Genomic DNA, 57,671 nt, shown 5'->3' with positions numbered 1-57,671 from the left:
AGACAGTTACATCAAACTTGATACATAAAGCGTGATCCACATTGATGTGAAAGGAGACGAGTATTGGATAAGGCACCAGCGCACATTTCGTGGAGAATCTGACAGTAAATTCGAACCATAAGGTGGTGTGGGTATTTGAGCAGTGCTAGACTTACGCACAAAATTGAGCGACACAACTGACGAAACTGTCAACATTCGTCGCAATCACCAAATAGAATGAGAGCAGTATGAAGCATACAGTTGAAGTCATGATCTCTGAGCAAGAAGTTCAGGATCGAGTGAACGAACTAGGCAAACAGATCACGGAACACTACAACGGTAGTGAAGATCTAGTTTTAGTTGGCTTATTGCGTGGATCTTTTGTCTTTATGGCAGATCTTGCTCGTGCTATCGATTTAACTCACCAAGTTGATTTCATGACCGCGTCTAGCTACGGCAACGGCATGGAAAGCTCACGTGATGTTCGTATTTTGAAAGATCTTGATGATGATATCCAAGGTAAAGACGTTCTACTTGTAGAGGATATTATCGATACAGGTAACACGCTGACTAAAGTAAAAGAGATTCTGAGCCTACGTGGTCCTAAGTCTATCGAAATTTGTACGCTATTAGACAAGCCTTCTCGCCGTGAAGTGACTGTCGATACAAAATGGATTGGTTTTGAGATCCCAGACGAGTTTGTTGTTGGTGTTGGTATCGACTACGCACAAAAATATCGTCACCTACCGTACATCGGTAAGGTAGTACCTCAAGAGTAATCATTACGCTTGTGGTTTAGAAGTCATTAAAAAGCCCGCTTGATGCGGGCTTTTTGTATATATGACGGAATGGGTTAGCTTTGTTGACTAAGAAGAGGCGTCGTTAAGATCTTGTTTAATGCATCTAAGTGACTGTTCTCTAAAGTATCGTTACTTGAGCAACGTACGCCAAGGTCCTGTAGCTTGCCATCGCCAATACCATAAACCACACCATGGATTTCAACGTCTTGGCCACGCTCCCACGCATTTTGCATAATGGTTGAGTTACCTAGGTTATAAACCTGTTCTGCGACGTTAATTTCGCATAACTTGTCACCCCATTGCTCACGAGGAAGCCCCTCGATTTGCTTGCGGTATTTTAGGTAATTGTCACGGATGTGCAGTAACCAGTTGTTGATAAGACCAAGTTTAGGGTTATCAATCGCCGCGTTAACACCGCCACAACCGTAGTGACCACAGACAATAATGTGTTTCACTTTAAGCACATCTACTGCGTACTGAACAACAGATAGACAGTTTAGGTCTGTATGAACCACTTGGTTGGCCACGTTTCGGTGAACAAACAGTTCTCCAGAATATAAGCCAGTCAGGCGCTCGGCTGGAACTCGGCTATCTGAACAACCTATCCATAGAAAACCAGGGCTTTGACCCTCTTCAAGCGTTGTAAAATACTCAGGTCTTTCAGAGCGAATTTCTTCAGACCATTTGGAATTGTTCTCAAAAAGCTGTTTTATTTCTGGCATCTTGCTTCTTACATCCCTCAATTAAGATGCTTAACTATACACAATGTTACAAATTCAATCTCGTAAAAACTGCGTCAAAATGTACTCATCTGACGTGTTCTAGTACGGAAAATCATAAACTTAGCCCACTATCAATAATCCGGTTATAAGACATGAATAATGTGATTGAATTAACACTTTCTGAACACTTGATACATTTGCTAAAGTGATAAGGTTTGTCATTTCATCATCAGGAAGGTGTGTTTTGTTTGGAAGTCGTTTTACGGATATCAATCTCAAAGGGGATATGTTTGGCGGTGTAACTACAGCCATCATCTCGTTACCTTTAGCATTGGCATTTGGTGTTGCTTCTGGCGCGGGAGCTGAAGCTGGCTTGTGGGGCGCCATTATGGTTGGCCTATTTGCAGCATTGTTTGGCGGTTCGAGTAGTTTGATATCTGAACCTACCGGCCCGATGACGGTGATCATGACTGCCGTAATGACGAGTATGGTTGCTAAATATCCTGAAACGGGTATGGCAATTACCTTTACTGTCGTGATGATGGCCGGTGCATTCCAGATATTACTTGGTACGTTAAAGCTAGGAAAATACGTCACTTTGATGCCATATAGCGTGATCTCCGGATTCATGTCGGGCATTGGCGTTATTCTGATTATCTTGCAGCTGTCTCCATTGTTAGGGCATGCCGCTCCATCCGGTGGTGTAATGGGCACGCTCTCTGCTTTACCTGATACGCTAGCAAACTTAAAAGTGAGTGAGCTATTTCTAGGTGCTCTGACACTCGGTATTCTTTTTGGCTTCCCCGCTAAGTATCGTAAGTATGTGCCTGCTCAACTGGTCGCGTTAGTGGCTGTAACGCTCTTGTCCGTCATTATTTTTGATACCGACTCTATTCGCCGTATTGGTGAAATCCCAGCTGGTTTACCTTCCCTCGTTATCCCTACGATCAGCGCTGAACAGTTTACTACTATGGTTATCGATGCCTTGGTGCTTGGTACATTAGGTTGTATTGATACGCTTTTGACCGCGGTTATCGGAGATTCATTGACTCGTAAAGAGCATGACTCAGACAAAGAGCTTCGTGGCCAAGGCATTGCCAATATGATCTCTGGCCTGTTTGGTGCACTACCTGGCGCGGGTGCCACTATGGGGACTGTAACCAATATTCAGGTGGGAGCGCGTTCTCCGCTTTCAGGTGTTATTCGAGCTTTAGTACTTGCGCTCGTGGTATTGGTTGCAGGTGGTTTAACAGAACCGATTCCTATGGCAGTGCTGGCTGGTATCGCGATGTATGTTGGTTTCAATATCCTAGATTGGAGCTTTATCCAGCGCGCGCACAAGGTTAGCTATGCCGGCATGGGCGTGATGTACGGCGTGATGCTATTGACTGTGTTTGTTGACTTGATTATTGCCGTTGGACTGGGTGTGTTTATCTCGAATATTCTGATTATTGAAAGATTGAGCCGAGAGCAAGCCAGACAAGTTAAGGCGATCAGTGATGGTGATGATGAAGACGATATCCCATTGACTGATAGCGAACGTCAGTTACTCGATAGTGCCAATGGTAAGGTGCTATTCTTCTACCTATCAGGGCCGATGATATTCAGCGTTTCAAAGGCGATTTCACGTCAGCACTCAAGTATCTCTGACTATGAAGCGATGATTCTAGACCTGACAGATGTACCTATGATTGATGTCACTGTTGGCCTAGCGCTAGAGAATGCGATTAAAGATGCATTGGATGCGCAGTGTGAGGTGTATCTGCTGTGTCCTAATGAGAATACTCGTCAACAACTAGAGAAGTTCCACGTGATTGACCTAGTACCTGAATCCAACACTTATCGATTCAGATATGAAGCCCTGACGGCAGCAACAAGCTATGTCGACAGAGATGAGCATCAATTTGAGTCAGTTTAATTTTTCAGTAATAAGCTGATATGAATAAGCCATAGACGCTCACTTCAAGACTGATCATTAATGCCGTTAAGTGAATCACTTAGCGGCATTTTTATATTTATTGAACGTTGATTTAGTCTTCACCTAGCCAAGACGCTTATTTGTTTTCGAAAGAAACTCTCACACGATATTTGTATTAATCGTCAATCAACGATAAACTTGTTTGCAAAATGGCCGAGTTAACAAGTTTGGGTTAGTTTTCTGCTAGCTCGTTTTAAGCATTACTCTCTTCCTCAAGCTCGGTCGTCTACATCTTATCTATAGCAAATGGCAGTCTATCTCTATGTATGCATTAGAAATTGAGCAATTAAGAAAAACTTATGCTGGGGGCTTCGAGGCTCTTAAGGGCGTTAGTTTACAAGTAGAAAAAGGCGACTTTTACGCACTACTTGGTCCCAATGGTGCGGGTAAATCAACCACCATTGGTGTTATCTCTTCACTGGTAAATAAAACGTCAGGCAAGGTTAAAGTGTTCGGCTACGACATTGATACCGATCTGGAATTGGCGAAGCAGAACTTAGGCCTTGTGCCTCAAGAGTTTAACTTTAACCCGTTTGAAACCGTTGAACAGATCGTGCTGCAACAAGCGGGTTATTACGGCGTGCCAAAAGCATTAGCGAAAGAGCGAGCGAAAAAGTACCTATCTCAACTCGATCTGTGGGAAAAGCATGGCGAACGCGCGCGTAACTTGTCTGGTGGTATGAAGCGTCGTTTGATGATCGCGCGTGCATTGATGCATGAACCTCATTTGTTGATCCTTGATGAACCGACAGCAGGCGTTGATATTGAACTACGTCGTTCAATGTGGGAATTCCTAAAAGAGATCAATGAGAAGCAGGGCATTACCATTATCTTGACCACGCACTACCTAGAAGAAGCAGAAATGCTGTGTCGCAACATTGGTATCATCAATCGCGGTGAGCTGATTGAGAACACAACAATGAAAGCGCTGTTGGGCAAATTGAGTGCTGAGACCTTTATTCTGGATCTGGAAGAGGGCACGACTGAACCTAAGCTTGAAGGCGTGAATAGCCAAGTGATGGTCAATGGCTCGCTAGAAATCGAAATCGACAAGAACCTAGGTTTGAATACCATCTTTGCTCAATTGAGCGAGCAACAGGTTAAAGTCCTCTCTATGCGTAACAAAGCAAACCGTCTAGAAGAGCTATTTGTGAGTATCGTCCGTGAGGGGAGTAAATAATATGTACAGCCTATATTGGACCGCTTTCTGCAGTTTGTTGACCAAAGAGATCAATCGCTTTACTCGTATCTGGGTGCAGACTCTGGTGCCGCCAGCGATTACCATGACGCTTTACTTCATCATCTTCGGTAACCTGATTGGTGCGCGTATTGGTGAAATGAACGGCTTTAGCTACATGGAATACATTGTTCCCGGTCTGATCATGATGTCGGTGATCACCAACTCATATTCCAACGTTGCTTCATCGTTCTTTAGTGCCAAGTTCCAGAAGAACATTGAAGAGCTGCTTGTAGCGCCTGTTCCTAACTACGTGATTATCGCCGGCTTCGTAATGGGTGGTGTGGTTCGTGGCTTGTTAGTGGGTACCATAGTAACCTTCGTGTCGTTGTTCTTTGTCGACTTACAAGTTGACCATTGGGGCGTGATCATTGCGACGGTATTTTTAACGTCGGTAGTATTCGCTTTGGGTGGCTTGATTAACGCGGTATTCGCACGCACGTTTGATGATATCTCTATTATCCCAACCTTTATCTTAACGCCGCTGACGTACCTTGGTGGTGTGTTCTACTCGATCAGTCTATTGCCTGAATTCTGGCAAGGTGTATCGAAGTTGAACCCTATCGTGTACATGGTTAACGCGTTCAGATATGGCTTCTTGGGTGTGTCTGATGTGGGGATCGTGACGTCGTTTGGCGTACTAGGTGTGTTTATCGTGCTGTTGTATGGCATTGCACACTACCTAGTGACAAAGGGTATTGGCTTACGTAGCTAACCTTTGGTTCATCTAAGTAACAGGTAAAGAAAAAGGTCGATATAACATCGACCTTTTTTTGTTTTGCGTTAAGAGCAGAAGCCGACTATTCAGTCGTTTCTTCTTTCACTTCTTCTTTGGTTTCCGTTACCAAATCGAGAACTTGGTTATCGATAAGACGCGTCTTACCTAGGAAAGCCGACATTAGAATCACTGCTTGAGTTGATTCTGAAGTGATCGCTTGCAGAGTTTTAGCATCACAAATGAAGATTTCGTCAGGTTGAAGATCTGCAGCGCGTAGCTGGTCAGTAGCATCTTCAATCACTGATGCGTAATCATCGCGACCACCACGAATAGCGCTGCTGATCCAGCGCATAGTACGCGCTAAAACGGGCGCTCGTTGGCGCTCGTCAATCGTTAGGTTGCTATTGCGAGAGCTCATTGCCAAACCATCCATTTCACGAACGGTCGCAACGCCGACAACTTCAATGTCTAATGCTAAATCAGTGGTCATCTGGCGAATAACAGCAAGTTGCTGAAAGTCTTTCTCGCCGAAGCATGCAAAGTCTGGCTGAACGATATTAAACAGTTTAGTGACAATGGTTGATACACCACGGAAGTGACCTGGACGAGAGGCACCTTCAAGCATGTGAGATATGCCAGGGACCTCAACAAACGTCTGCTTGTCTAATCCATCTGGGTACATCACCTCTGGCGTTGGTGTAAATACTAGCTCAACCCCTTCACCTGTTAGTTTGCTTAAATCTGCTTCTAACGTTCGAGGGTAGTTGTTTAGGTCGTCTGCACGGTCAAACTGCATTGGGTTTACAAAGATGCTTACCACAACGATGTCGGCCAGTTCACGAGCTTTCTTTACCAGAGTCAGGTGGCCTTCATGCAGGTTTCCCATTGTCGGTACAAAAGCAACCGTACGTCCATCACGCTTAAACTGTTTAATCTGCTCACGAAGAGCCGCTATTTCAGCAAAAGTTTGCATACTTACTCCTAAGCGATTGTATGAGCTTCATCAGGGAAGCGCGCGCTCTCTACTTCTTCTTTGTATAGAGCTACTGCCTTACGCATATCACCTGTTTCTGCTAGGAAGTTCTTAGAGAACTTCGGCATGTAGTTCGCAGAAATACCGAACATGTCATGCATAACCAAGATCTGACCATCGGTAACATTACCTGCGCCGATACCGATAACCGGTACGTCACAAGCTTCTGTAATTCGTTTTGCCAATGAAGCTGGCACACATTCAAGTAGAACGATTTGAGCGCCTGCGTTTTGCAGTGCTAACGCGTCAGCAACCATTTTGTCGGCTTGCTCGTCGTCACGACCTTGAATCTTGTAACCACCAAAAATGTTCACAGACTGGGGCGTCAAGCCTAAGTGTGCACATACTGGTACTGCACGTTCTGTTAGCATCTTCACAGTATCAACCAACCAGCTTCCGCCTTCGATTTTTACCATGTTCGCACCAGCACGCATCAAAGTCGCTGCGCTCTCACAAGCTTGTTCTGGCGTCGCGTAGCTCATGAAAGGCATGTCAGCCATAAGAAGACAATTTGGGCTACCAGCACGCACTGAGCGAGTATGGTAAGCAATGTCTTCAACGGTTACTGGTAATGTATCGTTATGGCCTTGTAAAACCATACCCAGTGAATCACCGACAAGCAGAACTGGCATTTCTTGGCTTTCGAATAATTGAGCAAAGCTCGCATCATAAGCTGTCGAAGTCGCAAATTTACGGCCTTCACGTTTGCATTTGATCAGGTCGTTAATGGTTACTTTTTTCATTGGTTTTCCTTAATGCGCTTGGCTATTGTTGCCAAACATTGAGCCCGTTCTTATCTACTATTTTCAGTAGTTCTGTCAGCTCAGTCCCATCAGGGAGTTGTAAACTTGGTGCGATTTCAGCAAGCGGGTAGAGTACAAACTCTCGTTCTTTCATTCCATAATGAGGAACGATTAAGCGCTCTGAATCGATCACCTCATTGCCGTATAGCACAATGTCGAGATCCAAGGTTCTTGGTCCCCAACGTTCGTCTTTACGGACGCGCCCTTGCTCTAGTTCGATCTTTTGAGTGCAATCAAGCAGTTCAATTGGCGTTAATTCGGTTTGGATAGCGACTACCGCGTTGATGTAGTCTGGTTGATTTTGCGGTCCCATTGGAGTGCTACTATATAGCTGAGAGGTCGCAATAAACGTTGATCGCGGTAGGCTTTTTAGCGTTTCGATAGCCAAATTTGCTTGGCTAACTGGGTCGGCAAGGTTGCTGCCGACCGCAATGTAAGCAGTTATCATTCTGATTGCTTACTCTTTTTGTTTCGGTAAGTCTTACGGCGACGATGGCCTGACTTTGATGGTGCTGCAACGTCGTTAGCCATTGCTTGACGCATGTTACGACCTGCAGTCTGATAACGCTCCCACCATTTTGCTAACTCTTTGGTTTCGCCACCTTCAATCTCACCACGCATTTCTAGGAAATCGTAGCCTGCACGGAATTTGTTTAATTCCATTAGACGAACAGCGCGTTTACCGTTGCGACGAGGCAGTCGAAGTTGCAGTTGCCAAACTTCGCGAATGGTTGCTGTGTGACGACGAGGAATCGCAATATACTTTACTTGCTGATCTAGAATGATGTTACTCGCTTCCATGATCGCATCGTAGTGTGCCATACCCTGTTCAGCGACAAGTTTGTCTGCCAGCTTGTTCATTGGGTACCAAAGCATCGCTGCGAACATGAATGCTGGGTTTACTCGCTTACCATCTTCGATGCGAAGGTCGGTTGAATCGAGAACCAAATCAAGCATCTGCTCTGTGTGTGAGTCGTAATCTTCGGTGAAGTGCTCCGCTACCGTTGGGAACATCTGTTGGAATAGATTGTACTCGCGCATCAAGTGGTAGGTTTCTAAACCGTGACCTGATTGCAGTAATTTCAGAGACTCTTCGTAAAGGCGCGCTGCTGGGATATCTCTTAGAAGGTGAGCTAACTCTTCAATCGGGTCAGCCGTGTCTTCTTCGATGTCGAAATCCAGTTTAGCGGCGAAGCGCATTGCACGTAGCATACGTACTGGGTCTTCGCGGTAACGCGTTTCTGGATCGCCAATCAGGCGGATCAGTTTATCTTCTAAATCTTCTACACCACCCGCGTAATCGTGGATGCTGTAGTCTGCAATGTTGTAGTACATCGCGTTGATTGTGAAATCACGACGCTCTGCATCTTCATCAACACTGCCGTACACGTTATCGCGAAGTAGCATGCCTTCTTTCGATTGTGCAGAAACGTTCTTCGATGGTTCTTGGTGGTGACCACGGAAAGTTGCCACTTCAATGATGTCGCGACCAAACATGATATGTGCCAAGCGGAAACGGCGACCGATAAGACGACAGTTTCTGAAGAGGTGTTTGATTTGCTCTGGCGTTGCGTTGGTCGCAATATCAAAATCTTTTGGCTGAGAGCCTAATAAGATATCGCGCACACCACCACCGACTAGAAATGCGTCAAAACCCGCACCATTCAGGCGATATAGCACTTTTAGTGCGTTGTCGCTGATCTGCTTGCGTGAAATATTGTGCTCTTGACGAGTATAAATATTCAGAGCTAATTCGTGGAATCCGCGTTGTTCGCTTGGGGTATTGTCGTTTGTATTCATTAGTTTAGAACAAAGTAGGTATCGCCAACTTTGTTTTTCTCTTAGTCCAAAGTGGTAGTGCAGAGTTTAATTGCGGCTAATAATAGCTTAGCGCGAGCCATTTGAGAACATCGTCTGCTTAACCACAGTGGTTGGTTATGGCATTTTTATGTGTCGTTTTTGCTATTTGCCGTGAGTTTCGAGCTAATTACAGTGCTCTTTTTGTAAACTATCAGGTAACTGACTGACGTTCCATTGTTGGCAGCCCCACAATAAAATCTCATCCATTGAAGCCTCACAAAGAGCCGTCGGGATATCAAAACCTAAGAATCGCATCGCGTTGAGTAACGTTGGTTTTGGGTTGTCGAGATCTATCGCGGTGGCATGGTTCTGTTTTGACAGTTTATTCCCCAAGCCATCGGTTGCCAATGGTAAGTGCAAGTAGCTCACTGTTTTTTGCTTGAGCGTCTTATACAAACTGATTTGTCGACCTGTTGGTTCTATCAGGTCTGCGCCTCTTACGACTTCTGTTACTCCTTGGTCGATGTCATCAAGAACAACGGCCAAGTTATAGGCAAACAATCCATCTCTGCGTTTAATAATAAAATCTTCTTCAGCTAGTGCTTTAGGGATTTGAATGGTGCCGTGGCGAACATCATCAAAGGACTCCACTGGAAAGTCCATGCACAAGCGCACCGCCTGTTCACCTGAATCGATTAGGCCTACATCTCGACAGTGACCATTGTAAAAGCCGCCCAAAGCCTTTATCTGCTTGCGGGTGCATTGGCAGTAGTAGGCTTGATTGTCAGCAACCCATTGATCGATTTGAGCTTGATACAAGTCATGACGTTGGCTTTGATAGACGACTTCACCATCCCAAAATAGATGGTAAGCCTCAAGCGTCTTAAGAATGAGGTCTGCAGCGCCGGCCATTTCTCTTGGTGGGTCGAGGTCTTCCATACGAACTAACCATTTTCCTTGGTTAGATTTCGCTTGAAAGTAGCTACCAAGAGCAGCAACAAGTGAGCCAAAATGAAGAGGACCTGACGGTGATGGTGCAAAGCGCCCGATATAATTCATGAGTGAACAACCTAATCTAAATGGTACCGCAGTAGCCGATTCTTAAGACGTTTGACAAGAGCTTTAATGCCTAGAACTAAGGCTTAAAGCTGCTATTTACTATCAAGCGTGTGAAATACTTCGCTTGGATAACAAACAAAAAAGGGAGCCAAGGCTCCCTTTCTTTACATCTGCAAGAATTAACCTTGCATCTGTTTTTCTTTGATCTCTGCAAGTGTTTTACAGTCAATACAAAGATCAGCAGTTGGACGAGCTTCAAGGCGACGAATGCCAATCTCGATACCGCAAGAATCACAGAAGCCGAAATCGTCTTCTTCGATCTTGTCTAATGTCTTCTCAATTTTTTTGATAAGACGACGCTCACGGTCACGGTTACGTAACTCTAAGCTGAATTCTTCTTCTTGAGAAGCACGGTCAACTGGGTCTGGGAAATTCGCTGCTTCGTCCTGCATGTGGTGCACAGTACGATCAACTTCTTCCCTGAGCTGGTTGCGCCAAGCTGCTAAAATTTTTGTAAAATGTTCCGTTTGCTCAGGTGACATGTACTCTTCACCTGGCTTCTCTTGGTACGGTTCAACACCTGCGATGGCTAGGATGCCTAGCGCTTTTTTCTTAGATTCTGGCATACAGCATCTCCTATTTACACCTAGTCAACTGCAAAGCAGCTAATTTTAAGGCGGGTATCTATAGCAGAAAGAACGAATGGTGGCAAATACTCTTATTCAAACTTGCAATCAATGTGATTAGTTCAGCATCTTTGCTTAGCTATTGATAAATTCAATAGCTTGTTTTAGTTGTATTTGAGTACTGCTGAGCTCTGCTTTATAGCAAAGCACTTCAACTCCAGCGTCTTGTGCTTGTTTTAGTAATAACGAATATTTGGCGTCTATATGGTGTGCCGCAGACACTTTTTCAATACCTGAATGTAAAACAGTGAATAAAAGTACGGCTCTATTTCCAGATTCGACCATTTCTGTGAGTTCACGCAGATGTTTTTGGCCTCTGGTTGTGACCGCATCAGGGAAAAAACCTTGCCCTTTAGTTGACGTTTCTTGCTCGTCGAGCAAAGTGACGCTTTTCACTTCGATATAGCAAGGCGGCTTTTCGTTATCTTCAAGCAGAATATCAATGCGACTATTCTCACTGCCATATTTCACTTCGGTTCGTAACGCGTTATAACCTAAGAGTTCAACTATAGTCCCATTTTCAATTGCTTCCACTGCTAGCTGGTTTGCCCGCGCAGTATTTACACAAATACGATGACCTTTGTCTGTTTCTGAGATCTCCCAGCTGTTTGGGTACTTTCTCTTTGCATTATCGGAGGTTGAGTACCACACCGTATTGCCAGGAGTCGCACATCCTGTCATCGCTCCAGTGTTAGCGCAGTGGATAGTGCGCTCGCTACCGTCTGGAAGTTGGATGTCAGTGAGAAAGCGTTTATAGCGTTTAATAAGAGTCGCGGGCTCTAATGGAGGATTGAAGTGCATATTACTTATTTAGACAGGTAGGTTTTTATGTACAATGTTGCCAACATTACACCACAAGGTTCTCCCATTGCCACAACTGCCCATAGAAGCTGTGATGCCAGATCTGCTCGCTGGCGTAGAAACACACACTCAACTTATTCTAAAGGCCGCTCCCGGTGCGGGTAAGTCAACATTCTTCCCTTTACAGTTAGTTAAGACCAACGCCGTTCAAGGCAAAATCATCATGCTTGAACCGAGGCGTTTGGCTGCAAGGAATATTGCTACTTACTTAGCGAGCCAATTGGGAGAAAAGGTGGGAGAGAGCATTGGCTTTAGAGTTCGTGGTGAATCTAAAAGCAGCAGTGCGACTCGCTTAGAGATTGTTACTGAAGGGATCATGACAAGAATGATCCAAACCGACCCTGAATTAACTGGGGTTGATATGGTGATCTTTGATGAATTTCACGAGCGCAGTATTCACGCCGATACCGCATTGGCGTTTAGCTTAGAGATCCAAGAGGCGTTGCGTGACGATCTGAAAGTGGTAGTGATGTCGGCAACTTTAGATCAACAAGCTCTGCAAACTTTGCTGCCGAATGCCAAATACGTTGAATCACAAGGTCGCACCTTTCCGGTCGATTTCAGTTATCAGCCTCTTAACGCAAATGAATGTCTAGCCCCTAAAATGGCTAACGTGATTCGCTCTCTGATGGAGAAAGAGTCAGGCTCACTTCTGGCCTTTTTGCCGGGCGTTTCTGCGATTAAGCAGGTGGAATCTCAACTAGAACAATTCGCCAATGATATCGATGTGTGTCCTCTGTATGGGCAACTCAGCTTTTCTCAACAGCAGAAAGCGATCGCGCCATCAGAGAAAGGGCGTCGAAAGGTGGTGTTAGCGACCAATATTGCTGAGACTTCTTTGACGATTGAAGGTATTCGATTGGTGGTTGATTCTGGGCTTGAACGTGTGGCGAAGTTCGATCTGAAAACCGGTATTACTAAGCTTGAGCAAGTGAAAATCTCGCAATCTTCAGCTGAACAACGAGCGGGCCGTGCGGGACGAATTGAAGAGGGCTTGTGCGTTCGTTTGTACAGCGAAACGCAGCTGATGCAGCAACCAGCTATACCAGAACCTGAAATTCTTCATTCTGATTTGTCTTCGCTGGTGTCTGAATTGACGCAATGGGGCGCTGCGAGTGCTGATGAACTGCAATGGTTAGACGTTCCACCCAAAGCTTCTATCGGGCAAGCCAAGCAACTCTTACAGACTCTTGAATTGTTAGACGATAATGGTCAATTTACGGCATTAGGAAAACAGGTCCAACGTTTAGGTCTAGAGCCTCGTATTGCCAGCATGTTGGTTAAAGCGCAGCAAGGTAGTCCTGCTCTGTTGAATGTCGCGATTGTTGCTGCTGCTTTGCTGGAAGAGCCGGAGCGCAATGTGACGGATATTCAACACTCTTTGCATCGACTTAAGCAAAGAAAACATTCCAAAAATAGCGTTGTGATGCAGCGAGCGAAAAGTCTCGCGAGTAAACTCAATCATCACTTAGATTTGTCACAAGCTGACGAATCATTGCTACCATTAGTGCTTTGTTTTGCCTTCCCAGACCGGATTGCACAAGTGAGAAGCGCGACCAGCAGTGCTTTCCTTTTGGCGAATGGCCACGGTGCTGAGGTTCGTGATGATGATCCACTGGCGAACAATAACTATATCGTAGTGATTGATTTGATGCGCAGCACAGGGCGAGCCAGTCAGATTTTCTTAGCCACCGCGGTTGATATCGCACAGTTAGAAGCTGAATTTCCAAAACTGTTTGTGCGTTCCGATTACGCCGATTGGGATGAGAAACGTGGCCGTTTAGTTGCTGAGCAGCGTGTATCTCTGGGCAAGTTGATTATCAGCACCAAAGCTTTACCTGATCCCGATGCGAATCAGGCGAGCCAAGCGCTGCTCAATTATGTCGCTCGATGTGGGTTGGATCGCTTAAATTGGACAGCTTCGGCTAAGCAGTTGGTTGAGCGTGTACGCTGTGCAGAGCTTTGGATGCCTGAGCATGATTGGCCAGCGATGGACGATGCGAGTTTGATTGAACACCTTGATGAGTGGCTATCTCCCTATCTGAATGGCATTAAGTCGGCAAAAGGACTGTCTAGTGTTTCGATTGAGCAAGCATTGTCGGCTTATCTTGGTTGGCCTTTGAATCAAGAAATCGACCAATGGTTGCCAACGCACTATCTGATGCCAACAGGCAGCAAGAAGGCCATTCGTTATCAATATCAATCTGAACCAGTGATCTCAGTGCGAATGCAGGAAGTCTTTGGCGAACAAGACTCGCCATTGATCGCGCAAGGGCGTAAAAAAGTAGTGCTTGAGCTCCTTTCTCCAGCACAGCGACCACTACAAATTACTCAAGATTTAGCTGGCTTTTGGGCTGGCGCGTACAAAGAAGTACAAAAAGAGATGAAGGGCCGTTACCCAAAACATCCTTGGCCGGATGACCCTGCTAACCATGTAGCAACCACTAAAACCAAACGACAGTTGAATCGATGATGACCAAAATGTTAACGCCAAAAAAGGCACCACCTAAAAAAGCGCCAGCAAAGAAGTCACCAGCGACCAAAGCCAAGCCAAGAAAACCAAGAGCGGCTGCGAAAAAGACCAAACCTAAGGCTAAGAAATCTGGCAAAAGAGGTTGGTTGAAGATCCTATGGGGCATTTCTTGGAAAGCGGGCTTAGCGCTTGCGGCATTGCTGTTGTTCGTCGGTATTTATCTTGATTCTGTGGTCAAACAGCGCTTTGAAGGTCAGCTGTTTGATTTGCCAACCGTGGTTTATGCGCGAGTGCTAGACCTGTCTCCGGGAACTCCGGTGAGTTTGGTTCAGGTTAAGAATGAGCTCGATGTACTTAATTACCGTAAGGTGAACGCGCCTCGTCACCCAGGCGAATACTCTTCTTCTTCGACCAAGATTGAAATGATTCGTCGTCCGTTCGAGTTTGTTGATGGACCGGAAGCGGATCGTCATGTGATGCTGCACTTCAATGGTAACGAATTAACTCGCATTCAGTCGCTGGAGAAGAAAGGCGACATGGGCTACCTGCGTGTTGAACCGAAAATGCTTGGCATGCTTGAGAAAAGTAACGATGAGCAGCGCCTGTTCTTAAAACGCAATCAGTTCCCAGAAGTGATGGTTGATGCCTTACTGGCAACCGAAGACCGAAACTTCTATCAACACGATGGTGTGTCGCCACTGGCCATCGCTCGTGCAATGGTCGTTAACGTCAAAGCTGGGCGAACGGTACAAGGTGGTAGTACGCTGACACAACAGTTGGCAAAAAACCTGTTCCTGTCCAGTGAACGTACATTGTGGCGTAAGGTTCGTGAAGCCTACATTGCACTTATCTTAGACCATCGTTACAGCAAAGACCGTATCCTAGAGGCTTACTTAAATGAGGTTTATCTTGGACAGAATGGTGGGCAAGCGATTCATGGCTTCGGTTTAGCGTCTCGTTTGTATTTTGGTCAACCTATTCAAGAGCTGCGCATCGATCAGCTAGCACTGCTGGTGGGTATGGTGAAAGGACCGTCGTATTACAATCCGGTTCGCTATCCTGAGCGTGCTAAGACTCGACGCGATCTGGTTCTTCGCTTATTGATGCAACAAGACATCTTAACTCCGCGACAATACGAAGAGGCGGCGAGTCGTGATTTGGATATTCAAGACAACCCACGCATTGCTAGCCGTCAGCCCGCTTATTTCCAACAAGTAAACATTGAGCTTAAGAAGTATGTCGGCGATCGATTTGAGGCGAAAAAAGGGATTCGAGTCTTTACCTCTCTGGATCCGGTATCTCAAGACAAGTTAGAGAAGTCGATTGCTCGTAAGGTGCCTGATTTATCGAAAACCGCAGGTAATAAGCTGGAAGCAGCAGCTATTGCCGTGGATAGAAATACCGGTGAAATCCGGGCGATGGTCGGTGGTAAGCGTACTGGCTACGATGGCTTTAACCGTGCCTTGAACGCGAGTCGCCCAATTGGTTCTTTGGTCAAGCCTGCAATTTACTTAACCGCACTAGAGCAGCCTCAGAAGTACACGTTGGCGACAACATTGAAAGACACGCCACTGAGCTTGAAAGGCAGTAAAGGTAGCGTGTGGAGCCCGAGAAACTTCGATCGTAAGTTCCGTGGCGATGTGCCTTTGTATGTGGCGCTTTCTAAGTCTTACAACGTACCTACTGTTCGTTTAGGCATGCAATTAGGCATTGATAGTGTCTCGGATACGATTGGAAAACTGGGGGTCGATAAAAATGAGATTCGCCCAGTGCCGTCGATGTTTTTGGGTTCGTTCTCACTGACTCCGTTCCAAGTTGCGCAGATGTATCAAACCATTACCAATTCTGGGCGTATAGCACCTTTGTCTGCGCTTCGCTCAGTTGTTGATAACGATGGCGAGGTTCTGTATCAGTCGATCCCTCGTGTATCACAAAGCGTTGACCAGCAAGCTGCTTGGTTGACAACGTATGCGATGAAACGTGGTGTGTCTGAAGGTACGGGGCGTTTCCTACAAGGTCAGTTTGCATGGGCAGGATTAGCCGGTAAAACGGGCACCAGTAATGACAGCCGAGACAGTTGGTTCGTGGGTGTTGATGGTCGCGAAGTCACTACCATCTGGCTAGGGCGCGATGATAATAAGCCGACTAAACTCACGGGCTCTAGTGGTGCGCTACGTGTTTATGCCGATTATCTGAAACATCGAACTCCAGAGCAGTTACTGTTGCCTTGGCCGAATGGCATTACGACGGCAAGTTTTACTCGAACTTCTCAAGGGGCTTTAGAGTTTGACTGTGACGGTACGGTTAAACTGCCGGTTTGGGATGAGAATGGAAACATTAAAAAGGGTTGTGAAAGTCAACCAAAACAGTGGCTAAAAAAGCTTTTTCAGTGGTAAAGTCGTAAAAGAAAAGAATGACAAGGATAGTTTAAAGAATGATTTCTCGTTGGATGGTGAGCGGCTTAGGCATTGTCGGTACTGTGATCAGTTTTCAGCTGTTTGCATCTACTGTGACACCGGTCGAACAATCTCAGCAAGCTGGACAAGCTCATAAAAGACCAACCGTTGCTGTTGTGCTTGCTGGTGGAGGAGCCAAAGGAGCGGCTCACATTGGTGTACTTAAAGCGCTAGAAGAGATGCAAATTCCGGTCGATTACATTACTGGTACCAGCATGGGTTCTTACGTTGGTGGGCTTTATGCGACAGGGATGAGTGCTGATGAGATTGAAAGTTTTATTTATACGGTTGATTGGAATCGCGGCTATCGTGATCGCGTTAACCGTAGTGATCGCCGAGTGCGTGACAAAGAATATGAAGACCGTTACCAACTGAACACCGATCTCGGTTTAGGTTGGGGCGAAATCAAAGCTAGGAAAGGTGTGGTTCAAGGTCAGAATATGTTGCGTATTCTGCGTGAGACCACAGGTAACCTATCTCCACTCGACTCTTTTGACCATCTTGCTATTCCCTACCGTTCAGTCGCAACCGACATTATTGAGCTTGAAGAAGTGGTCATCGACCATGGTCACCTTGTTGATGCGATGATGGCCAGTATGTCAGTTCCCGGCGCGCTTCCCCCTTATGAATTAGATGGCCGAATGCTGGTTGATGGTGGTGTCACCAATAATATGCCAGTCGACGTTGCCAGAGCGATGGGCGCGGACATTGTCATTGCGGTGGATATCAGTACCAATTACAAAGGCAAAGAAGATTTCACGAATTTTCTAGCGGCAGCTGATCAACTCTCTAATTATCTGGTCCAACGCAGCACTCAAGAGCAAGCTGAAACACTGACGGATGATGATGTTTTCCTACGTCCTGATGTTGGGCAAATGGAGACGACTGACTTTGATAAAATGCCATCGGCTTTCCTCGCGGGCTATGAAGCCGCTAAGCAGCATACTGATGAACTTTCTAAGCTATCGCTCTCAAATGCCGATTATCAGCATTATATCGAGGACAAACAAAAAGCACGCAGACAGCTGAAACATGGCGATAAGACTGTCGTCGATAGGGTTGTCATCAACAACAACACCCACTATTCAGATAAGTTGATCGAAAACCGCTTAAATCTCGATTCTGGTGAGGTTTTGAAAACCAGTGAAATCGAATCTAAAGTGAAAGATCTCTATGCACTGGATAGATTTGAATTGGTCACTTATGAGTTTGATAATGTTGATGGTGAAGATCAACTTCAGGTCGATGTGAACGAAAAGTCTTGGGGCCCAAACTACCTCAACTTTCGATTCTTTCTTGAAGATGATTTCTCTACTACCAGTCAGTACTCGATCGGTGTCTCAGCCAACTTTACCGATATTAATAAGCATGGTGCAGAGCTAAGAACCAATATCGAGATGGGAACGGACAAGCGAATTGAAGCGGAACTATACTCGCCATTCTTTTCGAGTCAAAAGCTGTTTACTTCGGCATCGGTTGTTTACAGCAAAGAGAACAGAAACCTACCCGCAGATATTGATGATATTGAAGAACCGACACTGGACGTAACGAAAGATTATCTCCCTATGACGTATAGTGAATATGTCGGTGAATTGGCATTAGGCTATCAACCAACCTTGTGGCAGGAGCTGACATTTGGTGTTCGTTATACAGATGGGGATGTTGAGGTTTCTTCGTTACCTTCATTGGGCAGTGGTGGCTACAAGCGTATTGGTGGCTTCATGGGTTACCGACTGGATACTTTGGATAATTTCAGCTTACCGACCAAGGGTTACTTTGTCGATTTAGAGTACCTCGTTTCTCATGATGATTTTGATAATGACAGCTCTCTTGGTGAATCGGATTTAACGTCTGAGAGTGATACGGTTTATGAGTTTTCGGCCAATTTCATGGCAGCAAAGAGTATTGAGAAGCATACTTTAGTCGCAAAGCTGGATTACGGTATTGTAGAGAGCAAAAATTCGATTTTCCCTATTGATCCCAAAGAGCTTGGTGGCTTCTTAAACCTGTCAGGTATTCCAAGGAATAGTATGATTGGTCAGAACTTGGCTTACACCAGCCTTATTTATCGTTATAAGTGGTTTGAAAATGACTTCGGCCTTTTTAAATCACCATTCTACGTGGGCGCATCCATTGAGCATGGTGGTGTTTGGTCGAACAATGATTTGAGTATTGATGAAGCGCCAATGTACACCGCGGGTTCTGTTTTCGCGGGTGTTGATTCTCCAATCGGGCCGATCATTTTAGCTTATGGCCGAACCGAAGATAATTTCGATTCGGTGTATCTGATTGTAGGTACGTCCTACAAATAATCATGCGCAGAGTCGCCATTTAAGTGCGTAATTAGGCAAAAATAGTGGGACTTTCGTCTTAACTTGCTATGTTGGTCAAAATGATAAGATTTTAATTTAACGTTAAATTTGCTATTCTACCGCCCACAGTTTGGCCTCTATGACGCCGCTCATCAATACAAATTGAATGACAAAAATGGCAATGGAGAGCCAAGTTTCCAAGGATGTTCACTTCTTTATTTTACTAACAATTATGAAGGGAAGAAGTGAACCGCAATGAGAGGAAAAAAGTCGTGCTTGAAGCCTACCGTAAACACGTCGAAGAACGTGCTGCCGAAGGAGTTGTTCCAAAACCACTAGATGCTGAGCAGGTAGCTGGCCTAGTTGAACTTCTGAAGAATCCACCTCAAGGTGAAGAAGAAATCATTCTTGACCTACTAGAAAATCGCATTCCACCGGGTGTAGATGAAGCTGCTTACGTAAAAGCTGGCTTCCTTACGGCTATCACTAAAGGTGAAGTAGCTTCGCCACTAGTAAGCAAAGCAAAAGCTGCAGAACTGCTTGGTACCATGCAAGGCGGTTACAACATCGAATCTCTAGTATCTCTACTAGACGATGCTGAGCTTGCTCCAATCGCTGTTAAAGCGCTATCTCATACTCTACTGATGTTCGATGCGTTCTATGACGTAGAAGAGAAAGCGAAAGCTGGCAATGCTGCTGCACAACAAGTACTTCAATCTTGGGCTGATGCTGAATGGTTTACAGCGAAAGATAAAGTAGCAGAAAAAATCACAGTAAAAGTATTTAAAGTCACTGGTGAAACGAACACCGATGACCTATCTCCAGCGCCTGATGCATGGTCACGTCCTGACATCCCAGTACACGCGAAAGCGATGCTGAAGATGGAACGTGATGGCATTACTCCTGATGAACAGGGTAGCGTTGGTCCAATCAAACAAATTGAAGAAATGCAAAAAGATGGCATTCCACTGGCTTACGTTGGTGATGTTGTTGGTACAGGTTCTTCACGTAAATCGGCAACAAACTCAGTACTTTGGTTCATGGGTGAAGATATCCCATTCGTACCAAACAAGCGTACTGGCGGTGTTTGTCTTGGTGGTAAAATTGCACCAATCTTCTACAACACAATGGAAGATTCAGGCGCACTACCCATTGAACTGAACGTACAAGACATGAACATGGGCGATATCATTGATATCTACCCGTACGAAGGTGTTGTTCACAAGAACGGTTCTGTGATCTCAAACTTTGAGCTAAGCAAAGTACTTCTTGATGAAGTGCGTGCTGGTGGCCGTATTCCACTGATCATCGGTCGTGGTCTAACGGGTCGTGCTCGTGACGCTCTAGGTCTAGCTGAAACGGATCTGTTTGCTAAACCAATCGATCCATCTGCATCTGATAAAGGCTACACGCTAGCTCAGAAGATGGTTGGTAAAGCATGTGGCGTTGAAGGTGTTCGTGCTGGTCAGTACTGTGAACCTAAAATGACGACAGTCGGTTCTCAAGATACGACCGGTCCTATGACTCGTGATGAGCTTAAAGATCTGGCGTGTCTTGGTTTCTCTGCAGACCTTGTAATGCAGTCTTTCTGTCACACATCGGCATACCCTAAACCAGTCGATGTAAACACTCACCATACGCTACCTGATTTCATCATGAATCGTGCGGGTGTTTCACTTCGTCCGGGTGATGGCGTTATCCACTCATGGCTAAACCGTATGCTTCTTCCTGATACTGTAGGTACAGGTGGTGACTCGCATACTCGTTTCCCTCTAGGTATTTCATTCCCTGCGGGTTCTGGCTTGGTAGCATTTGCTGCAGCAACAGGCGTTATGCCTCTTGATATGCCTGAATCTATCTTGGTTCGCTTTAAAGGTGAAATGCAACCGGGTATCACGCTACGTGACCTAGTACATGCCATTCCTCTTTACGGCATCAAGCAAGGCCTACTAACGGTAGAGAAAGCAGGTAAGATCAACGAATTCTCTGGTCGTGTACTAGAAATTGAAGGTGTTGAGCACTTATCTGTTGAGCAAGCATTTGAGCTTTCTGATGCATCTGCTGAGCGTTCTGCTGCAGGTTGTACCGTTAAGCTTTCTGAAGAGTCTATCTCTGAGTACTTGAACTCGAACATCGTGATGCTGAAGTGGATGATCGCTGAAGGTTACGGTGATGTTCGTACGATTGAGCGTCGTATTACAGCAATGGAAGAGTGGCTAGCTAACCCTGAGTTGCTGTCTGCTGATTCAGATGCGGAATACGCGCACGTTATCGAGATTGACCTTGCTGATATCGATCAACCAATCCTATGTGCACCAAACGATCCAGATGATGCTCGTCTTCTATCTGACGTTCAAGGCACCGAGATTCAAGAAGTGTTCATCGGTTCTTGTATGACCAACATCGGCCACTTCCGTGCCGCTGGTAAGATGCTTGAAGAGTTCAATGGTTCTCTAAACACTCGCCTATGGGTTGCTCCGCCAACGAAGATGGATAAAGACCAACTGACAGAAGAAGGCTACTACGGCATCTTCGGTCGTGCTGGGGTACGTATCGAAACTCCTGGCTGTTCACTATGTATGGGTAACCAAGCTCGTGTTGCTGATGCTTCGACGGTTATGTCGACGTCAACGCGTAACTTCCCGAACCGCTTAGGTAATGGCGCGAACGTTTATCTGGCTTCTGCTGAGCTTTCTGCTGTTGGCGCGATTCTAGGTCGCATCCCAACGAAAGAAGAGTACTTAGAGTACGCTGAGAAGATTAATGCAACGGCTGCTGATACATACCGTTACCTGAACTTCCATAAAATGGGTCAGTACACGGAAAAAGCAGACACGGTTATCTTCCAAGAGCCTGCGTAACGTCTGATTTTGTTGTAAATATAATTAAGGCCGCTGTGAATAGCGGCCTTAATTGCTTTTAGCTTACAGAGAGCTCGATTAGTGCTTAATCGTATACATTGCTGCAACATTGCGAGCAGTAAGTTCAATATTTTCAGCCGCTTCAGCCAAAGCTGTCGGCAAGTCTACTGAACGGTTCACTACCGCAAATACCGCGTCGATACCATGCTCATGAACCACACCACAATCACTGGCTAGACAGCCGGCAATACCGATGACAGGCAGTTTATGTTTTTTGGCTGTGCGAGCGACACCAATCGGTGTTTTGCCATGAATGGTTTGGCTATCAATGCGCCCCTCTCCTGTAATCACAAGATCAGCATCTGAGACTATTTCATCTAAATTGACGGCGTCCATTACGATGTTAATACCAGGGCGAAGCTCCGCATTTAACAGGCCAACAAGTGCCGCGCCTAGACCGCCTGCCGCGCCAGCACCAGGGAGATCAATGACATCGACGCCTAACTGGTTTTTCATGATACTGGCATAATGAGCAAGGTTAGCATCTAACAGCTCAACCATTTCTGGTGTTGCGCCTTTTTGCGGACCGAATACCTGTGATGCCCCTTTTGGTCCGCATAATGGATTATCGACATCACAAGCGACCTCTAAGCGTACGTTTTGTAGGCGTGGGTCGAGGTTGGTGAGATCAATGGTTGTCAGTTTTGACAGTTCACCACCACCAAACACCAGCTCGTGACCCTCTGCATCTAGCATACGAATGCCTAGCGCTTGAGCCATTCCTAAGCCACCATCATTGGTCGCACTACCACCAATGCCAATAATAATATGCTCAACACCTTTATCTAATACGGCTTTGATCAACTCACCCGTACCATAGGTAGTGGTTTTTAGTGGATTACGTTGTTCTGGAGAGACTAAATCTAGGCCGGAAGCGGCCGCCATTTCAATAATGGCAGTTTTACCGTCACCGAACATACCGTAGAAGCCTTCGACAATTTCACCTAATGGACCAATCACTGGATGTTGGATGATAGAGCCATTGGTCGCATCCACCAGAGATTGTACTGTGCCTTCACCACCATCAGCCATTGGTAATTTTACGTATTCGGCGTTTGGTATTAGCTGTTTAAAGCCATCTTCAATCGCTTGAGCAACGCCCATTGCTGATAGGCTTTCTTTATATGAGTCAGGAGCAATTACAATTTTCATTTTGATACCTTTAAACTTAAACAAACAGACCAAATACACCGAAGATCATTACTGAGACGAAGGCGATAACAAGACCGACCGCTGACTCATAAGGGATGAGTTTTAGACGTTCATGAATACTCATATGTACCGCACCACCCGTGGCATGGAAGAAGCTACCATGTGGCATATGGTCAAGTACTGTCGCACCAGAGTGGATCATTGCTGCGCCTGCGAGAGCTGGAACACCTAGCTCAAGAATGGTGCTGGCAAATACATTCGATGCCACTACTGTTCCGGCAGTTGTCGATGCGGTTGATAGTGCCATCAGTGCGCCAGAAAACGGAGCAAGTAAGTAAGAAGGCAGCCCAGACATCGTCAGCACTTCAATCAGATCAGCTTTTAGTCCTGAGTTAGCAATGATGCCTGCAATGGTTCCTGTGCCCAGTAGCATTACAGCAACCGGTGCCATACGTGACAAGCCTGAAACCGCAAAGCTATTGGCTTGTTTGAAGCGACCCATAGCCAGTGCACCCAGCAATCCACCCAAGGGTAATGCAATTAGAGGATCAACATTGATATCAGCGAGTGGTCGCAGCGCGAGTAGGGCAATAGCCACTAACGGTGCAACGATTGAAGAAGAAAAGCTTGGCAGTGAACTTTGATCCGCTTTGACCACTTCACTTTCCGCTACTTTTGAACCTTTATTGACGAGGCGCTTTGCCAAGAAGTAGGCGAAAAGCAGCCCAAATAGACCCGGAATCACGCCTGCAGCCATCACAGAGGTTAACGGAACATTGAACGCATCAGCCGCCGCAATGGCATTTGGGTTAGGCGACATGACATTACCTGCTTTACCGCCGCCCACCATCGCTAAAAGGATCGCGGTTTTAGAAAGGTCTGCGCGGCGAGCAATAGCCAGTGCAATAGGAGAAACCGTGATAACGGCCACATCAACGAAAACGCCAACAGCGGTTAAAATCATGGTCGCAATGGCAAGAGCAAGTAAGGCGCGAGTTTCGCCTACTTTTTTGATGATGGATTCTGCAATCGAGGTAGCCGCCCCTGATTCAATTAGTACGCCGGCCAACACACCAGCGGCGAGAATTCGCATCACTGAAGTGACGATCCCTTGGGCACCACCTATCATTAACTCAACGGTTTCGGTGAGAGAAACGCCGCCAACCACGCCGCCAACCAAAGCACCGATGATCATGCCGTAGGTGGGTGGCACTTTTTTAAGAATGAGCGCGATAGCAACAATCAATGCTGAAAGTGCGCCAAGAGTTGAAACTTCAATCATGTTCTATTTCCCAGATAACGATGTGTCATTTTCGGCAAATATAAAGATATAGGGTTGGTAAGTCTTTGTCATTCTCTACAAATAAGTGCTCAAATCGGTCCTTTTAAATTGTGCAGTTGCACATTTTTTAGCTCGACCAGTGGAATAGATTTATTGCAATGTAGAGTTGAAATAGATCGTCTATATTGTTGATATTTAATGATGTTATTTGGTTTATCTTGTCTGTTCGATAGCGTAGCGTATTGCGATGGATATGTAGTTCGTTACAGGTGAGAGCTGAATCACAGTTCTGCTTTAAATATGTCTTCAAAGTTTTGATCAGTATCCCTTTACTGTCCTGTTGTTGAAGATGTAGGTAAGACTGCTCCAGTTGCTCACGAATCCATGGATCTTGTAACAGGCTACTCATAATGGCCGGCAGTCGATAGTCTTGATAGAAAAACATGTCTCCGGGGCGGTTACCGACACTGCGCATAGCGAGCTCAGCGGTATCATATGAGCGTGCTAAACCAGAAAGTCCGGTAAAGTAATCCCCAAGCGCAATCTTGATTTGAAACTTAGCTTCTTTCTTTATTCTTTTGAGTAGCAATTTCACGCGCTTGGCTTCTGCATCCTTGGACCAGCTGTTCCCTATCAGGGTTATAGGCTTGAGTACCACCACTTCGTTTTGTGAAACAGACAAGATACCGACTAAATTATCGCGCTCGGGATATTCAAGTAAATGTACTAATTGCTGTAAGTTTTCCAATGAAGGCGCAGTGTCTCCTATCGGTAACACCTTGACGATGGCGGCAATCCGCGGTTGTGCAAGGTCGAGATCCAGACGCTGTGCGATGGATTGCAGTTGCATGTCATTAAGCGTGCTACCTCGGATTAATTGCAATACCAATTCTTCACGATGCCTCTTATTCCATTCTACTTGAGACATAAGTACAGCTTGTTCAACAATAAGCTCAGCGGTCATCTTCACCAGCTCACCAAAATGATGAACTTGCTGCAGTGTCCCAGAAACCCCAATCACCCCAATGACATTATCCTGAAATAGAATCGGTAAATTAACTCCAGGCTTAACCCCTTTTAGGTGTTCGGCAGTGGCTTCGTCAATATTAACGACTCGTGATTCGGTGATGGCAAGTACCGCTCCTTCATGTTTTTGGTATAAGCGAGTAGGATCACTGGATCCAATAATGCGACCTTTATTATCCATCACATTAATCGAGTGTGGGATGATCTTCATGGTTCGTTCGACAATTTGTTTGGCAATCATTTCGTTCAACTGCATAGAGCCCTCCTCTTCATTGACTGTGTAGGTTGGATCGTAACGATAAATTCGTCAATACGCTCGTTTCTGACAAGACAATGGTATACTCAGAAATAGTATCGCTTGAGTATTAATGCAGTATAGGTTGAGTTATGGAGTTTGAATTTACTAGAAACACTCTAATGGGTGAATACTATGTGAAATGCAGCATGGGCCATGAGATTGTTGGCCGTTGGCTTCAAGAAGAGATCGGTAAAGATAAGCAAAAATTAGATCATGTGATGGCGTTGATTGAGCAATCTCGACAGGACTTGAGCAATGAAGTGACGTTGCTTGGCAAAGAGATTAGCCTTGCGATTAATGAAGACGAAGTAACGATTCAAGAAAACGTGTTAGCGCATGAGCAAGAGACGGAAGAGGGCAGTGAGTTCGACTTCTATAACTGTGAAAGCCAAGCAAGCTGTGGAATCGACGATTTCGAACTGCTCATCGAACGCTGGATGGATTTTTTAGGTTACTAGTCCTAAGACCTATTTGTTAGTCATTCAGAGCTTTGAAGGCTCCGTTGCCCAAAACTGGAGCAATAAGAGCATCGCGCATTAAGATAGTGAAAGGCTGCACCATGTTGGTGCGGTCTTTTTCGTTATTACGACCTTATTATCTTCATCTTATTTAAAATCAATCACTTAACTTTTTGGCACGCTACTTGGATTGTAATAAGAGAATTAACGGATTAAGTAAGAATTTAAGGAACGAATATGAAATTAATAAATGCCATTGTTAAGCCATTCAAATTAGACGATGTACGCGAAGCGCTCTCTGATGTGGGTATTGAAGGTATGACTGTTTCTGAAGTGAAAGGCTTTGGTCGTCAGAAGGGACACACTGAATTGTATCGTGGTGCAGAGTACCAAGTGGATTTCCTACCAAAGGTGAAGCTAGAGATTGCTACCCAAGCTGAGAATGTTGACCGAGTTGTTGAAGCGATTAGCCAAGCGGCACACACCGGAAAAATCGGCGACGGCAAAATTTTTGTGTATGACCTAAGCCAAGCCGTACGAATTCGTACTGGTGAAATGGATGCTGAAGCACTTTAAAGAATTACAAGGACTGGAGACTTTAATATGGAACTTACAACAACAGTAACGGAACTACGTTACGCACTAGACACTTTTTTCTTCCTCATTTCAGGTGCGTTGGTAATGTGGATGGCAGCAGGCTTCGCGATGTTAGAAGCTGGCCTAGTTCGTTCAAAGAACACCACAGAAATTTTAACTAAGAACATCTGTTTGTACGCAATTGCTTGTACAGCTTTCTTAGTGGTTGGTTACAACATCATGTATGTCGACAACGGTGAAGGCGGTTGGTTGCCATCATTTGGTACTCTAATTGGTACACAAGGTAAAGGCGCAGATCACTCTCTAGAATCAGACTTCTTCTTCCAGGTAGTATTCGTTGCAACAGCAATGTCTGTAGTATCTGGTGCGGTTGCTGAGCGTATGAAGCTTTGGTCATTCCTAATCTTCTCTGTAGTACTAACAGCGTTCATTTACCCTGTTGAAGGTTATTGGACTTGGGGCGGTGGTTTCCTATCAGAAGCGGGTTTCAGTGACTTCGCAGGTTCAGGTATCGTACACATGGCTGGTGCAGCAGCAGCGTTAGCTGGTGTTCTACTACTCGGTGCTCGTAAAGGTAAATACGGTAAGAACGGTGAAATCTACCCGATTCCTGGTTCAAACATGCCACTTGCAACGCTAGGTACATTTATCCTTTGGTTCGGTTGGTTCGGTTTCAACGGCGGTTCTCAACTGATGGTTTCGGATTTTGAGAACGCAACAGCAGTAGGTCAAATCTTCCTTAACACCAACGCAGCAGCAGCAGCAGGCGCAATTGCAGCACTACTAGTATGTAAAACAACTTGGGGTAAAGCAGACCTAACAATGATTCTTAACGGCGCGTTAGCTGGCCTAGTAGCAATCACTGCAGACCCTCTATCACCATCACCTCTATTTGCTGTAGCGATTGGTTCGGTATCTGGTGCATTGGTTGTATTCAGCATCATCGCTCTAGACAAAGCTAAGATTGATGATCCAGTAGGTGCTATCTCTGTACACGGTGTATGTGGTTTCTTCGGTCTAATGGCTGTGCCACTAAGCAACGCTGATGCAACGTTTGGTGCTCAGCTAATGGGTGCAGCAGTCATCTTTGCATGGGTATTCGGTGCTAGCCTAGCAGTATGGGCGGTGCTTAAAGCAACAATCGGTATCCGAGTAACGGAAGATGAAGAACTTGAAGGTATGGACATGCACGATTGTGGTGTCGGCGCTTACCCTGAGTTTGTATCAGTAAAATAATCAACAGTCGTCGCCTAATCTGAATGGGTTAGGTTGGACAAAGAAAGCCCCGCAACTCTTGTTGCGGGGCTTTGTTGTATTTACGGTTGCACAATATATAAACACGAACGTTGAAGTTAGGCTCATTGTTTAAGGGGAACGACAAGACACAAAGTTGAAATGGTTTGTTACAAAAGTGAGAGTTTGAATGGTCTGAGTAGACGGATTTTTTGTTGGTCGTCATTGTAATTATGTTAATGATGAATATAATAACGCAACTGATAGACATTATCATTTCGATATAAAGGATTTTACAATGAAGAAACTGCTAACACTTTCAGCTCTAGCGTGTGGTGTAATTGCCCCGACAGCAATGGCTGCGGAAGAAGTAAACGTATACTCTTACCGTCAACCTTTCCTTGTTGAGCCAATGTTCAAAGAGTTCACAAAAGAGACTGGTATTAAAGTAAACGTTAAGTTTGCTAAAAAAGGTTTAGCAGAGAAGTTAGCTCAAGAGGGTGAATACAGCCCAGCTGACGTTGTCTTAACTGTAGATATCAGCCGTCTATCTGAATTAACTAAACAAGGTCTAGTTCAATCTGTAGAGAGCGATGTACTTGAAAAGAACATCCCAGCTCAATACCAAGATACAGATAACGAGTGGTTCGCTCTAACAACTCGTACACGTAGCGTTTATTCTTCACGTGACCGTGTTGGTCGTCTAGGTGAAGAGTTCACTTACGAAGATCTAACTAAGCCTGAATTTAAAGGCAAAATCTGTACTCGTAGTGGTAAGCACCCATACAATGTTTCTCTAGTATCTTCGATGATTGCTCACAAAGGTGAAGCTGAAACGAAAGAATGGCTAGAAGGCGTAAAAGCAAACCTAGCACGTAAGCCTCAAGGTAACGACCGCGCGCAAGTTAAAGCGATTAAAGAAGGTCTATGTGATGTTGCTCTTGGTAACAGCTACTACCTAGGTAAGATGGTTAATGATAAAGAGCAAAAAGCTTGGGCTGACTCTGTTTACATTAACTTCCCTAACCAAGAGACTACAGGTACTCACGTAAACATCTCTGGTATGGCAATGGCTAAATACTCTCCAAATGAAGAGAATGCCGTTAAGCTGATGGAATTCCTATCTGGTGACACAGCACAAAGCATGTACGCAGAAGTGAACTACGAATACCCAGTGAAAGCAGACGTTAAACCTTCTGAGCTTGTTGCTTCATGGGGCGAGTTCAAAGCGGATACTATTTCTCTAGACGAAATTGCAAACCACCACGCGGCTGCAATCAAGCTATTAGACGAAGTTAAGTTCGATCTATAATTTATTACGGTAGGCTTCGGCCTAAGTAAAATGACAACCTCAAGTCGCCATTTTGGCTACTTGGGGTTGTTTGTTATTGGAAAATCACTTTTTGATACAAAGCACCCCGTTGATCCCTTGAGTTATTAGCATCTCACCTTGAAGTCATTAGAGTATATGGGTATAAATAACCCCACCATTAAAAGGATATGAGATGTATTTGCAAATGCATTTGTGTTTCATTAAGCCTCGTTGTAGTTAGGCGATGAAAGAAAAGAATTATTTATGGAACACCAGTAGCGGCATTATTGCTGTATTACTGGTCTTACCGATCTTAGCGATTTTTACGACGGCTGTTGGAGAAACAGATGAGCTATTTTCTCATCTGATGTCCACAGTGATGCCTACCTATGCCTACAATACGGTGGTTTTAGTCATAGGAACCATGTTCCTGTCTTTAGTTTTTGGTATTCCGTCGGCTTGGGTTATGGCAATGTGCCGTGTTCCGGGAGAGCGTGTTTTGCAGTGGGCACTCGTCCTGCCATTAGCAATGCCAGGCTATATTGTTGGGTATATATTCACCGATTGGTTCGACTTTGCTGGGCCTGTTCAAGTTCTACTGCGAGATCTTACTGGGTGGGGACCCGGTGAGTATTGGTTCCCGGATATTAGAACCTTATCTGGTGCTATTATTGTTCTGTCTCTCGTTCTCTATCCTTATGTTTACTTGCTGTGCCGCGCCGCATTTATGGAGCAAAACGTCTCCTTACTGCAATCCGCTCGGTTGCTAAAATGCTCGCCTTGGGAAAGCTTCCGTCGTATCTCCTTACCACTTGTTCGTCCATCAATGGCGGTCGGTTTATCGCTTGTTGCTATGGAGACCATCGGTGACTTTGGTACCGTGAGTTACTTTGCGGTAAATACTTTAACGACTGCGGTTTATGATACTTGGCTAGGCTACTCAAGCTTAACGGCAGCTGCGAAAATATCGGCAATCATGCTGGTTATCGTGATCCTACTGTTGAGCTCAGAGCGATACAGTCGCCGTAAGCAGAAGCTATTCCTGAATCAGTTCAGCAGCCGCGAAGATTTTCGTTACGACCTTTCTGGTTGGAAAAAATGGCTGGCACTATTCTGGTGCTGGGGATTAGTTTGCGTTGCGTTCTTATTCCCTCTTGGCCAGCTCATTATTTACGCCTACAAATATTTTGCTCAAAGCTGGACCCCTGAATTCAGAGAATATGCCATCAACAGCCTTTACGTTTCGGTAGCTGCTGCGATTATTGGCGTGATTATCGCGATGATTGTTAACTTTAATCAACGCGTTAGTCCGAGTAAGAAAAATCAGGCTTATATGCGTCTCGCTTCGATGGGCTATGCCGTTCCAGGCACCGTGTTAGCGATTGGGGTGATGGTACCTGTTTTGTTCATGGATCACTTGGTCAATGACATTGCGAAAGTGATGGAGTGGGGGCGACCTGGTTTGATCTTCTCTGGCTCCATGTTCGCGTTAATTTTTGCCATGGTCGTACGTTTCTCTGCAGTGGCAATTGGCAGTATTGAAAGCAGCTTGAGTAAAGTATCCCCTTCATTGGATATGGCCTCAAAAACCATGGGCTGCAATACCAACCAGATGTTACGTCGTGTTCATTTACCTTTGATTAAACGTGGCGCATTGATCGCTGGCTTACTGGTGTTTATCGAATCAATGAAAGAGTTGAATGCGGCATTGCTGCTGCGTCCTTTCAACTTCGAGACATTGGCGACTTATGTTTATAACTATGCCTCAGATGAGCACCTAGAATTGGCGGCGATGCCTGCTGTATTATTGGTGTTGGTGGGTTTAATTCCTCTAATCATCGTAAACCGTTCCTTGGAGCAGAAAAACTAATGAGTTGTGCATTATCAATTAAAGATCTGACTTGTAAGTATGAGTCGCAAACCATTTTGGAAGCGCTCTCGTTAGAAGTTGAGCATGGTGAAATTGTTTGTCTTCTTGGTGCGAGTGGCTGCGGTAAAACGACCTTACTGAAGGCGATTGCGGGCTTACTTCCATTGAGTAGCGGTGTGATGAGTTTGAATTGTCAAACCATTGATGATGGCGAGAATTGGTTGCCACCAGAGCAGCGTAACATTGGTATGATTTTCCAAGATTACGCCCTGTTTCCGCACCTGACGGTAAACCAGAATGTCGGCTTTGGCTTGAAAGACCTTTCTGAGCAGCAAAAGAAAGACAAAGTTCAAGAGATGCTGGAGTTGGTTCACTTAGATGAGTACGGTGACCGCTACCCACACCAACTTTCAGGTGGTCAACAACAGCGTGTCGCTATTGCTCGTTCTTTGGCGTACAAGCCAGACTTGCTACTGTTAGATGAACCATTCTCAAACATCGATACTCAGGTTCGTCATGAGCTGATTTCTCAGATTCGCAAGATTTTTAAGAAGCAGGGTGTTACAGCTATCTTCGTAACTCACAGCCGTGAAGAAGCGTTCGCATTTGCAGATAAAATGGCAGTAATGAACCATGGTGTGATTGAGCAGTATGGTTCGGCATCTGAGTTGTATTTCCATCCTTCAAGTAAGTTTGTTGCAGACTTTTTGGGTGGCGGTAGCTACCTCAATGCACAGCGTATTTCGGAGCATGAATTTGAAACCAGTTTGGGTATGGTTGAAGCCAAACCGCAAACGGAGATTGAGTTCGGCAATACATGTGATCTTCTGCTAAGGCCCCAGCATATCCAAGCAAGTTACGAGCAAGATAGTGCTATTTCGGTGCTAGAACAGCAATTTATGGGTGATCACTGTCGTTATGTAATCGAAGCGCATGGTCAGAAGTTATTAGCAACCTCGTCAGAAGCACTTGAAGTGGGTATGCCGGTCAACGTAAAAGTCGATACCAAAGGCGTATTGGCTTTTTAAAGAGATATAACGCGATACTAATCGTTACAAGAATCGCGATAAAAAAGCCCAGCACTTTAATCAAAGTACTGGGCAAGAGTTCTTCACTTATAGGCTTTAACAAGGCAGTGATTTGTTAAGTCCCATACAAAACTGCTGCACTCTATAAGCCTATAGAGAGAGGAAGTCTTTCACTTTTTGAAGAACACGTTCTGCAGTGTCTTTATCTTCCATTTCTGCGAAGATTCGTAGTAACGGCTCTGTTCCTGAGAAGCGAGCAATCACCCAGCCGCCATTCTTGAAGTACACCTTGGCACCATCTTCATAGCTTACTTTTTCAATTTCGTATTCAAATTCAGGCAGTTGCTTCTCGACGTAGATCTTAGTGTAAAGCGCTTCTTTCTCTGAAGGTTTAAACTTACAATCGCCTTCTGCGGTGTAGGCATAGCCATATTTAGAGTAAATCTCATCAAGTAATTCAGACAACTTCTTGCCTGTCACACTGATCATCTCAACCAGTAAGCTTGAAGCAAATACGCCATCCTTACCTTTGATGTGACCACGAATGGTTAAACCACCTGAACTTTCGCCACCAATCAGAGAGTCATCGGCCTCCATTTGTGAGCTGATATGCTTAAAGCCTACAGGAACCTCAAAGCTCTTCTCACCATGATCTGCCGCCACTTTATCCAGTAGGTGTGTGGTTGCGATGTTACGAACGACAGAGCCCTTCCAGCCTTTGTATTCCAGCAAGTAGTAGTAAAGTAGGAGTAGCACTTCGTTAGGGTGAATGAAGTGACCTTTCTCATCGATGATTCCCAAACGGTCAGCATCGCCATCAGTACCAATACCAATGTCATAGCCTTCTGCTGCAACTAAGTGCTTCAAGCGATACAGCGTTGCAGCATTTGGCGACGGCATTAAGCCACCAAAATCTGGGTTTTTGCCATCGTTGATGACGTCGACATCACAGCGACCGTTAATCAGCACGGTTTGCAGAGCGTTTTTCGCCACACCAAACATTGGGTCGATCAGCACGCGTAGATTCGCTTTCTTAATCGATTCAATATCGATGGCATTAATGATGGAATCAACAAAGGCGTTCATCGGGTTGATGATTTCGATCTCTTTGTCATTCAACGCTTGCTCGAAATCGACACGAATAATATCTTCGTTGGTCAGTGTTGCGATTTGCTGTTCGATCTTCTCTGTGATGATCTCATCAGCATCACGGCCACCTTCAATGAATACTTTGATGCCATTGTAATCGGCTGGGTTGTGAGAGGCGGTAATACACGCCGAGTAGGTGCATCCCATCTCTTTTGCTTGGAACATCACGATAGGTGTTGGAACAAACTTATCGATGAAGCTTACTTTGATGTTGTTCGCCGCAAGTACTTCTGCAAACCAACATGCGGCTTTATCGGAAAGGAAACGACGGTCATAGCCGATCACAAACCCATTCTTGGCTGCATCTTCGTTGTTGATGATGTTAGCGAGTGCTTGCGCTACCAAACGGACGTTTTCTCTAGTGAACTCCTCACCAATGAAAGCGCGCCAGCCACCTGTACCAAATTTAATCATTAGAAAATCCTTTTAGTCTCATTGTCTCAAGCCTGTAAAGACTTGAGACAAGAGCTGTTCGTTAAATTGCGTGACTAGCCTAGAACAACGACAACATCGTTCACGCTGCCTTCTGCTTGTACTGGGATAGCGCCTTCAACTGATTCACCATTGATAGTGATAGAGGCAGCGCCTTTGCTTACTGCATTCGGGTTTTGCACTGTGATGTTATAAGTCGCGCCACGCCATTGACGAGTAACCTCGAATTCTGGCCAATCAGTCGGGATACAAGGATCAACCGTTAAGCCTTCAAAGCCTGTACGAACACCAAGAATGAAGTTGGTTACCGCGAAGTAAGCCCAACCAGAGGTACCGGTTAACCAAGGGTGGTTTGCACGGCCGTGGTCTTGGTGATCTTTACCCATGATGAACTGCACGTACGAGTATGGTTCTGCGTAACGCGTTTCAATCATGTCGTTTTGGTTGTATGGGTTCAGTGCGTCGTAGAATTTCATCGCACGGTCACCACGGCCTAGTTTCGCTTCTGCTACCCAGGCCCATGGGTTAGGGTGAGAGAAGATTGCGCCGTTCTCTTTTACGCCTTGGTAAACGCGAGTTACGAAACCGATATCATCGTTTGGTGTTGCAAATGAAGGAGAGTTTAGGTGTAGGCCGTATTCTGAGAAAAGGTTCTCATCAACAGCGTCCATCGCTTTCTCACCGCGTTCTTGAGATACAGCACCAGATAGAACGGCTAGCGTGTTTGACTCAAGGTGTACACGACCTTCAGCTTGTTGAGCGGTACCGATCTTGTCGCCATTTTTAGTTAGACCACGGATGTACCAGCCGCCTTCGTCATCCCAAAGGTGCGTTTCACACGCTTCGCGAACGTTAGCTGCCATTTCAGTGTATTTCGCAACATCAGCATCGTTATTACGGAACTTAGCAAGATCTAGGAATTCTTGTAGCGCCCAGAAGTGTAGGAATGAAACCATTGAAGATTCACCACCACCTAGGTTCAAACAGTCATTCCAGTCAGCTCGAAGACCTTTACAGATACCCGTTTGACCCACGTATTCAGCAGAGAAGTTCAGTGCCGCTTTCATGTGTTCATAAACTGTCGCCTCGCCACCGTCTGCGTATGGAATCACTTCATCGAAGAAGTCGTGCTCACCGGTTTCCATTACGTATTTGATAATGGTCGGAACGATCCATAGGTGGTCATCAGAACATGTGTCTTCAATGCCGTGGATCTTGTCGTCATCTGACGGTGTTGGAACAACTGTTGGTGATTTTGATGGCTCAACGTCGGCTTTCTCTGGATCGAACCAGTCAGGATCGAACAAGTGTAGACCGTAGCCCGCTTTCACTTGGCCGCGAAGCAGGTCGATAATACGTTTCTTGGTCATTTGTGGGTTGGCATGGGGTACTGAAATAGCATCTTGAGCCGTATCACGGTAACCAAGACCAGTACGACCGCCAACTTCGATGAATGATGCAAAGCGTGACCAAACCACACAGGTTTCCGCTTGGTATAGCGTCCACGTGTTGATCATTGTGTCTAAGCCTTCGTTTGGCGACTTAACTTGGAATTTGTTGCAACGCTCGTCCCAGTGATCTTTGATGCCTTGGAAAGCGGCGTCTACGTTTGCTGTGTCTTGGTACTTCTCACGTAGGCGTTCACCGTTGCCTTTACCGATACCGAGTACATACGCAAAGCGAACTTCTTCACCGGGTTGAATCGTAAATTGCTTGTGCAGAGAACCACAATGGTTGTAACAAGTTTGAGCGCTGTTAGAACACTTACCGTTTTCAACCGCAATTGGATTTGCTTCATCACGGTACATACCAAGGAAGTTGTCACGTTGGCCATCGTAGCTGTCTGGTGAGAAAGTTGAAGCTAGGTAGTAGAAGCCTTCAAAGTCGTTAGTGTTGTAGTACAGGTCGTATTCCAGAACACCTTCTTGGTAAGACGTGCCCGCAGAGTACAAAGACATCTGATGGTTTTGATTGTCTGATTGAATATGGCTGAAAGAGAACTCAACAAACGAGAAAGTGCTGATAGTACGTGGCTTGTCAGTGTTGTTCTTTAATACAACGTCCCAAACTTCTGCATCTTCACCCTTAGGTACGAATAGCGTCTTGGTTGCGGTAATGCCGCTGTATTCACATTTGAATTTTGAGTATGACAGGCCGTGACGAACTTCGTAGTTCGCTTCATCTAGGCTCTTTGCCACTGGTTGCCAAGAGATAGACCAGTAATCACCCGTCTCATCATCACGCAGGTAAACATAGTGTCCTGGGCGGTCAAAGGTGCCGTTTGGACGGAACTTAGTAACACGGTTGTATTCCGGAGAATTGTAGAACGAGTAACCGCCCGCATTGTGCGAAATCACGGTACAAAACTTTTCAGTACCTAGGTAGTTTGTCCAAGGTGCTGGTACATCAGGGCGAGTGATGACGTATTCGCGATTGTCGTTATCGAAATAGCCGTATTTCATTGTCATTTCCTTTTTAACAAACTGCATCTATGCAGCTAATTTTTAAATAGTGATGCTGAGTCGTATCTAACTGAGCACCTTAATTTGAGTCAGCAACCACTCGATATGAGTGTCGCTTTGGTTTGTTTTATTGAGCTTTCCAAGGGTTGCGATAATCAACATTGAGTTTGTCGAGTAATGGCAGATGCCCCTTTAGGCGAGATAGGTAATCTAGCCAGTTTCGGTTGTTTTTATGTGTCCAACATCCTTCAGCTAAAGCGCTAATTCTTGGGAATACCATGTAATCCATACGCTTTTGGTTGGTGACGATCTCACACCATAGAGCACACTGAATTCCGCGGATCCGCTTACGAATTGGGTCGGTGTCGGATATCTCAGCAAGTGCTTCGTAGGTATAAGCTTGTTCTAATGGGATAACGGCAGCCCAATCTACGCCCGGTTCTTCCGGTGCATAATCTTGGGTCATGTCGAGATAGGTAAACTGTGCAGGTTGCAACACCACATCAAAGCCTTGGCGAGCGCAATTGACAGCCGCTTCTTCACTGAGCCATGAGTAGATGATGGTCTCTTTACTCACTTTGTCGCCGTGCTGTGCTTCTTCCCAGCCGACCATGCGTTTGCCGAGTTGCTTAAGCTTGTTTTCGGCATAGCGGAATAGGTGACCTTGTAGGTCTTTGCTGTCTTGGTACTGGTGTTCTTTCATCAACGCTTGAGCAGCAGGGCTGTTGCTCCACACTCCCGGTGGCACTTCGTCTGCACCCATGTGAATTAATTCGCTCGGGAACAGCTCTGCGACTTCTTCAATAACTGCATCTAGAAATTGGTAAGTGCCTGGTAAACCTGGGTTTAGGACGTTGTCGTTGTAGTGCTGAATGCTTTTGTATTGAGTAGTGTCAGCTTGCTCTACCAACATGTCAGGCAGTGATTTGATTGCGGCACGGCAGTGTCCCGGAATATCGATCTCTGGGATCACCGTGATGCTGCGTTGCTCTGCATATTCAATGACTTCACGAATTTGTTGTTGCGTGTAGAAGCCGCCGTAGTTTTCCGCAATGTGGGTATATTGCGGCTCTAGTGCATGATCAGGGCCACGCCAAGCGCCAATTTCTGTTAGCTGTGGCAGGCTCTTTATCTCAATTCTCCAACCTTCATCGTCAGTTAGGTGCCAATGAAATACGTTGAACTTGTAGTGCGCCAGTTGATTGATTAAACGCTTCACTTGCTCTACTGAGTGGAAGTGACGAGCGCAGTCCAACATCATGCCGCGGTACTTAAAGCGCGGTTGGTCGGCTATCTTGCAACATGGTAGAGAGAAGTTCTCTGCGTCCAGTTGTTGAACTAGTTGAATCAAGCTTGCCACAGCGTGTGTAAAGCCCGACTGGCTGCCTGATTCAGCAATAATCTGTTGTGCAGTGATGGTCAGTTTGTACTCGGCTTCATCTAACGTCGGGTTGCTGCGAAATAGAATGTTGCCGCTTTCGTCTTTTGAAAGTTCAGCTGAAAGCGCGGTCGAAAGAGACAGCTCAAAGGTCGAGAGCAACTCTTGCTGGAACCAAGAGACTGCCTTATCAGCAAGATGAGATTGAACCTCAATTCTGCAGTCGTTATTTAGCGCGAAGTTACTTAGCGCGAAACTACCTTGCTGAAATTCGATCTGATTAGGCTGAGGAATCAATGCAATCTCAGCAGCGTTAACTTCAGGTATTTGATTGCGTTCACGGTATGGCGAAGCCAGTACTATGGGTGATATCGCGACAGGCAGTACCGATGTTTCTCCATCATTATGTGACTGGATAAAGGCATCGTTAAGGCCATCAGAATAAAAACGGAATGGGGCGCTTTGAATGCTGAATTCAAGGTAGTAATGGTTGTTCGCCTTTAACACTGACGAACTTGGTTTGAACGAACAAAAGCTTCCAACTTGAGTCAGTTCACCTTGCGATAAACTTTCTGGAAGGATGAATCGATCAAATGCAAAGTGCAGAGACCAATCTGTTACGTCGAGGTCACTTAAGTTATGTACCGTAAGGCCAAATCGGCAGTTATTTTTTTGTTCAGAAAGAACAGCTAAGTCGATGCGATAATTCATATAACTTCCCTGCTAAGCCTGTTGATACAAGTTGTGTTGTGGTTTCCCGGCAAACATCAATGCGCCTTCAATAGCGTCGAATTGAGGTTTAACGATCCATTGTTGTACTGGTGGTGATAGCCAGTTGAGAATACGCTCAGCGATACTTCCCATTAAGCACACCTTGTCAGCGCCTTTTCGATGCAGTGCTAAGACAAACATTTCGATATCAGCCGCGGTTTGCTTGAGCATATCGATAGCCAGTTCGTCACCTTCGTTAGCGAGTTGAAAAATAACTGGTGAGAATTGACCGTAATCCTTTGGAATAGCACCTTTTGACCATTCGACAATGGCATCCACATCATTATTAAAGTGATTCATCACATGTAGAGTCAGCGGGGTTTTGTTGCGAATACCGTCTTCTGCAAGCAAGACTTGTTGAATCAAACGTAAGCCCATGACTGCGCCGCCGCCTTGATCTGAAATCGGAAATTCACGACCGCCAACAACATGTTGTTCGCCGTTGTTTAAGTAGATGCCGCACGAACCGGTGCCACCGATCATGATTGCACCGTCTTGGCCATTGTGAGCACCAATGCAAGCGCCGTAAGCGTCTGTATTGAGTGTCATGCTTGCGAAAGGGTGTGTCTGTGCCATGAAGTCGAGCCATGCTGATTTTTGCTCTGCGCCAGCCAGTGCTAGGCCAACATGCATATTTGAAAAATGGTCTGAGTTGAGTTGCCCTTGTTGTGCAGCTTTTGTGATGGCATCAATAATTGAGCTCATCGCAACATCAACACCCAAAAGGATGTTGCCACTGCCACTTTTCGCTTCACCAATCAGTTTGCCTTGAGCGTCACGAATACGAGCACGACAAGAAGTACCACCACCATCAATACCGACGTAGTAAAGAGTCATTATTATTGCTCCTTACGCTGAGCTAAGAAGTTGAACTGTGCAGCGGTTGCTAATAAGAACCACGCACCATGAGGGATCCATTGCTCACCCCAGCGCCAGTTTTGAAGCATGTCATCTTTTTGTGCTGGTGGATTGAACGCAATGTCTTGTTCATCTTCAAAACCAGCTGTGATGCCATTACAGATACCGCCTTTCGCATTGAAGAACCCAAGCTGAGGTAGGTAGTCTGGGTTGTTATGGCCATGACCATCGAGCATGCACATGTGGTATGGGTTGAGGCCCAAGATCCAATCAAGGCTATTTTGTGAAAGCTGGATTAAGCGCTCTTGAAGTTCGCTATCTTTAATGTGCGGTTGAACTAGGTAAGCCATGGTTGCGAGTGAGCCAAGGCGTGCGTTCTCGCCTTGCCACCAGTAACCGGTTTCGTTCTGTTGAGCGACGAAGAAGGCATCACGTTTATCACCATCGACAGATTTAACGTATTGTCTTGGATAGCCAAATGGGTTGGTGACTTTGTCGGTGATGTTGATTTCGAACTGACAAGCTTGTTCAACAACTGTGCGCGCCTGCTCTTTTAATTCAGCATCGGTTTCATTGTCGATGTATTCACATAGTGCAATCACAGGAAGACCGGCTTCAGCTGCGTGAAAGTATGGACGAGAGCCATCAGAGTTTGCCGACCAGAAGTGCTCAAATGAATCATCGGATTGCTGACGAGAGATTAAACGAGTCGCCCAAGTTCTTGCTTCTGATAGGTATTGCTGGTCTTGTGTTACGCGATACAGCTCATTGGCTGCGAGTAGGGCGCAATACTCATCGATGATGTTCTCGTCACCATCGTTTAGATACTGGAGGTTGTACTCTTTTAGATGCCAGTAACCCTTAACCGCCATTTCAAGGTATGTGTGGCTCGAGTAGCTGCCAGAGATTTCAAGCTCAGAAGCTGCGGCTAATGCTGCGATAGCAACACCTGCACCTTGTCGGTAGCCCGCTTGTAAGTCCGTTGATTTATGACCTTCTTGAGTCGCATAAGCGCAGATATCGCGTTGGTTGATATCTTTGCTCCATTTGTCGAATACCGTCATATAGAAGTATCCGTCAGCGTCTTGCATACGCACTAAGAAGTCGGCACCGAACAGAGCCTCTTCCGTTAGACGAGTCATGGAGAATTTCGGGAAGTCTGGGTTATGGCTAGTCAAGCGTACGCTTTTTAGCATGTTCCAAACGACCATCGGAATTTGTTGTGGGTTTAGGTAGTTACCATAAGACAGGTGGCTAAAATATTTACTGACATCACCTGATGCGTCATACCATCCACCGTGGACATCGACGTATCGGTCGGTACCTAGAATTTGTGCTTGTCGATCTTTTTTGTCGAAAATACCGCCACAGCGTTGTGACTTAAAGTAATGAAGCACATCAGAAAACGTGTGGTTCATTAATAGGTTGCTACCAATCTCAAATACTTCTGAACGCAGGTTGTCAAAACGTAGGTAGTAGCGACCAGATTCAGTGACTGAACTGAAATCAATAGTGAAGAATTGCCCTTGATGCCAATTTGCTACGCGGCCTTGTTTAACCACATCAAAATTTCCGACAGTCATATGGTTGTCAGCACAGACGAGTAGAGCCGTAGTGCTTGATAGGCGAGCTTTCTTAGTTTGTAGGATAGCTTGCTTCGGGCCTGTGGACTCATAGCCAATATGGTTGGTCAATAACAGCATCAATATTCTCCGACAGTCCTAGTTTCTATTGGCTAGGTACTTGAATGTTTTGGATATAAATAGTTAGGGTCCGAAGACCCTAACTTGGGTTTTATTGCTTAGCTTTCGTGTAGGTAACAGCGCACAAAGTGGTTATCAGCGAGCTGCGTAACCCCTGGTAGCTGCTCTTTGCACTTATCCATTGCGTGAGTACATCGGCCTGCAAATGGGCAGCCTGCTGATACTGGTGTCCACAGAGGAATCTCACCTTTGTTGCCTGCAAGTTGCTCGTGGATCGACTTCTTAGGATCTGGAACGGCCGAAACAAGCAATTGGGTGTATGGGTGCTGAGGGTTAGCAATCACGTCATCGGTATCGCCCCATTCCACCATGTGTCCCACGTACATCACCGAAAGGTCTTCAGCGATGTAACGAGCGGTTGCGATATCGTGAGTGATGTAAAGCAGAGACATTTGCTTCTCGAACTTCATCTCTTCCATCAGGTTCAAAACACCGGCACGAATCGATACATCAAGCATTGAAGTTGGCTCATCGGCTAGTACAACTTCGGCACCTACCGCGATGTTGCGGGCTAGGTTGACACGTTGACGTTGGCCGCCAGACAGTTGGTGAGGGTACTTCTTCGCCGTCTCTTTTGGTGGGATCAGGCCCACTTGCTCTAAAAGATCGTAAACACGTTCTTCTAGTTCTCTCTTATTGCCCGGGGTTACCTTCTTGTGGATCAACAGTGGTCGAGCAATGTGGTGGAAGATATTGTGTGTTGGGTTCAATGAACCAAACGGGTCTTGCCATACCATCTGCACACCTTCACGGTAGTGCATAAGATCTTTTCTGCTTGAGATCTCTTGGATATCACGACCTTTGTATTCGATCATGCCACCTGAAGGTGCGTACATTTTTGCGATCATTTTTGCGGTTGTTGATTTGCCTGAACCAGACTCACCAACCACTGCTAGGCCACGGCTTTTGTACATCTTGAATGACACGTCGTTAATCGCACGCATCATTGGGGTTTGAATGGTGGTACTGCTTATTGGGAAGTCTTTTACGACATTCTTGCCTTCTACCAATAATTGACCGAAATCTTTGCTCATAATTGTCTCCAGAATCCTTATTCGCTTTGCTTGTTTTTAGGCGGTCGAGCCGCCTTGTTCGTTATTCACGCTGAGTCAGCGTGCAAGCTATAGCTTCCTTTGTACTATTGGGTCACCGTACAGGTGGCAGTTAGACAAATGTCCCGGGTCGATAGAACGCAGCTTGGTTGGCACCTTGGTACACGTTTCATGTACACGGTCACAACGAGCTTGGAAACGACACCCTTCAGGGATCTCTAACAGGTTCAGAGGGTTACCCGGAATACCTGCTAACTTTGTCTTTGGCCCTGTCAGTGGAGGGAAAGAACTTCCCAACCCTTTGGTGTAAGGGTGGTAAGGGTTTTCTAGAATATCTTGAGAGTTAGCTACTTCGATTAGCTCACCTGAGTACATGATGCCGATGCGGTCAGAGAACTCGACCATCAATGACAAGTCATGGGTGATGAACAGAATCGAGAAGCCAAACTCTTCTTTCAGTGCATAGATCTTTTGTAGGATTTCGCGTTGCACAACCACATCAAGTGCGGTTGTCGGCTCATCCATAATGATCAGCTTTGGATTCAGTGCTAACGCGATAGCGATAACTAAGCGCTGACGCATGCCGCCAGAGAATTGGTGAGGGTAATCACTCAATCGGCTCGGGTGAATATCTACGATTTCAAGTAGACCTTCAGCACGTTGTTTAGCTTGCTCACGAGTCATGTTGGTGTGACGCATGATTACGTCACAGAACTGCTCTTCCATCGGTAGTACTGGGTTGAGTGCGTTCATCGCGCTCTGAAATACCATCGACATCTCGCTCCAACGGAACGACTGCATACGGTCATCACTGTATTCAAGGATGTTCTCACCGTTGAAGATAACCTCACCACCACTGATGTAAGCGGGCGGCTTATGAAGACGCATAAGAGAGAAAGCGACCGTTGATTTACCACAGCCAGATTCACCAGCTAGGCCGAATACTTCACCTGGAGCGATGTCGAAACTTACGTTGTTACACGCACGAACATCGCCTGACTCTGTGATGTAATCCACGCATAAGTTGCGGATAGAAATTAGTGGTTCAGACATGATTATTTATCTCCGCTCCAAAGTGCATTTTGTGGTGGTAGTTCTGGTTCACGTTCTTCTTTGTCTTGTGCTGCTAGTTTCTTCCAACGCTTCATGCCTTTGTGAGAACGCAGTTGCGGGTTAGCAATTTCATCGACCGCGAAGTTAAGTAGAGCAAGGCCAGTTACAAGTAGTGTCAGTGCGATACAAGGAGCCAGCAGTTCCCACCAAGCGCCAATCAGCATTGATGAAGAGGTTTGAACGTTGTAAAGCATGATGCCCCAGCTGATTGTGTTCGGGTCACCAAGACCTAGGAACGAGATGGTTGCTTCCATCATGATTGCGTACATCACCGAACCGATGAAGCTTGCGCCAACGATAGAGATAAGGTTTGGCAGAATCTCTACGAAGATGATGCGGAATGAAGATTCACCCAAAACTTCAGCGGCTTTTACAAACTCTTTTTCACGCAGTGCTAAGGTCTGGGAGCGAACAACACGGGCGCCCCAAGCCCAGGACATAAAGCCGATAACCAAGGTTATGGTGAGTGGCCCTGCCTCACCGATAAAGGCTGCTACTACGAACAGTAATGGGTATTGAGGGATTACCAGCATGATGTTCATTGCGGCTGTTAGAACGTCATCGACACGGCCACCGAAGTAACCTGCAGAAACACCAATAACAGTTGCGAGTAAACATACGGTTAGACCCGCACCAAAACCTACAGCAAGAGATACGCGTGCGCCGTATACCACTTGAGACCAAACGTCACGACCCATACGAGTTGTACCTAGTACGTGGTCTGCCTTTTTAGACATGATCAATGTACGACGGTCGTCTGCTAGATTTTGAGCAACCCAGCCATCAGGGTTAGTTTGTGCAGACTTCACCACGAAACCAGGATATTCGTGTGGGTTACCTGTACGCTTGTCTGGTACATGTTTGGTGATTAATGGAGCTGCAATCGCGCCAAGAATAAAAATACTTAGGATGATGACGCCTGTTAGGGCCATCGGGTTACGCCAAATGAGTTTTAGAAAGTCTTTCATGATTATTTACCACCCTTACGAAGACGAGGGTCAAGAACAACGTAAAGCATGTCTGCAACTAGGTTAAAGAACAGCATGAATAGCGTCATGATAAGCAGCTGACCTTGCAGTACTTGGTAGTCACGAGCGTTAATTGCGTTGAAAAGTACGCTGCCAAGACCCGGGTAGTTAAAGATGATTTCGATAATTAACTGACCACCGATTGCCATACCTAGCGACATTGAAAGGGCTGTCACACTAGGTAGCATCGCGTTACGAGCTGCGTAGTTGAATACCACTCGGTTTTCGCTCAGGCCTTTGCCTTTCGCCATGGTGATGTAGTCTTCGGCTAGTAGGTTGATCATGTTGTTACGCATGTTTACTAGGAAGCCACCAATTTGAACAACAGAAGCACAGAACAGTGGTAAGAAGGCGTGGTAAGCGACATCTTTAATGAATGCCCAGCTTGTCCAATCAGGTATAGTACCAGCGGTGTAGGCATACCCTGTTGGGAACCACTTCAAGCCAATTGCAAAGGTAAATAGTGCAATCATCGCGATAACAACTTGAGGAACGGCTTGTAGAATCAGCATCCCTGGCGTTACGAAGGCATCGTACTTACTGCCGCGTTTCCACGCTGCGAAAATACCTAGGGTTGAACCAATCGAGAAAGAAAGAATAACTGCGGTGCCGGCTAAGAAAAGCGACCAACCGAATGCTCCACCCAACAGTGTGTTTACAGAAAGTGGGTAGAATTGAATTGATGTACCAAGTTCCCAGCTAAGAATGTTCTTCATGTACGCCACGTATTGAACTAAGTAGCCACCATCAACGAAGCCTAATAGTTCTTTCATTGCAGCAATACGCTCTGGAGTAACTTGTACAGAAGCGTTCGCAAACATCATGGTAACTGGGTCACCAGGCATTGCTCTTGGAATAATAAAGTTTAACGTCGCAGCAACTAATAGCGCGACAAAATAAAATGACAAACGTCTTAAAAAATAACCCATAACTCACACCTTACTCACCCAGATTGTTTCCCTGTTTCTGGATTCAGGTCGCTCCTAGCGAAATTTGGAACGAAAAATCCCCTGACGACTAGCGCCATACTTTCAATTGAGAGTGTGGGGATTTTTATAAGCGGCGTAAGAGGTTACGCCGCAAGGATTGAACGATTACTTATTTAACTGGTTTTAGGTCCAGTACATGAAGTAGACGCTCTGGAATACCAGCCCAAATGTTTGGACGGCCTTTTGGATTTTCTTCGTTCCACCAACCAGTGAAGCGAGTTGTGTTGTATTGGTACATGTAAGCACCAGACATCACAGGGATTGTCACTTGGTCTGCAGCGATGATTTGCTGGATACCGTGTGCAATGTCTAGCTGCTCGTTCTTATCAGCTGTTTTGTAGAAGCTGTTTAGAAGACCATCTAGCTTGTCGTTTTTGTAGAAGTGCATTGCGAAACGAGGCATACCATCACCAGATTGTAGTGATGAGTTGTAAGCACTGTTCCAGTACGTGTATGGATCCGCACCGTGGAAGTAGTTTGTGTATGCTACGTCGTATGTACCTTCAAGCATTGCTTGGTTGTAAACAGAGAAGTCAGGTGTACGAGCTTTTGCTTTAATACCGATTTCGTTTAGCTGTTCTACCGCTAGTTGAACTGTGTTGTTGAAGTCAGTCCAGCCGTTTGGCGATTGAATCATTAGTTCGAAAGACTTGCCTGATGGAGTGTCAACAAAACCATCTTTGTTTACATCTTTGAAGCCAGCGTCAGCAAGAAGCTTCTTCGCGCCTTCAGCGTTGTAAGTGTTGAAGCCTTTGTACTTGTCATGAGTTTTTTCATCAGACCAAGCTTCAAACGCGTAGCCAAGACCCGATGCGAAATCGTTTACAGTACCGCCACCGTAGAATGCGATGTCGATGATAGTTTGACGGTCAAGAGCCATAGAGAAAGCACGACGGAAGTCAACGTTGCTCAATGCTTCATGCTTCGCAGCATCAGGGTGCTTGAAGTTAACGATGAATGCCTGTGTACCTGCTGGCGGGTACCAGTAGTGGTGTTTAGGGCTAGCTGCTGCGTATGTACGATCGATATCTGGAACGAAAGAAGACGTCCAGTCCATTTCACTGTTTACAACTTTACCTAGGAATTGGTCGTTGTTCGCAATTTGTGGAACACGTAGACAGTCAACATCTAGGTTGTCTGCATCCCAGTAGTTCGGGTTTGCACACTGGATGTATAGCTGCGCTGTAAACGTATCGATTTCTGTAAATGGACCAGAACCTACCGGGTTCTCATTGGTAAACGTTGATGGATCTTTAACGTCTTTCCAGATGTGCTTAGGTACTACAGGTACTTTAGCAATCTCGTAAGGTACGTTTGAGTTTGCTTCTGTTAGTGTGAACTTAACTTGGTTGTCGTTCAGTTTTTCTACAGAAGTTACCCAAGAGTTGATACCAGATTGGTCAAGCTCTGGCTTCTCTTTTACAAGGTTGAAAGAAAAAACAACATCATCAGCAGAGAAAGTTTCTCCGTCTGACCATTTAACACCCTTACGAATGTCGAAAACAACGCTCATCAGATCATCTGACATCTTGAAGTTTTCAGCTAGACGGAACACTGGAGTGTTACCGTGCATTTCGTTAAATACTACTAGCGGCTCATACATGAAGTCAGTTGTAGTATGTAGGTTAGTAGCACCAAGGTACGGGTTAAAGTTACGTACGAATGTAGTGTACTCTTTCGGGTGAACGGTCAGTTCACTGCGTTCTGCAGCGGTTGCTACTGATGCAAAACCTGTTGTAGCAGTTGCAATAATTGCTGTTGCTATTGCTGTTTTTTTTATATTGGCAAGCATAGCTGTTCCTTACTATTTGCTTTCATTTCACTAATGGATTGAATGTTATCTGTCGCTAAATTGTTTAGTAGATACACACTCTGGTTAAAGGCCTACCTCTTCTTCGTTGCTCCAGATTCATCGTTGATTCTGAGAAGTGGTAAGAGTGGCCTGTAGGCCTTTGGCAGGAGTAAGAAAACACCTTATCGATGAATTAATCAAACTCGTTTCCCGTCAAAAATGTTAAAAACACACAACCCCACGTCATTAACGTCAAAATAGGTTGCTTTGGTGGTTTTTTGTACGCAATTGTTAAAGTGATGTGACTCGCATTTGGTTTTGAGGTTCTTGCAGGTTGTAAGTGGCCACTAACTTTAAAGGCTTTTTATTATAATGCCTTACCCTACGTTGGTATAATTGTAGATCTCGGTCACTTGCCAGTTTTACGTTAAATTTCCCTAGAAAATTAAATCTGCCGTTCTGTTGTGACTCGCTTCTCAAACTGCAACAAAGAGTCAGATAACGGTCAGATATGATTGAGAATAGAACGAAAAGTACTGACGGTTACCAGCACGCACTGTGAGTAATTAGCGTGAATTTCCCCTTGTTTAAAGGCGTAAAAAAAGTGCGTTGCAAGCGTTGGGATTCTACTTTTTGTGATTATTAGGCGTACAAAAAAGCCCACGCTAGGTGGGCTCCATTATTCAAAGTATCGTGATGTTGGTTCAGGGTTTAACTGGTCAGTAGTTTCTGAAGTTTATCCCTCAGCATCTCAATATGGGTTCTTTCTGGCGTCTGTTCTTTGCAGTGTTCCAGAATGAATTCGATTGAGCTCAGTACCGTTCGCCAGCGAGGCGTTTTCGGTAGGGTTTCTACGCGTAGGTATTTGTCTAGCGTTCGAGTTTGCAGCGTACTGCGGTCTAAGTAGACGCGCCACAAGCCACTCTTCTCGGCGAAAGCAAACTTGGTTTCACCAGTCACCGATTCCCAGTAGATGATGGCATTCGTCATCGCATCGACCAGTACCTCACGCATTAACTCTTGCTTGTTTTTACCTTCACCGGTTGCCTTGTCAGCAAGACGAGTAAATTCTCCGCCAAGCTCTTTCAGCTGCTGTAACTTATCTTTGTCGCCTTCAAAGGCATAACTAGAGAGAGCCTCAACCGCCGTTTCAAGGTTATTGATTCGGTTTGAGTTAACACCACCACCTACATTAAAGATATACATGGTGTCGAGCCCTGAGCCTTCAGGCAGCTTAAGGATGTCACTTGGTATGCGCTGACGTGTGTCATCTATATAGATATCAATGTCACCGCAGTAGTGGGCTTGTTCTACCTTAAGGTATTTAGGTGCAATGATCTCGTCAGCCATTGAGCGTTTGAGTTGCTCCTGTCCGCGTCTGAATAGCTTCGCTGCGGCTTCGTTGGCAAAACGAATGCGTTGGTCATCGCGAATACAGATGATGGCTTCAGGTGCCGATTCTAGCTGCTCCAATAAGCGGCCTTGAGTTTCTAGCAAGTTAGCTTCAACCATCGCTCTATGTTTGAGTTCGAGTTGCAGTTGATCGTTTTCAAGGCGTCTCTGTTCGGCTTTGCTTGCTGATAGATGTGCTGTAATTCGAGCCGCCAGTTCTTGTTTGTTGAACGGTTTAGACAAGTAGTCATTGGCACCCGCTTCGAAACCTCGAACACGGTCTTCTGCTTGGTTGAGTGCCGTTAGCATGATGATTGGCAACTGAGCATGGTCATATTGTTTACGCAGTGCTTCACAAACCTGATAGCCGCTCATTCCTGGCATCATTATGTCGAGCAGAAGCAGCTCTGGCTTCTCTTTCTCAATCAGTTCAATGGTTTCAGGGCCATCACATGCAGTACGTACTCGATAACCTTCTAACTTCAAGAAGCTGTCTAATACTCGCAGGTTAACCGGCTCATCATCGGCGATAACCAATAACGGGCCATCTGGGTTTTCACTGATAACACTGTTTTCTTGTTGGCTGTTATCAATTAAATCAGGCGCTTGGAAGTGAGAGTAGTGACCTGATTCGTTGTAACTGTCCAGCTCACCTTGAGTCGCTAGGGGCAGGGTAAAGCTAAACGTAGTGCCAAGCATTGGTTGGCTACTTACGTACAGTGAACCGCCCATTAGCTCGATCAACTGACGGCTGATCGATAGTCCAAGCCCTGCACCTTGGCGGTAGTTACTCGCATCTTGGCCTGCTTGAATCAATGGCTCAAAGATGTGCTCAAGGTACTCGGCCGGTATACCTTGGCCAGTATCGACAACTTGTACACGAATGTTGTCATCGATAACGCTGGCAGAGATAACAATTTTACCTTCTGAGGTGTACTTGATGGCATTGCCGACCAAGTTATACATCACTTGCTCAAGTCGTTGAGGATCCGATGAAACCAGACCTAAATCACTTGGGACTTGGTTAATAATACGGATTGGCTTATTGCCCAATAGGTGATGAGACAACTCTAGGACCAAGCTGGTGGCTGCCGACAAATCAACGGCTGATTTCTTAATATCTAAGCTGCCATAGCGCATCTTGTGATAATCAAGCAGATCATCAACCAAGGTCGCCAATCTCTGACCGCTATTGATGATGATATCCAACTGATATTTCTGATTAGCAGGAATAGGGCCGTTAGCTCCAGATATCAACGCTTCAGCGATACCCACCATGCCATGCAGTGGTGTTCTCAATTCATGTGAAGTAGTCGCTAAGAACTCATCTTTGAGTTTATTTGCCAGTTGTAACTCTTCGTTTTGCTTTTGAATGGTCTTAAGGTTGTCCTCAAGCTCATCGTTTTGGCTTTTGATGAGCTGCATTTTTTCACGAATAGATCGCTGCATTCTTTCGAAGCTCACCGCGAGTCGGCCTATCTCATCTTTGCGCTCGGTATTGATCATGGTTTCATCGAGATCACCCGCCGATACTTTTTCGGCAGCCCACGTCAGTTTAAGCAGTGGGGATGTGATGAAGTTAGACAGATAGTGCGATGCAACGACTACCAGAATGATCGCCGTTAGCATCACGATCACGAAGATCTTTTCTAACTGATGAATACGGGCAAACGCCTCTTTCTCTGGCAGCTCTACGACAAGAGCCCATGTTGCGTATTTCAGCTCAATTGGCGTATATGCCGCGATGATCGCTTGATCTAGGGTGTTGTCGAAGGTGCCAACCGCTGTTTCGCCAGCCAATGCTTTATCGACAACATCTAGGCTCAAGTTGATAGATTCTTGTGAATGAGCAAGGCTACGCGGCAGGTGATCATCACCTACAAGCAGCGTTTGAATATTCGAACTCTTGTTGAGATCCGCAATCAACTTAGTAATGCCGTTGATTGGTAGCCTAAACATCGCGTAACTGTGTAGGTAGCCTTGTTGAACGATAGGTGCGCCTAGCCATGCGGTCTGTTTGCCATTCTCGTCTTTAAAGTCAGAAACGATAACCGGCGTGTAATCTTCGTTAGATTTGCGTCGGTCGGTTACGTCTTTGGCTAGTCGTTGAAAGGTAATACCTAGGTTGGAGTCCTTGTATTTTCCTGTCAGCAGATTGGTGCCGTAATCGTCATTTTTAAAGACGGAATAAGCGACGTTACCGTTGATATCAACTAAGAGAATATCGTCAAAATCAGAGCGTTTAAGCAGTTCTAGGTAAGCATTATGGTAGCGCTTGTGGAGCAGGCGATAACGCTCGCTGCCAATAAAGCTGCTGGATTCAGGGAGGATCGACGTTTTGATTTGATCGCCAGAGCCTTGAATATAGCGCTGCTGTGCATTACTGCGTGCCTCGTCAATATCTAACCCCAATCGTTGAAATGCATTGATCAAACCATAAAATCGCCCGCCACTGGCATTGGCCAATTCTGAGCGAACAAAGCCCATCACTTGGGATTCTTGAGCTTGTAGGTAATCGACAATTTGCTGCTGCTTAGTATCACGAACCGAAACAAGGTGTGAGGTGCTTTGTTCCTGGAGATCCTGACTGTGCGATTGGAGGAAAAATATCGCGATAAGTGTCACAGGGGTAATACTGAGGACAAGAAATGCCAGCATTAGGGTATTTTGAAGGCGCTTAAACTTTTGCTTACGATAGAATCTAAACATAAATTGGGTACTACTTTCCTTTGATGTACTGCTAAAAGGGGCGAAAACAAGTACAGAGAATAGAATTAACGGGTTCCAATTTAACGAAATTAACGAGTTTTTTTACTTTGACAAGTAAGTGGTATTTAAAGCGTGTGCAAAAGCTCATTTTTATAGAGTTTTGACAAAAATATGAACAGACAGCGCAGATAATGACCCTGCGCTGTGCTAGAGAGGTTATTTGTTTGCGTGATAGATCGCGAATTTAGTGGTCTTATTTAGAGTCGCGCATTTTCCAAACGCTTGTTCAATAATTGGAATGTATTTTAAGAAACTATTCGCAACAATAATCATCTCACCAGAACGCTTCAAATGCTTAGGAGCCTGAGAAAGTAAGGTCTCAGTCGCGCTGTAGCTAGTGTCTAAACCTGAATGGAATGGTGGGTTACTGATGATGAACTGATAGTCTTCTGCAGTATCAGAATAGACATCGGATGCGAAGACTTTACCCGTTAAACCATTCGCTTCTAGCGTTGCTTGGCTTGATGCCACGGCAAATGCACTGATGTCGCACATTTCTAGCTCGATATCAGGATTACGAGATGCCATGACCGCGCCTAAGACGCCTGCACCACAACCAAAATCCAGTACCTTGCCTTTTAGTTTTGGCAGAGTATCCAACAGAAGTTGGCTACCGACATCGAATTGACCGTGACTGAAGACGCCAGGAAGGCTTTTTACCGTCAGAGGTTGTTCATCAATGTTAACCGTGTAGGTCTTAAACCAGTCTTGCAGGTTGAACGCTTGTGGTTGATCGAAGCATTGACCCCAGTAGAAAGAGCAACGACGCGCTGAATCGTATTTAACAACTTTGCCGTAAGGAGCAAACATCTTCTCGATGCTTTTCACGCCTGAACGGTTTTCACCAACCACGACGATCTCGGTATCTTTACCTAGCTTGGCAAATAGCATCGCCAACAGAAATTCCGCTTCTGCTTTGGCTTTTGGCCAGTACAGCATCACTAAGTCGGCTTTGGTCTCTTCGGTAAACTCAGCCCCGTAAAAACGTTGGATGGTGTTGCAACCCTCCAGTTGACGGTAGTAGCTGTAATTAGAAGTAAACACAGAGACAGATTCACAATGCTTCGCTAACTCAACAGGGAACAAGTCTTCTGCCTCACCGGCAACTAAAACATGTTTGCCTTCAAAGTAGGCGAGTTGGCGTTGAGCAATCTGGCTTGGGGCAATATAAGCTGACATAGGACACTCTGTTGAATCGTTAGCAAAAAATGAGGGCGGATTTTCGCATAATCCGCCCAAAGCTTGAAGTGTTTAATACTCGTTCGCCAATCAAGTTGACGTCAAGTTCGTTAACTCTTGTCTTGCTGGTTTAAAAAGTCCTTAAACTCTTCATCGTAGATGTTGAATAGGACAATGGTAATCGCAAAAATCAATGGTCCGTAGATAAGACCAATTAGGCCAAACAGTTGAATACCACCCAATAGTGAGAAGAAGATCATCAGGGTATTCATGCCTGCACTGCCTTGCATCAGCAGCGGACGTAGCAGGTTATCAATTGAACCAACAATCGCTACACAGTAAACCGTTAGGAAAATCGCCCACGTGGTATCACCAGTTAGGAACAAGTAGGTTGCTGCTGGGATCCAGATTAATGCAGTACCCACTACTGGGATGAAAGAGGCAAAGCCCATCATTGTGCCCCAGAATAGACCTGGGAAACCAGCAATCCACATACCTAAACCGCCGGCAAAACCTTGTGCGATTGCGGTTAAGAATGAGCCCATTACTGCTGATTTAGATACTTGCTCTATCTCTGTTAGAAGTTTGTCTTCTTGGCTACGAGACAGCGGCAGAATATGACGAACCACACTGATGATTTTGTCGTGATCTCTTAATAAGAAGAACAAAACGAACAACATCAAGAAGAAATCCATCAAGAAATTGGTCGCGTCACCTAAGATTTTCGCACTGATACCAACTAGCTTAGAACCAAAGCTGGTCGCAAACTCACCGACTTTTTGTGCGATGGCTTGGGGCTCAATGTTGTCGAAAGGCAGGTAGTTATTCACAAATGACAGCGCTTTGACCACTAACGGGTGAGCAAACAGAGTCTGAATGCCACCGTGGGTCACCCATTGGTAAGTATTCTGAGAGAACAGAGAACCTTGCTGAACAATTGCTGCGAATACTGCCAATAAAGGGATAACAATAATGAAAGTCAGAATCACACAAGACAGCAGAGAGACGATGTTTTCTTTATTCGGTAGCTTTTTTTCAAGCCACTCATGGATTGGGAACATCAATAGTGAAATGATAAAGGCCATCACGATAGAGTTAACGTATGGCTCGATAAGCAAGTAACAAGCATAAGCCGCCGCGAGTAGGGCGATGATGATCACCCAGTGGCTGGTATTGATTTTGAGTTTTTCTGACACGGTAATGGTCTCTATATTTGCGTTCTGAGTTTATAATGGCTGCAAAACAGAGAGTTAGCAATGAGGAGTTTTGATAATGGGATGCTGTAATAAAGATAAGAAATGCCAAGACGAAGAACAGCAAACAAAAAAAGAGATCCCTTGGTTCAGAATGTTCCTTGGTACCTTGATGTTGTTGGTTTTCCTTTTCTGGGAACGTTAATGCTTTTGGTTCAGCTTTAGCCTTAGTCGACGGCTAAATAAGCTGTCATATTTGTGGCTGTTGAGCGCGATATATAAAAAAGGGCTGCATTTAATGCAGCCCTAAATTCAATCGGTTAGCGACTTATAAAGTGCTTTCGATTATTTGCTTTCAGCAGCAATGATCGCAAGAGAGCGGTCAGCAGCTTCTAGTGTTGCATCAAGTTCTTTTGAACCATGAGCAAGAGAAGTAAAGCTTGCTTCGAATGCTGAAGGTGCAAGGTAAACACCGTGATCTAACATTAGGTGGAAGAAGCGCTTGAAGCGTTCTACATCACACTTAGTTACATCTTCGTAGCACGTCACAGTTTCTTGGTCAGTGAAGAAGAAACCAAACATGCCGCCAACTTGGTGAACTAGCATTGGGATGCCGTGCTTGTCAGCAAGTTGCTTGAAGCCTTTTGCCAACTGCTTAGTTTTTGAAGCTAGACGCTTTTCGTTGCCTTCTTCTCGTAGAAGGTTCAAACATGCGTAGCCAGCAGCCATTGCAACAGGGTTACCTGAAAGCGTACCCGCTTGGTAAACAGGGCCAGTTGGTGCGATGTATTGCATCACGTCTTTACGACCACCGAAAGCGCCCACAGGCATGCCGCCGCCGATCACTTTACCAAGACACGTTAGGTCTGGCTTGATGTTGTAGTAAGCCTGAGCGCAACCTTCAGCAACGCGGAAACCTGTCATTACTTCATCAAAGATTAGCAATGCACCTTCTTGGTCACAGATTTCACGTAGACCTTCGTGGAAGCCTTCTACAGGAGGGATACAGTTCATGTTACCCGCGACTGGCTCAACGATGATACAAGCGATCTCGCCTTTGTTTGCTGCAAAGATTTCACGTACTGAATCTAGGTTGTTGAATGTTGCCGTTAGTGTGAGCTTAGCAAAATCAGCCGGTACGCCAGGAGAGCTTGGTTGACCTAAAGTCAGCGCGCCAGAACCAGCTTTTACAAGTAGGCTGTCTGCGTGGCCGTGGTAGCAGCCTTCAAACTTAAGAATTTTGTCACGACCAGTGAAGCCACGAGCTAGACGAATCGCACTCATTGTTGCTTCTGTACCTGAGCTAACCATACGTAGCTGTTCCATTGATGGAACCATCTCAGAGACAAGTTCAGCCATTTTGATTTCAGTTTCGGTTGGAGCTCCGAAGCTAAGACCGCGTTGAGCTGCTGCAATCACAGCATCACGAATAACAGCGTGGTTGTGACCAAGGATCATTGGGCCCCAAGAGCCAACGTAATCGATATACGCTTTACCATCAGCATCAAAAATAAGTGGGCCATCAGCGCGTTCAACGAAGATTGGAGAACCACCTACGCCATTGAATGCACGAACTGGAGAGTTTACGCCACCAGGAATAGTTTGTTGTGCTTTTTCGTACAGCTCTGCTGATTTGGTCATTGATATATCCTCTTTTGACTGTCGGACCAATTGGCACGCATTGTACCTATCCCTAATCCAACTAGGAATGCTTTCGCCCAGATAATCACCCGAATCTGGTTGTTTTGTGTGGTTACACGTTTTAATTGTTAGATATTGGCGAGTTTACAGCAGTAAAAGGACCGATCCGGTGGTGAATACTTGAACGTTTCAGTCAGGTATTAGATAATCACCTGAATATAAGAAAATACTCAACAACACTGGTCTCGAATTAGATTTGTATCATGTTGTTTTTGACACAGGTAAGAGAGGTTGTCGTGAGCGAAGTAAATATCCCATTGTCTTTTTCTGATGCAGCAGCTACCCGCGTACAAACGCTAATTGCTGAAGAAGAAAACCCAGAACTAAAACTGCGTGTATACATTACAGGTGGTGGTTGTAGCGGTTTCCAATACGGCTTCACATTTGATGAAAAAGTAAATGATGGCGACACTACGATTGTAAACAGCGGTGTAACGCTGGTTGTTGACCCAATGAGCCTACAGTACTTAATGGGCGGCATGGTTGATTACACAGAAGGCCTAGAAGGCGCTCGTTTCTTTGTGAACAACCCGAACGCGACAACAACATGTGGTTGTGGTGCATCATTTAGCGTATAGCATGAGCTCAAAGCTGCATTAGCTGAAAGCCACACCAGAAGGTTGTAAACGCCGAACTTATGTTCGGCGTTTTTGTTTTTACTTAGTAACTTATTACTTTTCGTGCGACCTGAGGTCGTATGAAGCGTTGTTCACCGCTTAACGAGTGAACCATCTGTATCACCAGATGAACCTACGAGCCTGAATAAAGCAGCGGCTCGGACAATGTAACGAAACTTGGCCGTTGGGCTGAGTGGGAAAAGAATCGTGAGAGGACGTTCCTCCTGAAAACCACAATTCGGGTAAGTGCTAGGTAGTCAGTATGATGAACGTATGTGAATCCATTCAAGGTGCGTTATATGATGAAGCAGCGGAAGTGGTTAATACGCTGTGGCCAAAAGGCAATGAGAGTTGGAAAGAGGTTGGACAGTACTTTTTCGTGGTCGCCGTACTCTCCGCACTATAGTGGGCATCTAAGCTGACATTTTACGTAACATACGGAACAGGGTAAGCCTGTATCACTCCCTTTGGGAAAGCCTTTGTGGCCGATAGTGATGCAGGTATAGGAGGTCGGAAAAAGCGAAAGCTGCATTGTAATGATGCAGATACAGACTTATGTCTGATCACGAAAGTGAGCCCACTTCCGACTGGTCTCCCATTGCGAGAGAATTTGAAGAACTTTATTCAAGGAGAAAAGCAAATGGTGATCTCGAAAGAGATTAGTGCATCTTCTGACGGCGCTCAATGGCAGTCCATCGACTGGAAATCCGTTGAAGCACACGTATTGAAGCTTCAAATGCGTATCGCAAAAGCAACGAGAGAAAAGAAATACGGTAAGGTGAAGTCCTTACAGTGGCTCTTGACTCATTCTCGCTCAGCCAAGCTTCTTGCGGTTAAGCGAGTCTCTCAGAATAAAGGCAGTAAAACGTCTGGAATAGACGGTGTCACCTGGAACACAGATGTACGCCGTATGAAAGCAGTCAATCAACTGAGCCGCAAGGCTTACTCTGCAAAACCACTCAAACGTATCTACATCCCCAAAAAGAACGGTAAGCTCAGGCCATTGGGTATTCCATGCATGATTGATAGAGCGCAACAAGCCCTCCACCTTCTAGCATTAGAACCAGTGTCCGAAACGCTTGCCGACCTCAATAGCTATGGGTTTAGGCCAAATCGCAGTACGGCTGACGCCGTCAGTCAGTGTTTCAAATGTTTGGCTCTAAAGCGATCAGCGAAATGGGTTCTTGAGGGAGATATTAAGGCTTGCTTCGACAAAATCGGGCATCAATGGCTTATGGACAATATCACGGTAGATAAACGTATGTTAGAGCAATGGTTACAGTCTGGCTATGTGGATAAGGGTCTGTTCTATGATACCGATGAGGGTACACCTCAAGGTGGAATAATATCTCCAACCTTGATGCTAATGACTCTCGCGGGAATAGAGCAACAAATAAAATCTACAGCTCTGAAAATGGGTGCTAGGGCCAACTTTATTGGTTATGCGGATGATTTCGTGGTCACCTGCTCTTCAAAGGAAGTGCTAGTGAACGATATCAAACCGTTGATTGCTGACTTTCTGGCAGAAAGAGGGTTAACCCTCTCCGAAGAGAAAACGAAGGTCACTCATATTGATGATGGCTTTGACTTTCTGGGTTTCAATCACAGGAAGTACAAAGGGAAATTGCTCATTAAACCGAGCAAATCTAACACGCTGTTATTCCTTAGAAATCTACGTGAACTTATTAAAAAGCACGCAACCATCCCTGTTAACGATCTTATCAAGTTGATAAATCCGAAACTTAGAGGGTGGGCGAATTACTATCGCCACTGTGTTGCTAAACAAGTATTCGGGTATGTCGGCCACAAACTATTCCAAGCGTTATGGCACTGGGCAGTTAGACGTCATCCAACCAAGTCCAAAGACTGGGTTGTTCATAAGTATTTTCTCAATCGTAAAGGCCAGTGGCAATTTCACGGTTGGCAGAAAATCATGGAC

At 45.5% G+C, this 57,671-nt stretch carries 43 protein-coding genes; 18 read left to right on the top strand and 25 right to left on the bottom strand.

Going from position 1 to position 57,671, the window contains the following annotated elements:
* Nucleotides 1-227 precede the first annotated feature (227 nt).
* Nucleotides 228-758: a hypoxanthine phosphoribosyltransferase gene (gene hpt / locus ACED46_RS11985; protein WP_017059438.1), complete on the top strand. Its 531-nt coding sequence runs from the start codon at nucleotides 228-230 to the stop codon at nucleotides 756-758.
* 74 nt (nucleotides 759-832) lie between these two features.
* On the opposite strand, the gene can is transcribed toward hpt, so the two are convergent.
* Nucleotides 833-1,501 (bottom strand): carbonate dehydratase, encoded by a 669-nt coding sequence (gene can, locus ACED46_RS11980; protein WP_017063246.1) that lies wholly within the window; start codon nucleotides 1,499-1,501, stop codon nucleotides 833-835.
* 286 nt (nucleotides 1,502-1,787) lie between these two features.
* Between can and ACED46_RS11975 the strand changes: the two genes are divergently transcribed.
* The 3 genes from ACED46_RS11975 (at nucleotide 1,788) to ACED46_RS11965 (ending at nucleotide 5,431) form a co-directional block, all read left to right on the top strand.
* Nucleotides 1,788-3,419, top strand: a complete 1,632-nt coding sequence (locus ACED46_RS11975) for a SulP family inorganic anion transporter (protein ID WP_371721519.1) — start codon at nucleotides 1,788-1,790, stop codon at nucleotides 3,417-3,419.
* Nucleotides 3,420-3,741: 322 nt separating this feature from the next.
* Nucleotides 3,742-4,659, top strand: coding sequence for an ABC transporter ATP-binding protein (locus tag ACED46_RS11970; protein ID WP_371721517.1), 918 nt, complete (start codon nucleotides 3,742-3,744; stop codon nucleotides 4,657-4,659).
* 1 nt (nucleotide 4,660) lies between these two features.
* Nucleotides 4,661-5,431 carry an ABC transporter permease gene (locus tag ACED46_RS11965; RefSeq protein WP_010435987.1) on the top strand — a complete coding sequence of 257 codons (771 nt, stop codon included), beginning with the start codon at nucleotides 4,661-4,663 and terminating at the stop codon, nucleotides 5,429-5,431.
* 85 nt (nucleotides 5,432-5,516) lie between these two features.
* On the opposite strand, the gene panC is transcribed toward ACED46_RS11965, so the two are convergent.
* From panC to sfsA, 7 genes are all read right to left on the bottom strand, one after another.
* Nucleotides 5,517-6,407 (bottom strand): pantoate--beta-alanine ligase, encoded by an 891-nt coding sequence (gene panC, locus ACED46_RS11960; protein WP_017059434.1) that lies wholly within the window; start codon nucleotides 6,405-6,407, stop codon nucleotides 5,517-5,519.
* Nucleotides 6,408-6,415: 8 nt separating this feature from the next.
* Nucleotides 6,416-7,210 (bottom strand): 3-methyl-2-oxobutanoate hydroxymethyltransferase, encoded by a 795-nt coding sequence (gene panB / locus ACED46_RS11955; RefSeq protein ID WP_017059433.1) that lies wholly within the window; start codon nucleotides 7,208-7,210, stop codon nucleotides 6,416-6,418.
* A gap of 22 nt (nucleotides 7,211-7,232) precedes the next feature.
* Nucleotides 7,233-7,718 (bottom strand): 2-amino-4-hydroxy-6-hydroxymethyldihydropteridine diphosphokinase, encoded by a 486-nt coding sequence (folK, locus tag ACED46_RS11950; protein ID WP_004735459.1) that lies wholly within the window; start codon nucleotides 7,716-7,718, stop codon nucleotides 7,233-7,235.
* The gene (pcnB, locus tag ACED46_RS11945; RefSeq protein ID WP_371721516.1) at nucleotides 7,715-9,070 is read right to left on the bottom strand and encodes a polynucleotide adenylyltransferase PcnB; all 1,356 of its coding nucleotides are present in this window, start codon (nucleotides 9,068-9,070) and stop codon (nucleotides 7,715-7,717) included. Before pcnB ends, folK begins: the two co-directional genes overlap by 4 nt.
* 183 nt (nucleotides 9,071-9,253) lie before the next feature.
* Nucleotides 9,254-10,129, bottom strand: coding sequence for a tRNA glutamyl-Q(34) synthetase GluQRS (gene gluQRS, locus ACED46_RS11940; RefSeq protein ID WP_102428503.1), 876 nt, complete (start codon nucleotides 10,127-10,129; stop codon nucleotides 9,254-9,256).
* Between the two features lie 179 nt (nucleotides 10,130-10,308).
* Nucleotides 10,309-10,755, bottom strand: coding sequence for an RNA polymerase-binding protein DksA (dksA, locus tag ACED46_RS11935; protein WP_004738189.1), 447 nt, complete (start codon nucleotides 10,753-10,755; stop codon nucleotides 10,309-10,311).
* Nucleotides 10,756-10,890: 135 nt separating this feature from the next.
* Nucleotides 10,891-11,616 (bottom strand): DNA/RNA nuclease SfsA, encoded by a 726-nt coding sequence (gene sfsA / locus ACED46_RS11930; RefSeq protein WP_371721514.1) that lies wholly within the window; start codon nucleotides 11,614-11,616, stop codon nucleotides 10,891-10,893.
* Nucleotides 11,617-11,650: 34 nt separating this feature from the next.
* On the opposite strand from sfsA, the gene hrpB reads away from it, so the two are divergent.
* From hrpB to acnB, 4 genes are all read left to right on the top strand, one after another.
* Nucleotides 11,651-14,149 (top strand): ATP-dependent helicase HrpB, encoded by a 2,499-nt coding sequence (hrpB, locus tag ACED46_RS11925; protein WP_371721513.1) that lies wholly within the window; start codon nucleotides 11,651-11,653, stop codon nucleotides 14,147-14,149.
* Nucleotides 14,146-16,545 (top strand): penicillin-binding protein 1B, encoded by a 2,400-nt coding sequence (gene mrcB / locus ACED46_RS11920; RefSeq protein ID WP_102331931.1) that lies wholly within the window; start codon nucleotides 14,146-14,148, stop codon nucleotides 16,543-16,545. Before hrpB ends, mrcB begins: the two co-directional genes overlap by 4 nt.
* A 38-nt stretch (nucleotides 16,546-16,583) precedes the next feature.
* Complete coding sequence (locus ACED46_RS11915) at nucleotides 16,584-18,917, top strand: patatin-like phospholipase family protein (RefSeq protein ID WP_371721512.1); 2,334 nt, start codon at nucleotides 16,584-16,586, stop codon at nucleotides 18,915-18,917.
* Between the two features lie 272 nt (nucleotides 18,918-19,189).
* The gene (gene acnB / locus ACED46_RS11910; RefSeq protein ID WP_017059425.1) at nucleotides 19,190-21,778 is read left to right on the top strand and encodes a bifunctional aconitate hydratase 2/2-methylisocitrate dehydratase; all 2,589 of its coding nucleotides are present in this window, start codon (nucleotides 19,190-19,192) and stop codon (nucleotides 21,776-21,778) included.
* Nucleotides 21,779-21,856: 78 nt separating this feature from the next.
* On the opposite strand, the gene ACED46_RS11905 is transcribed toward acnB, so the two are convergent.
* The 3 genes from ACED46_RS11905 to ACED46_RS11895 all read right to left on the bottom strand — a co-directional run bounded on the left by ACED46_RS11905 (nucleotide 21,857) and on the right by ACED46_RS11895 (nucleotide 25,554).
* The gene (locus ACED46_RS11905; RefSeq protein WP_017059424.1) at nucleotides 21,857-22,990 is read right to left on the bottom strand and encodes a glycerate kinase; all 1,134 of its coding nucleotides are present in this window, start codon (nucleotides 22,988-22,990) and stop codon (nucleotides 21,857-21,859) included.
* Between the two features lie 16 nt (nucleotides 22,991-23,006).
* Nucleotides 23,007-24,272: a GntP family permease gene (locus tag ACED46_RS11900; protein ID WP_017059423.1), complete on the bottom strand. Its 1,266-nt coding sequence runs from the start codon at nucleotides 24,270-24,272 to the stop codon at nucleotides 23,007-23,009.
* A gap of 127 nt (nucleotides 24,273-24,399) precedes the next feature.
* On the bottom strand, nucleotides 24,400-25,554 hold the full coding sequence (locus tag ACED46_RS11895; protein ID WP_371721511.1) for a sugar diacid recognition domain-containing protein: 1,155 nt from the start codon (nucleotides 25,552-25,554) through the stop codon (nucleotides 24,400-24,402).
* Nucleotides 25,555-25,685: 131 nt separating this feature from the next.
* Here ACED46_RS11895 and ACED46_RS11890 point away from each other — a divergent pair, with 131 nt between their 5' ends.
* The 6 genes from ACED46_RS11890 (at nucleotide 25,686) to ACED46_RS11865 (ending at nucleotide 32,094) form a co-directional block, all read left to right on the top strand.
* Entirely contained in the window at nucleotides 25,686-26,054 is a 369-nt protein-coding gene (locus ACED46_RS11890; protein ID WP_371721510.1) for a YacL family protein, read from the top strand.
* 237 nt (nucleotides 26,055-26,291) lie between these two features.
* Nucleotides 26,292-26,630, top strand: a complete 339-nt coding sequence (glnK, locus tag ACED46_RS11885) for a P-II family nitrogen regulator (protein WP_004738200.1) — start codon at nucleotides 26,292-26,294, stop codon at nucleotides 26,628-26,630.
* 27 nt (nucleotides 26,631-26,657) lie between these two features.
* Nucleotides 26,658-27,887, top strand: a complete 1,230-nt coding sequence (locus tag ACED46_RS11880; RefSeq protein ID WP_371721509.1) for an ammonium transporter — start codon at nucleotides 26,658-26,660, stop codon at nucleotides 27,885-27,887.
* Between the two features lie 295 nt (nucleotides 27,888-28,182).
* Entirely contained in the window at nucleotides 28,183-29,196 is a 1,014-nt protein-coding gene (locus ACED46_RS11875) for a Fe(3+) ABC transporter substrate-binding protein (protein WP_017059419.1), read from the top strand.
* A 244-nt stretch (nucleotides 29,197-29,440) separates the two neighbouring features.
* Nucleotides 29,441-31,066: an ABC transporter permease gene (locus ACED46_RS11870; protein WP_371721508.1), complete on the top strand. Its 1,626-nt coding sequence runs from the start codon at nucleotides 29,441-29,443 to the stop codon at nucleotides 31,064-31,066.
* Nucleotides 31,066-32,094 carry an ABC transporter ATP-binding protein gene (locus ACED46_RS11865; RefSeq protein ID WP_371721507.1) on the top strand — a complete coding sequence of 343 codons (1,029 nt, stop codon included), beginning with the start codon at nucleotides 31,066-31,068 and terminating at the stop codon, nucleotides 32,092-32,094. The genes ACED46_RS11870 and ACED46_RS11865 overlap by 1 nt, the downstream gene beginning before the upstream one ends.
* A gap of 150 nt (nucleotides 32,095-32,244) precedes the next feature.
* Here the strand turns inward: ACED46_RS11865 and ACED46_RS11860 are convergent, their stop codons facing one another.
* The 13 genes from ACED46_RS11860 to ACED46_RS11800 form a co-directional block, all read right to left on the bottom strand.
* Entirely contained in the window at nucleotides 32,245-33,657 is a 1,413-nt protein-coding gene (locus ACED46_RS11860) for a phosphoglucomutase/phosphomannomutase family protein (RefSeq protein WP_371721506.1), read from the bottom strand.
* 74 nt (nucleotides 33,658-33,731) lie between these two features.
* Nucleotides 33,732-36,137, bottom strand: a complete 2,406-nt coding sequence (locus ACED46_RS11855) for a GH36-type glycosyl hydrolase domain-containing protein (protein ID WP_371721505.1) — start codon at nucleotides 36,135-36,137, stop codon at nucleotides 33,732-33,734.
* Nucleotides 36,138-36,264: 127 nt separating this feature from the next.
* A complete protein-coding gene (locus ACED46_RS11850; protein ID WP_371721503.1) occupies nucleotides 36,265-38,226 on the bottom strand; it encodes a beta-N-acetylhexosaminidase in 1,962 nt (653 codons plus the stop codon).
* Between the two features lie 12 nt (nucleotides 38,227-38,238).
* On the bottom strand, nucleotides 38,239-39,123 hold the full coding sequence (locus ACED46_RS11845; protein ID WP_371721502.1) for a BadF/BadG/BcrA/BcrD ATPase family protein: 885 nt from the start codon (nucleotides 39,121-39,123) through the stop codon (nucleotides 38,239-38,241).
* 2 nt (nucleotides 39,124-39,125) lie between these two features.
* Entirely contained in the window at nucleotides 39,126-40,847 is a 1,722-nt protein-coding gene (locus tag ACED46_RS11840; RefSeq protein ID WP_371721500.1) for a glycoside hydrolase family 9 protein, read from the bottom strand.
* A 98-nt stretch (nucleotides 40,848-40,945) separates the two neighbouring features.
* Nucleotides 40,946-41,941 carry an ABC transporter ATP-binding protein gene (locus ACED46_RS11835; protein WP_136973785.1) on the bottom strand — a complete coding sequence of 332 codons (996 nt, stop codon included), beginning with the start codon at nucleotides 41,939-41,941 and terminating at the stop codon, nucleotides 40,946-40,948.
* Between the two features lie 87 nt (nucleotides 41,942-42,028).
* Nucleotides 42,029-43,012 (bottom strand): ABC transporter ATP-binding protein, encoded by a 984-nt coding sequence (locus ACED46_RS11830; RefSeq protein WP_048605693.1) that lies wholly within the window; start codon nucleotides 43,010-43,012, stop codon nucleotides 42,029-42,031.
* Between the two features lie 2 nt (nucleotides 43,013-43,014).
* A complete protein-coding gene (locus tag ACED46_RS11825; RefSeq protein ID WP_017056648.1) occupies nucleotides 43,015-44,040 on the bottom strand; it encodes an ABC transporter permease in 1,026 nt (341 codons plus the stop codon).
* Nucleotides 44,041-44,042: 2 nt separating this feature from the next.
* On the bottom strand, nucleotides 44,043-45,029 hold the full coding sequence (locus ACED46_RS11820; RefSeq protein ID WP_371721499.1) for an ABC transporter permease: 987 nt from the start codon (nucleotides 45,027-45,029) through the stop codon (nucleotides 44,043-44,045).
* 169 nt (nucleotides 45,030-45,198) lie between these two features.
* Complete coding sequence (locus ACED46_RS11815; protein WP_017056650.1) at nucleotides 45,199-46,881, bottom strand: ABC transporter substrate-binding protein; 1,683 nt, start codon at nucleotides 46,879-46,881, stop codon at nucleotides 45,199-45,201.
* 711 nt (nucleotides 46,882-47,592) lie between these two features.
* Entirely contained in the window at nucleotides 47,593-50,982 is a 3,390-nt protein-coding gene (locus ACED46_RS11810) for a response regulator (protein WP_017059408.1), read from the bottom strand.
* 216 nt (nucleotides 50,983-51,198) lie between these two features.
* On the bottom strand, nucleotides 51,199-52,221 hold the full coding sequence (gene rsmC / locus ACED46_RS11805; protein WP_136981637.1) for a 16S rRNA (guanine(1207)-N(2))-methyltransferase RsmC: 1,023 nt from the start codon (nucleotides 52,219-52,221) through the stop codon (nucleotides 51,199-51,201).
* Between the two features lie 110 nt (nucleotides 52,222-52,331).
* Nucleotides 52,332-53,417: an AI-2E family transporter gene (locus ACED46_RS11800; protein WP_004734536.1), complete on the bottom strand. Its 1,086-nt coding sequence runs from the start codon at nucleotides 53,415-53,417 to the stop codon at nucleotides 52,332-52,334.
* A gap of 76 nt (nucleotides 53,418-53,493) precedes the next feature.
* Here ACED46_RS11800 and ACED46_RS11795 point away from each other — a divergent pair, with 76 nt between their 5' ends.
* Nucleotides 53,494-53,619: a hypothetical protein gene (locus ACED46_RS11795; protein WP_004734537.1), complete on the top strand. Its 126-nt coding sequence runs from the start codon at nucleotides 53,494-53,496 to the stop codon at nucleotides 53,617-53,619.
* 140 nt (nucleotides 53,620-53,759) lie between these two features.
* Here ACED46_RS11795 and hemL read toward each other — a convergent pair whose 3' ends face one another.
* Nucleotides 53,760-55,055, bottom strand: a complete 1,296-nt coding sequence (hemL, locus tag ACED46_RS11790; protein WP_010436060.1) for a glutamate-1-semialdehyde 2,1-aminomutase — start codon at nucleotides 55,053-55,055, stop codon at nucleotides 53,760-53,762.
* Between the two features lie 296 nt (nucleotides 55,056-55,351).
* On the opposite strand from hemL, the gene erpA reads away from it, so the two are divergent.
* From erpA to ltrA, 3 genes are all read left to right on the top strand, one after another.
* On the top strand, nucleotides 55,352-55,693 hold the full coding sequence (erpA, locus tag ACED46_RS11785; RefSeq protein WP_004734539.1) for an iron-sulfur cluster insertion protein ErpA: 342 nt from the start codon (nucleotides 55,352-55,354) through the stop codon (nucleotides 55,691-55,693).
* Nucleotides 55,694-55,994: 301 nt separating this feature from the next.
* The gene (locus ACED46_RS11780) at nucleotides 55,995-56,138 is read left to right on the top strand and encodes a hypothetical protein (RefSeq protein ID WP_162497971.1); all 144 of its coding nucleotides are present in this window, start codon (nucleotides 55,995-55,997) and stop codon (nucleotides 56,136-56,138) included.
* A 234-nt stretch (nucleotides 56,139-56,372) separates the two neighbouring features.
* Nucleotides 56,373-57,671 (top strand): group II intron reverse transcriptase/maturase (gene ltrA / locus ACED46_RS11775; RefSeq protein ID WP_371721498.1); only part of this gene is annotated, 1,299 nt, incomplete at its 3' end.

Origin of the sequence: Vibrio sp. 1S139 (assembly GCF_041439475.1) — a bacterium.
GTDB classification, from domain to species: Bacteria; Pseudomonadota; Gammaproteobacteria; order Enterobacterales; family Vibrionaceae; genus Vibrio; species Vibrio crassostreae_C.
Note: the sequence above shows the minus strand (reverse complement) of the source record. Positions and strands in the feature narration are given on the sequence as shown.

Bases quoted from the DNA above. Each gene is read 5' to 3' on its own strand.
- ACED46_RS11850 (WP_371721503.1), bottom strand. From the start codon at position 38,226: ATGAATTATCGCATCGACTTAGCTGTTCTTTCTGAACAAAAAAATAAC.
- ACED46_RS11855 (WP_371721505.1), bottom strand. From the start codon at position 36,137: ATGAAATACGGCTATTTCGATAACGACAATCGCGAATACGTCATCACT.
- ACED46_RS11895 (WP_371721511.1), bottom strand. From the start codon at position 25,554: ATGCAGTTGAACGAAATGATTGCCAAACAAATTGTCGAACGAACCATG.
- ACED46_RS11970 (WP_371721517.1), top strand. From the start codon at position 3,742: ATGTATGCATTAGAAATTGAGCAATTAAGAAAAACTTATGCTGGGGGC.
- ACED46_RS11975 (WP_371721519.1), top strand. From the start codon at position 1,788: ATGTTTGGCGGTGTAACTACAGCCATCATCTCGTTACCTTTAGCATTG.
- ACED46_RS11845 (WP_371721502.1), bottom strand. From the start codon at position 39,123: ATGACTCTTTACTACGTCGGTATTGATGGTGGTGGTACTTCTTGTCGT.
- hrpB (WP_371721513.1), top strand. From the start codon at position 11,651: ATGTTGCCAACATTACACCACAAGGTTCTCCCATTGCCACAACTGCCC.
- ACED46_RS11795 (WP_004734537.1), top strand. From the start codon at position 53,494: ATGGGATGCTGTAATAAAGATAAGAAATGCCAAGACGAAGAACAGCAA.
- ACED46_RS11830 (WP_048605693.1), bottom strand. From the start codon at position 43,012: ATGTCTGAACCACTAATTTCTATCCGCAACTTATGCGTGGATTACATC.
- ACED46_RS11915 (WP_371721512.1), top strand. From the start codon at position 16,584: ATGATTTCTCGTTGGATGGTGAGCGGCTTAGGCATTGTCGGTACTGTG.
- ACED46_RS11880 (WP_371721509.1), top strand. From the start codon at position 26,658: ATGGAACTTACAACAACAGTAACGGAACTACGTTACGCACTAGACACT.
- ACED46_RS11820 (WP_371721499.1), bottom strand. From the start codon at position 45,029: ATGGGTTATTTTTTAAGACGTTTGTCATTTTATTTTGTCGCGCTATTA.
- glnK (WP_004738200.1), top strand. From the start codon at position 26,292: ATGAAATTAATAAATGCCATTGTTAAGCCATTCAAATTAGACGATGTA.
- ACED46_RS11815 (WP_017056650.1), bottom strand. From the start codon at position 46,881: ATGCTTGCCAATATAAAAAAAACAGCAATAGCAACAGCAATTATTGCA.
- ACED46_RS11900 (WP_017059423.1), bottom strand. From the start codon at position 24,272: ATGATTGAAGTTTCAACTCTTGGCGCACTTTCAGCATTGATTGTTGCT.
- can (WP_017063246.1), bottom strand. From the start codon at position 1,501: ATGCCAGAAATAAAACAGCTTTTTGAGAACAATTCCAAATGGTCTGAA.
- ACED46_RS11835 (WP_136973785.1), bottom strand. From the start codon at position 41,941: ATGAGCAAAGATTTCGGTCAATTATTGGTAGAAGGCAAGAATGTCGTA.
- pcnB (WP_371721516.1), bottom strand. From the start codon at position 9,070: ATGAATACAAACGACAATACCCCAAGCGAACAACGCGGATTCCACGAA.
- panB (WP_017059433.1), bottom strand. From the start codon at position 7,210: ATGAAAAAAGTAACCATTAACGACCTGATCAAATGCAAACGTGAAGGC.
- ACED46_RS11780 (WP_162497971.1), top strand. From the start codon at position 55,995: ATGATGAACGTATGTGAATCCATTCAAGGTGCGTTATATGATGAAGCA.
- ACED46_RS11905 (WP_017059424.1), bottom strand. From the start codon at position 22,990: ATGAAAATTGTAATTGCTCCTGACTCATATAAAGAAAGCCTATCAGCA.
- ACED46_RS11860 (WP_371721506.1), bottom strand. From the start codon at position 33,657: ATGATTAAATTTGGTACAGGTGGCTGGCGCGCTTTCATTGGTGAGGAG.
- ACED46_RS11865 (WP_371721507.1), top strand. From the start codon at position 31,066: ATGAGTTGTGCATTATCAATTAAAGATCTGACTTGTAAGTATGAGTCG.
- hemL (WP_010436060.1), bottom strand. From the start codon at position 55,055: ATGACCAAATCAGCAGAGCTGTACGAAAAAGCACAACAAACTATTCCT.
- gluQRS (WP_102428503.1), bottom strand. From the start codon at position 10,129: ATGAATTATATCGGGCGCTTTGCACCATCACCGTCAGGTCCTCTTCAT.
- rsmC (WP_136981637.1), bottom strand. From the start codon at position 52,221: ATGTCAGCTTATATTGCCCCAAGCCAGATTGCTCAACGCCAACTCGCC.
- folK (WP_004735459.1), bottom strand. From the start codon at position 7,718: ATGATAACTGCTTACATTGCGGTCGGCAGCAACCTTGCCGACCCAGTT.
- ACED46_RS11840 (WP_371721500.1), bottom strand. From the start codon at position 40,847: ATGCTGTTATTGACCAACCATATTGGCTATGAGTCCACAGGCCCGAAG.
- panC (WP_017059434.1), bottom strand. From the start codon at position 6,407: ATGCAAACTTTTGCTGAAATAGCGGCTCTTCGTGAGCAGATTAAACAG.
- ACED46_RS11825 (WP_017056648.1), bottom strand. From the start codon at position 44,040: ATGAAAGACTTTCTAAAACTCATTTGGCGTAACCCGATGGCCCTAACA.
- dksA (WP_004738189.1), bottom strand. From the start codon at position 10,755: ATGCCAGAATCTAAGAAAAAAGCGCTAGGCATCCTAGCCATCGCAGGT.
- ACED46_RS11810 (WP_017059408.1), bottom strand. From the start codon at position 50,982: ATGTTTAGATTCTATCGTAAGCAAAAGTTTAAGCGCCTTCAAAATACC.
- sfsA (WP_371721514.1), bottom strand. From the start codon at position 11,616: ATGCACTTCAATCCTCCATTAGAGCCCGCGACTCTTATTAAACGCTAT.
- ACED46_RS11965 (WP_010435987.1), top strand. From the start codon at position 4,661: ATGTACAGCCTATATTGGACCGCTTTCTGCAGTTTGTTGACCAAAGAG.
- mrcB (WP_102331931.1), top strand. From the start codon at position 14,146: ATGATGACCAAAATGTTAACGCCAAAAAAGGCACCACCTAAAAAAGCG.
- ACED46_RS11875 (WP_017059419.1), top strand. From the start codon at position 28,183: ATGAAGAAACTGCTAACACTTTCAGCTCTAGCGTGTGGTGTAATTGCC.
- ACED46_RS11890 (WP_371721510.1), top strand. From the start codon at position 25,686: ATGGAGTTTGAATTTACTAGAAACACTCTAATGGGTGAATACTATGTG.
- hpt (WP_017059438.1), top strand. From the start codon at position 228: ATGAAGCATACAGTTGAAGTCATGATCTCTGAGCAAGAAGTTCAGGAT.
- ACED46_RS11870 (WP_371721508.1), top strand. From the start codon at position 29,441: ATGAAAGAAAAGAATTATTTATGGAACACCAGTAGCGGCATTATTGCT.